Here is a 57,671-nt window from a genome sequence, read left to right on the forward strand (position 1 = left end):
TCCTTCGTGTAGCGCCATCCGGTGGCGAAGGAGAGCGCGAAGGCGCAGAAGGTCGAGAAAGTCGTAGCCAGGATGAAGGACCAGTTGGCCAGCTCGTCGAGGGGCTTGTCGGCTATGAGCCGGTAGAACAGGCACGGCAGCGCCACATAGATGAGGAAGAACTGCATCCAGGCGAGCCCGGCCTCAGGCTGCCTGACGACCTTGCCGCAGAAAAAGCCAAGCCCGATGAGGCCAAAAAAGGGGGCAAGCAGGTTGAACAGCCCGATCAGGTCGGACATCAGCGGCTCCAGGCAACAGGATGAGAGAAGCGGAACGTGAGAATCTCTTCTGGCAAGGTTGGAACCTTGCGACAATCCCGCCTTGCGGAAGCCTCGCAGTCCCGAAACGCAGGGCTCGTCTTCCTTTTGCGCCGCTCTCGCCCTTGTGACGGGGAGCCGATTTGGAGAATTCCGGCTGAATCTTTATATATCGATCATGGAGTTAAGATCATGAAAGCGAGTTCAGCCAAATTCGCGATCGGCCAGGTGGTTCGACATCGGGTGTTCGACTTCAGGGGGCTGATCTTCGACGTAGACCCCGAATTCGACAACACGGAAGAATGGTGGCTGGCGATTCCGGAAGAGTCCCGCCCCCGCAAGGACCAGCCTTTCTATCACCTCTTCGCCGAAAACGCGGAAAACGAATATATCGCCTATGTCTCGGAACAGAACCTTCTGCCCGACGATTCAGGCGAGCCCCTGCGCAATCCGATGATCGCGGAGATGTTCACACGGCAGAAGAACGGCAGTTACAAGGCCAAGCCCATTCTTGCTCATTGAGGCCTTCCGCCTGCCCCGCATTCACGCAGGAATCCAACAAAAAACGCCGGGCTCATGACCCGGCGTTCTTCTTTATGAGGCTTGCCTCTCGATGCTTAGGGCTTCGGAGCGGCCGGAGCGGCTGCGCCACCGGCGGCAGCACCGCCGTTCAGCATCTTCTGACGCATCTCTTCGCTCTTCTTCTGCAGCTCTTCCTGGAGCTTCTTCTGCTGCTCCTCGAGCACCTTCGGGTCGATCGGCGGGCCGTCGAAGGCCTTGCCGAAACCGGCGGCGGGAACGGCGAAGGTGATCTCGCGGCCCATCTGGTTCTGGACGCTGACGTTCAGGTTGTTGCCCTTCTTGAGGGAGGCGATGAAGTCGTCCTTCACCTGGGCCTCGGCGAAGCAGCCGTTGGGCAGGCACATGACGTAGCGGCCGGCGATCGCCTGGCCCTGATCGACCGTGAAGCGCAGGCCGGGCTGCAGGAGCAGGCCGAGCGGCATCACGAAGCGGACGACCTTCTGAGCCTGCTGACCCTTCACGTCATAGACGGCCAGAGCCAGAACCGGCTGATTCTGCTCGGAGACGAAGTCGCGGGTCGTGTAGCAGATCTCGGTGTTGGTGTTCTGGTCCTTGCCGCAGACCTTGGTCCAGTCGGGCTGGGACGGCTCGGACTTCACCTGAACGACGGTGGGGCCGGCATTCTGCGGGGCGCCCTGCGCCGGCTGCTGAGCCGGAGCGGCGGGCTTCTGCGCGGCCGGAGCGGCGGGCTTCGGAGCCGGCGCGGTCTGAGCCAGAACGGGTGCGCTCACCAGAAGGGCCAGAGCTGTTGCCAGGCCGCGGGTCCCCCCCAGGCTCGCGAAGCGTGTCGCGAAAGACATGTCGTTAGATCCTCTTCAGTCGAAAGGTCGGCTTTCGAATAGGCCGTTTACCCGGCGTGTTCTTAACCTGCAATGACGTGGTCAAATCCTTGCCGAATGTGGCGAAGACAAGACGTGTGGGGCTCCTTTAACCTTTCGTGTGCTAGGTTTCCAGTCACCTCGGGCAAAATTCTGTACAACATTGCCCGGCTAGCGCCATATCGCACCAGGAGCGCCATGAGCCGCCGGCTTCTACGGAATCTTCTGTTTTCCTCGCTCATCGCCCTCTCGGGAACGGGCCTGGCCTCGTCGCAGGAGGCGCCCCTTCTGCGTCATGGGCTCGCCATGCATGGCGAGCCTGAGCTTGTCCCCGGTTTCGAGCACCTGCCCTACGCCAATCCCCAGGCGCCGAAAGGCGGACGAATCACGCTTGCCCTTCACGGAACGTTCGACAGTCTCAATCCCCTGATCGTTCTGGGCGTCGCGCCGGACGTGGTGCCCCGCTACGTCCTCCAGAGCCTGATGATGCGCTCGACCGACGAGCCTTTCACGATTTACGGCCTCGTCGCCCGGTCCGTGGAGATGCCGGACGACCGGAGCTTCGTCACCTTCGATCTCGACCCCCGTGCCCGCTTTTCCGACGGGCACCCGCTCACGGCCGAGGATGTGCGCTTTTCGTTCGAGATGCTGAAGAAATACGGCAAGCCGTTCCATCGCACGAGCTTCGGAAGGGTCAAGACCGTCGAGATCCTGAATCCGCATCGCATCCGCTTCGACCTGTCCGGCTCCAACGACCGGGAACTGCCCCTGCTCATAGGGATGAGTATGCCGATCTTCCCTGCCCATGCGACCGATCCGGATCGGTTCGACAAGACCAGCCTGACCCCGCCCATCGGCTCCGGCCCCTATGCCCTGACCGAGGTGAAGCCCGGCGAACGGGTCGTGCTGACCCGCCGCAAGGATTACTGGGGCGAGGATTTGCCGGTCACGCGCGGCCTCTATAACTTCGAGGAGATCCGTTACGATTTCTATCGCGATGCCAACAGCTTGTTCGAGGCTTTTAAGGCGGGGCTTTACGATTTCAGGATCGAGAGCGATCCGGGTCAATGGGCTACGGGCTACGACATCCCGGCCGTACGAAGCGGACGCATCGTCCGGGAGACGCTGACGACGCGACTGCCGAAGGGCATGAACGGATTCGTGTTCAACACCCGCAGGCCTCTCTTCAGCGATGCAAGGGTGCGCGAAGCTTTGGGCTACCTGTTCGACTTCGAATGGGTGAACCGCAACCTCTTCTTCGGCCAGCTCACGCGCTCCGACAGCTACTTTTCGGGCTCCGACCTCGCCTCGGCCGGAAAACCCGCCGACGCGCGGGAACGGGCGCTCCTGGCCGCCTCTCCAGGCGTGGTCCGCGACGATATCCTCGAAGGCCGCTGGCAGCCTCCCTCGGGCGACGGCTCGGGACGCGACCGGGAGATGGCGCGCCGCGCCCTGGCGCTCCTCGCGGAGGCCGGATGGACGCTCGGCAACGACGGTCTTAGGAGGAAGGACACGGGCGAGCGCTTTGCGTTCGAAATGCTCGTCAATTCCAGCTCGCAGGAGCGGCTTGCGCTCAATTTCTCCCAATCCTTGAGCCGGGTCGGCATTCAGGCGCGGGTGCGTCTGGTCGACGACGTGCAGTACTGGCGGCGGCTGTCCCGCTTCGATTTCGACATGGTGCAATGGCTGTGGCCGGGCAGCCTCTCTCCCGGCAACGAGCAGCGGAACCGCTGGGGTTCGGAAGCCGCCCAGCGGAGCGCATCGCAGAACCACGCAGGCGTTTCCTCTCCTGCGATAGACCGTCTCATGGATGCGCTGCTGGAGGCCAGAAGCCGCGAGGATTTCGTCTCGGCCGTTCGTGCGCTCGATCGGGCGCTCCTGTCCGGCTTCTACGTCATCCCGCTGTTTTACGTGAAAGATCAATGGATTGCGCATAGCAGCGACCTGCGGCGGCCCGAAAAGGTGCCGCTCATGGGCACGAATATCGATACCTGGTGGCGGGAGCCGCCTGGCGTCCGATGAACGCCGGAAAGCCGTACTGTTGAGCTTACGTTCATGTAAAAAGTGAAACAAACGCCCTGCTTCGACGTTAGGTGAGCACTTCCTGTCTCACTGTCGCGTTTTATCGTAGGGTATCGCCATGAACGGAATGCCGAAGGTCCTCGTCGTCGATAACGGCGAGCGCGCTCCCGAGAGTGCTTTGTCCGCAGAGCTGGCCGGCATGGGATATGCGAGCGTGACGGCTCCCTTCGAGACGGCCGACGATGTGCTGGCCCTGATCCCGAGCCCCGCTGCCGTCGTTCTTCAGATGCCGCGCCAGGCTGCATGGGCGGAGCGCAGGCGCTTCCTCGATCTCGCCCGCCGGTTGCGCAGGAACCTCGCCGACAGCGGAACGCCTGTCATCATCACGGGCGGCGTGACCGGGGCCGCGACAATGCTTCAGAACGAGCTGAGCGAAAGAGCCGTCGCAGCGCTCGACGGCTAAAGGCTCAGCAGCTCGAAGGTGCGTTCTTCCGTCCCGGCCGGGTCTTCGTCCGTCCTGAAAAAGGCAGCAGTGCGGTCGCGTTCGCCATCCGTGCGGCGATACACGGCGATGGTGCTGCCCGGCCCTCCTCCCGTGTGTCCCGCGACCTTGAGACCCATCGTCGTCTCGCCGGCCATGACTCCGAGGCCGTATCCTGGGGATTGCCAGGGACGCCCCGGCACCGGCCCAGGGAGGACATGCGCCGAGAGCATGTCCTGAACGGCATCGGCAGGGATCAGATGCCCCTTCAGCAAACGGTCGAGAAGCAAGGCGGCATCCTGGACGGAGCCTATCAGCAAACCATGGTAAACCCAGCCCGGGTGATAGTTCTTGGCCTCTCCCATGGCGACGTTTGCAAGATCGCTCGGGCTTCGCGCCATGAAGACTCTTCCGATCCCGAGCGGCTCCAGAACGAGGCGCTGCAGGGCCGCATTCAGCTTCATGCCGGTTAGGGTCTCGATCAGCTCCCCGACCTGCCGATAGCCGATATTGGAATAATCCCATCCCTCGCCCGGCGTATCCCGGAGTCGGTCAGAATCGATGCGCTCCAAAAGGTCTGTAATGGGCCACGGCGCGTCGCCGCGTCCGACGGCCTCATGGTAGGCGTGCAACCCGCCGTAATCCGGCAGGCCGGAACGGTGCTGGAGCAGGTGCCGGAGGGTATACGGCTTGTCCCCGACAGGAGTGTCCAGCGCGACGAGGCCGTCGCGCACGAGGACCAGGGACGCCGCAGCCAGAACTGTCTTGGAGAAGCTCCACCAGGGCACCCGTCGTCCGGCGTCGTGGCTGTCCACCACGATGCCGTCCTCGACCAGTGCCGACGCCTCGACCATCAGGCTGCTTTCTTCTCCGCGATCCGCGCAAGGCTGCGCAGGATCGACGTCGCCGCCTTGATCCGCTCATCCGGCGTTTCGGTGTCGCGGATGAACACGATCTTCATGTCAGGGCGCACCTTCGCGAAGGAAGCCTGCTCCGTGACGTAGGAAATGAGGCCAGTCGGGTTGGCGAAGGCATTGTCGCGGAAGGAAATGATGATGCCCTTCGGGCCTCCGTCCACCTTCTCCACATTGGCGCGGCGGCAGAGCACCTTGATCGCCATGATCTTGAGCAGCTGATCGACCTCGGACGGCACGGGGCCGAAGCGGTCCACCAGCTCCGCCCGGAACGCGTCGATTTCCTGATCGGCTTCGAAGGTCGACAGGCGGCGATAGAGGCCGAGGCGCAGTTGCAGGTCGGCGATGTAGCTTTCCGGAATCATGACCGGCGCGCCGACCGCGATGGTGGGCGACCACTGATCCTCCGCAGGTTCCTCGATGCCAGCCTTGAGCTGGGCCACCGCCTCCTCGAGCATCTGCTGGTAGAGCTCATAGCCGACCTCCTTGATATGGCCGGACTGCTCCTCGCCCAGGAGATTGCCCGCGCCGCGGATGTCGAGATCATGGGAGGCGAGCTGGAAGCCTGCTCCCAGGGTATCGAGCGACTGAAGCACTTTCAGGCGGCGCTCCGCCTGCACCGTCATCGGCTTGTTGGCCGGAACCGTGAAGAGGGCATAGGCGCGGGTCTTGGAGCGCCCTACGCGGCCCCGCAGCTGATAGAGCTGCGACAGACCGAACATGTCGGCGCGATGCACGATGAGCGTGTTGGCGGTCGGAATGTCTAGCCCCGATTCCACGATCGTCGTGGAGAGCAGGATATCGTACTTGCCTTCGTAGAAGGCCGTCATGACGTCTTCGAGCTGGCCCGCCGCCATCTGGCCATGCGCCACCGCCACCTTCGCTTCCGGCACCTCCTTGTCGAGGAAAGCCTTCACATCGCCGAGATCGTCGAGACGCGGCACCACGTAGAACGCCTGCCCGCCCCTGTAGCGCTCGCGCAGCAGCGCCTCGCGGATGAGAAGCGGATCGAAAGGCGTGACGAAGGTGCGCACCGCGAGGCGGTCCACCGGCGGCGTCGTGATGAGGGACAGCTCGCGCACGCCCGTGAGGGCGAGCTGCAGGGTGCGCGGGATCGGCGTCGCGGAGAGCGTCAGCACGTGCACCTCGGCGCGGAGCTCTTTCAGGCGCTCCTTGTGGGACACGCCGAAATGCTGCTCCTCGTCGATGATGATGAGGCCGAGATCCTTGAACTTGATCGTCTTGCCGAGCAGGGCATGCGTACCGATGACGATATCCACCGAGCCGTCGGCAAGCCCCTCCTTCGTCTTCTTCATCTCGGCCGCGGGCACGAACCGGGAGGCCTGCGCGAGGTTCAGCGGAAGGCCGCGGAAGCGATCGCAGAAGGTCCGGTAATGCTGGCGCGCCAGCAGGGTCGTCGGCACCACGACCGCCACCTGCTTGCCGCTCATGGCCGCCACGAAGGCGGCCCGCAGGGCGACCTCGGTCTTGCCGAAGCCGACATCGCCGCACACGAGGCGATCCATCGGGCGGCCCGAACCCATGTCGTCCAGCACGGCCTCGATGGCGTTGAGCTGGTCCTCCGTCTCGTCATAGGGGAAGCGGGCCGCGAACTCGTCGTAGAGCCCTTCCGGCGGCGTCAGGCGCGGAGCATCCTTGAGAATGCGCGCGGCGGCGATCTTCATCAACGCTCCCGCCATCTCGCGGATGCGCTGCTTCATGCGCGCCTTGCGGGCCTGCCACGCTCCGCCGCCGAGCTTGTCGAGCTGGACCTCGGTCTCCTCCGAGCCGTAGCGCGTCAGGAGTTCGATGTTCTCCACCGGCAGGAAGAGCCTGTCGCCGCCTGCATAATGCAGTTCGAGGCAATCATGCGGCGCGCCTGCCGCCTCGATGGTCTTCAGTCCTTCGAAGCGCCCGATGCCGTGATCCACGTGGACCACGAGATCGCCGGGCGTGAGCGCCGCGACTTCGGTCAGGAAATCCTGCGGCCGCTTGGACTTGCGTTTCTGGCGGACCAGACGGTCGCCGAGGATGTCCTGCTCGCTGATCACGGCGAGATCGGCGGTTTCGAACCCCGTTTCCAACGGCCAGATGCCGACCGGAATCTCGTTGCGGGGATAGGCCATCGCATCAGAGAACCGGGCAATGGGCTTCGTCTGGCGCAGGTCGTGATCCTGCAGCACGTGGCAGAGACGCTCCCGAGAACCCTCGGACCACGCTCCGAGCATCACGCGCTTCTTGGCGGCCTGCAGCTCGCGGATATGGCGGACCACCGCCTCGAACACATTGGCGCTCTCGTCCGCCCGTTCGGCGATGAAGTTACGTCCCTGGCGCGCCTCGCAATCGATCACGGTCTTGCCCGCACTCTCGGGAACGGCAAAGGGCGTGAGCCGCGCGAGCGGCAGGGTGGCGGTGCGCTCCGACCACTCCTCCGGCTTGAAGTAGAGCGCATCCGGCGGCAAGGGACGATACGGCGCGACGCCGGGCTGGTTCTGGCCCATGCCCTCCCGGCGGGCGTCGTAATAGTCCTTCACCTGGGCGAGACGCTCCCCCGCGGCATCGTCGGCCAGAGCATCGAACACCACCGGCACTCCGGGGAGGTAATCGAACAGGCTGTCGAGACGGTCGTGGAACAGCGGCATCCAATGCTCGAGGCCGGAATAGCGCCGTCCCTCGCTGATCGCCTCGTAAAGCCTGTCGTCGCGGGTGGGCGCGCCGAAGGTCGCCACATAAGCCTGACGGAAACGGCGGATGCTCTCGGTCGTAAGCTGCACCTCGCTCATCGGCACGAGATCGAGGGAGCGCAGAATGCCGATCGTACGCTGGGTCTCCGGATCGAAGGCGCGGATCGATTCGAGCGCATCGCCGAAAAAGTCGAGGCGAACCGGATTCGGAAGGCCTGCCGGGAAAAGATCGATGATGCCGCCGCGGACAGCGTATTCGCCCGTGTCGCGAACGGTGCCGGTGCGCAGGAAGCCGTTGCTCTCCAGCCAGTTCACCAGCTGGGTGGTGTCCACCACGTTGCCGGGGGCCGCCGAGAAGGTTTCCGCTGCGATCCTGGCCCTCGGCGGCACGCGCTGCACGAGGGCGTTCACGGTCGTGGAAAGGATGCGCGGCTTGTCCTCGGAGGTCTTGGAGCGGGCGAGCCGGGCGAGCGTCGTCATGCGCTGCGCCGTGATTGCGGCATTGGGCGAAACCCGGTCATAGGGCTGGCAGTCCCAGGCCGGGAAAGTCAGGATCTCGATCTCGGGCGCGATGAAGCCGAGACTGTTGGCGAAGTTCTGCTGCCTCTGCCCGTCACGGGCCACATGGACGAGGACGGCCGGCCCCTCCACCTGCCCGGCGAGGCCCCGCGCGAGGTCGGCGACGGCGAGCGCGTCGAAGCCGTCCGGGACGCCGGACAACGTCAGGCTTTGGCCCTTCTTGAGGGCATCGAGGGCGCGGGTCAGGGCTGGCTTCATGATGGCATGTCGGAACGGAGATCTGGATGAACGCAGGCGCTTGCGCCCGGTTCGGTCGAAAATGTGCCGGGAGGGCTAAGGGCCTCAGCCGTGAATGGGCGAGGTATGGGTATGAAACGCCCTGAGGCGCTGGAACAGGGGCGTGTCGTAATTGGAGGGCGTCTCGATCTCCCCCGTGATCCAGCCCAGGAGGTCCCGGTCGGTCACCTCGATCAGCCGCTCGAACTCGGTAAGGTCTTTCTCCGAAAGATCGGCGATTTCCGCATCCGCGAAGCGGCCCATGATCAGGTCCATTTCCCGCATGCCACGATGCCAGGCGCGGAAGAGGATCTGCCTGCGGCGGGTGTCGAGTCCGGCGCTGCTGCGTGTCGTACCGCTCATGACATTGCTCCGATGTGGTAAGATGGCGTCGCCTCCTGGCGGCTTGGCCGCTATATAACCATCTCCCTTCGACTTGCTACTCATTTGAATGTCTTTGCGTCCTTCCGTCCTCGACCCGCTTTTCGCTCCGGCCGGCACCCTGCCGGGCGTCGGCCCCAAGATCGCGCCTCTGCTCGACCGCCTGCTCGGCGAGCCGGGAAGGCCCGCACGCGTCGTCGACCTCCTTTTTCATCTGCCGAGCAGCGGAATTTCCCGTGAGATGAAGGGCTCCATCGCGGATGCGCCTGTCGGCGAGCCGGTCACCCTCGCCGTCACCGTCGTCGCGCATCGCGCCCCGCCTCCGGGCCGCCGGGCGCCCTACCGGATCCTCGTGGAGGACGAAACCGGGGACGTGACGCTGATCTTCTTCAATGGCCACAAAGCGCGCCTCGAGAAGGCCCTGCCGGTGGGCGAACGCCGCTATGTCTCCGGCAAGATCGAGTTATGGGAAGGGCGGCGCCAGATGGTCCATCCCGACCGGATCCTCGACGACCGGGGGATCGAGAACCTCCCGGCCGTGGAAGCGGTCTATGGGCTGACCGAGGGTCTCTCCTCGCGCATGGTCGGCCGCTACATCGGCGCGGCCCTCGAAAAAGTTCCCCATCTGCCCGAATGGCAGGAGCCGAACTGGCTCGACCGCAACGCCCTGCCCGACTTCCGCCAGGCTCTCTTGGCCCTCCATCGGCCCGAGAATGCGGTTCAGCTTTCGGAGGATGCCCTCGCCAAATCGGCCCCGCGCCGGCGTCTGGCTTACGACGAATTGCTCGCCTCCCAGCTTGCCCTGGCCCTTGTGCGCAGCCGCATGCGGCGGCTGCCCGGCCGGGTGAATGCGGGGGACGGACATCTGGTCGAACGCCTGAAGGCCGCCCTGCCCTTCGGGCTGACCGCCTCCCAGGCGCAGGCCATGGAGGATATCCGCCGCGATCTCGTCTCCGACAGAAAGATGCTGCGCCTGCTCCAGGGCGATGTGGGCTCGGGCAAGACCGTGGTCGGCCTGCTCACCATGGCGAGCGCCATCGAGGCGGGGCGACAGGCGGCCATGATGGCGCCCACCGAAATCCTTGCCCGCCAGCATTACGAAAGACTTGCTCCGATGGCGGAACAGGCGGGCCTCACGATGGCTCTCCTGACGGGGCGCGAGAAAGGCGCGGCGCGCAAGGCGATCCTGGCCGGGCTGGCCGATGGCAGCATCCAGATCGCGGTGGGAACGCACGCCCTGTTCCAGGAAGGGGTCGCGTTCCAGGATCTCGGCGTCGCCGTGGTGGACGAGCAGCACCGATTCGGCGTGCACCAGCGCCTGGCGCTCGGCTCCAAGGGCGAGGCCGTCGACATCCTCGTCATGACCGCGACGCCGATTCCGCGCACCCTGGCGCTCACCTATTTCGGCGACATGGACGTGTCGGTGCTGAGCGAGAAACCGGCGGGCCGCAAGCCGATTGCCACCAAGCTCATCTCCATCGACCGTCTCGACGAGGTGATCGGCGGCATCGGACGCGCCATCGCCAATGGCGATCAGGTTTACTGGGTCTGTCCGCTCGTTGGCGAATCCGAATCCATCGACCTCGCCGCCGCCGAGGAACGCTTCGACATGCTCAGGAGCTTCTTCGGCGACAGGGTCGGCCTTGTGCACGGCAAGATGGCAGGCAAGGACAAGGACGCCGCCATGGAGCGCTTTTCCGGCGGCGAGACCAAGGTCCTGGTGTCCACCACCGTAATCGAAGTCGGCGTCGATGTGCCCAACGCCACCATCATGGTCATCGAGCACGCGGAGCGCTTCGGGCTCGCCCAGCTCCACCAGTTGCGCGGACGAATCGGACGCGGCTCGAGATCCTCCACCTGCCTGCTGCTCTACAAGGGGCCGCTCGGGCAGGTCGCGCAGGCCCGTCTCGAGATGATGCGTCAGACGGAGGACGGCTTCCGCATCGCGGAAGAGGATCTGCGCCTTCGCGGCGAAGGTGAGGTGCTGGGCACGCGCCAGTCCGGAACGCCGGGATTCAGGCTCGCCCGCCTGGAAACCGACGGCGATCTCCTGGGAGCCGCAAGGGACGATGCCCGCCTGATCGTCGACCGGGACCCGGATCTCGTCAGCGAACGCGGGCAGGCCCTGCGGGTGCTGCTCTATCTGTTCGAGCGCGATTCAGCGATCCGGCTGCTAAGGGCCGGATAGAAGCCCCTTACTCCACCGTCACGGATTTGGCGAGATTGCGCGGCTGGTCCACGTCCTTCCCCATGAAGACGGCCGTGTGATAGGCCAGCAGCTGGATCGGAACCGCGTTGACGATCGGGGCCACGACGGGATGCACCGAAGGCATGACGATGGTCGCCATGGTCTCCAGTCCCGACTCCAAGGCGCCCCGCTCGTCCGTGATAAGGATGATGCGGCCGCCGCGCGCGGCCACTTCCTGCATGTTGGACACGGTCTTCTCGAAGATGCTGTCGTGGGGCGCGATGACGATGACGGGCATCGTCTCGTCGATGAGCGCGATGGGGCCGTGCTTCAGCTCCCCCGCCGCGTATCCTTCCGCGTGGATATAGGAAATTTCCTTGAGCTTGAGGGCGCCCTCCATGGCCAGCGGATAGGACGTGCCGCGTCCGAGGTAGAGCACGTCCTTGGCCTTGGAGAGCTCGCGGGACAGGATCTCGATCTGGTGCTCCCGCTTGATCGCTTCCGTCATCTGGCCCGGAACGGCGATCAGCGCGTTGACCAGTTCCTTCTCGTCCTCGGCGCTGAGCGTCCCGCGGGCGCGGCCGGCGGCGATGGCGAGGGAGAGCAGAACCGTGAGCTGGCAGGTGAAGGCCTTGGTCGACGCCACGCCCACCTCGACCCCGGCGAGGGTCTGCGCGACCACGTCGCTCTCGCGCGCCATGGTGGAGGTCGGGACATTCACCACGGAAAGGGTATGCTGCTTCTCGGCCGAGGCGTAGCGGAGGGAGGCCAATGTGTCCGCCGTCTCACCGGACTGGGACACGAAAAGGGCAAGGCCGCCCGGCTCCAGCGGAGCCTCCCGGTAACGGAACTCCGAGGCCACGTCGATCTCGACCGGAATGCGCGCGAGGCGCTCGAACCAGTATTTCGACACGAGCCCGGCGAGATAGGCCGTGCCGCAGGCGGAGATCGAAATGCGCTTCAGGTCCTTGAAGTCGAAGGGCAGCTCGAAGGGCAGTTCGACCCGCTCGCCCGAGAAATTCACGTAATGGGCGAGCGTGCGCCCGACCACCTCGGCCTGTTCGTGAATCTCCTTGGCCATGAAGTGTCGGTAATTGCCCTTGTCCGCCAGGAAGGAGCCAGCCGGAATCTTGTGACGAATCCGCTGCACCGGCCGCCCCGATTCATCCCGGATATCCGCCCCCTTGCGGGTCAGGATCGCCCAGTCGCCGTCTTCCAGATAGGCCACCTCGTCCGTGAACGGAGCCAGGGCGAGCGCATCCGAGCCGAGATACATCTCACCCTCGCCATAGCCGATGGCGAGGGGTGCGCCGTGGCGCGCACCGATCAGCAGGTCTTCCTCTCCCGAAAACAGGAACCCGAGCGCAAAGGCACCGCGCAAGCGCGGCAGGGTCACGGCCACGGCTTCGATAGGTGGGCGCCCCTGGCGGATCTCATAGGTGACCAGCTGGGCCACCACCTCGGTGTCCGTCTCGGTCTCGAACCGGATCCCTTTTGCCTCGAGCCCCGTCTTCAGCTCGCGGAAATTCTCGATGATGCCGTTATGGACCACCGCCAGCCTGTCGGTGGCATGCGGGTGCGCGTTGGTCTCGTTGGGTTTGCCATGGGTGGCCCACCGGGTATGGCCGATGCCGATGACGCCCGAGAGCGGAGCGTCCGAGAGCCTCGCCTCCAGGTTGCGGAGCTTTCCCTCGGCTCGGCGGCGCTCGAGCCGTCCTCCTTCGAGAGTCGCCACGCCTGCGGAATCGTAACCCCGGTATTCAAGCCGCTTGAGCGCCTCCACGATCTGCGGCGCAACCGGCGTTTTCCCAATGATCCCAACAATTCCGCACATAATGAAGATCTTCCTTTTGCAATGCGATCATCGCTACGCTTGTGGCCTCTTTACAGAGAGAGGCCGCAAGGGCGGAATCAACTTGCGTAACCTATTGTGACAGCCGCGCTTACTTTCGCTTGGCGGCCTGGGCCTTTTCCCGGAAGGCGATGGCCCAGCCTTCCTTCACGGTCTGGCGCCCGCGTCCGAGACCGAGCGCATCGGCGGGGATGCTCTCCGTGATTACCGACCCAGAACCGACGAAGGCCCCCTTGCCGATGGTCACGGGGGCGACGAGGGACGAGTTCGAGCCGATGAAGGCCCCCTCGCCGATCTCGGTCCGGTACTTGCCGAAACCGTCGTAATTGCAGGTGATGGTGCCCGCACCGATATTGGCCTCGGCCCCGACGCTCGCATCGCCCAGATAGGTCAGGTGGCTGACTTTCGCGCCTGCGCCGAGTTCCGTGTTCTTGATCTCGACGAAGTTGCCGACCTTGGCCCTGGGGCCGACCGAGGCTCCCGGACGCAGGCGGGCGAAGGGGCCGACCCCCGCACCGGCCGCGATATGCGCCCCTTCCAGATGGCTGAAACTGTGAATGACGGCTCCGGCCTCGACGACGACGCCGGGGCCGAAAACCACGTGCGGCTCGACCACCACGTCCTGGCCCAGCCGTGTATCGTGGCTCAGGAAGACCGTCTCGGGCGCGACGAGCGTGACCCCGGAGGCCATGACTTCATGGCGCAGACGCTCCTGGATGATGCGCTCGGCGGCAGCCAGCTGCGCCCGGTCGTTCACGCCATGGACCTCTTCCTCCGACACGACGGCGATGGCCGTCCTGTGCCCCAGGTGGCGGGCGATCTCGACGATATCCGTCAGATAATACTCGCCTTTGACGTTCGTGTTCTCCACGCGGTCGAGGAGCGTCAGCGCCACGTCCCCTCGGATCGCCATCAGGCCGCCGTTGCAGAGGGTGATCGCCCGCTCCGCCTCGCTGGCATCCTTGTGCTCGCGGATCGCCAGAAGCTGGTCGCCGGAGGTGATGAAGCGGCCGTAGCCGGTCGGATCCTTGGCCTCGAACCCCATGGCCACCACAGCGGCTCCCTCGGCCAGCGGCGCCCGCAGCTTGGCGAAGGTCTCGGGCAGGATCAGGGGCGTATCGCCGAAGGCGACGATCACGTCGTCCACGGGCTGCTCCAGCGCCTCACGGGCGGTAAGGACCGCATGAGCCGTCCCGAGGCGGTCCTTCTGCACGAAGATCCAGGCGTCGGGCCGGTCTTTTTGAACCTCTTTCGCAACATCTTCCCGGTCGGGGCCGATGACCACGGCGGTGCTCGTGGCCCCGGCCGTGGTCAGGGCGGCCAGGACATGCCCGAGCATCGAGCGATTGGCGACCTGATGCAGGACCTTGGGCTTTGCGGATTTCATCCGGGTCCCTTCCCCCGCTGCGAGGACGATGGCCAGGCAGGACCGGGGCGAGGACGGCTTGAAGGTATCGGTCGAGGTCATAAGGTTTCAATCCGGTGGCGCATAGCCGAGCAGCTAAATCACAAGAGGTAATTCGGCAATCGTTTCATGAGGAATGCGCCCATTCCTCAATAGCCGCGTTTACTTCACGCTCACGATTGATGATATGTATAAGGCATTCCAGTTCTCGGGCTGAAGAGCCTCGTTCACTCAAGAGTATCGCTGTGCCGGTTCCGCCAAGGGGTTCGTCCCCCTTATTTCCTCGCCGGCGCGACATGCTGGCTTATATCGGCGTTTCCGTCGCCGGGCTTGCATGCGCGTCTGCCGTTCGAGCCCAAACGCCCCAGGCTACGATCTCCGCACGGATGGGGGAGAATCAGCGGTTCGATCCGGCCGTCGTGATCGATATCGCGCGCCAGCTCGCCAAGAAGCCCTTCGTGGCGCCTCCCAACGACCTGCCGGACGTGTTCGGAAACCTGAACCAGGAGCAGTACGCGGCCATCCGCTACACCCAGCCGCCCATCTGGAGCGCGGAATCCCGGGGTATCTCCATCGAGCCGCTTCACCGCGGCTTCGTGTTCAGGGACGCCGTCGATCTCTACCTCGTCGAGGACGGGGCCATCCGACGGATCGCCTATAATCCGTCCCTGTTCGAGTTCGGCCGCATCAACCTGCCGAACAATATCCAGGATATCGGCTTTTCCGGCTTCAAGCTGATCGCCCAGAACGGCAAGCCCTTCGATTTTGCCATCATCCAGGGCGGCACCTTCTTTCGCGCCATCGCCAGGGGGCAGACCTATGGCGCCATCGCGAGGGCGCTGACGCTGCGTCCGGCGGAGGCGCGCGGCGAGGAGTTTCCACTCTTCCGCGCTTTCTGGCTGGAGCGCCCGAGCGTAGGCAGCAACAGCATTACCGTCCACGGCCTGCTCGATTCGGAATCCACAACCGGCGCGGTCCGCATGACCTTCCGTCCGGGCGACATGACCATCGTCGATGTGGAGACGAGCCTCTTCCCGCGCGTCAACCTGGAGCATGTGGGTCTCGGCGGCATCGCCTCCACCTACCTCTATGGTCCCAACGATCTTCTGAACTCCGACGACATCCGCCCCGCCGTCTACGAATCCTCCGGCCTGCAGATGCTCAACGGATCCGGGGAATGGCTGTGGCGGCCCCTGCACAATCCGGAAACGCTCCAGATCTCCGCCTTCGTCGACAGTTCGCCCAAGGGCTTCGGCCTGCTCCAGCGGGAGCGCTCCTACGAGGCGTTCCAGGACGACGAGCAGCGTTTCGAGCGCCGCCCAAGCGTCTGGATCGAACCTCTGGGCGATTGGGGCCAGGGAAGCGTGCAGCTTCTGGAAATCCCGACCGATGCCGAGATCAACGATAATATCCTGGCCTATTGGCGCCCCAAGGCAGCCATGGCGGCCGGATCGGAGGTCGCCGTCGCCTATCGTCAGTATTGGGGCTGGAACGCCCCGGAGCGGCCGCCGCTCGCAACGGTGACGCAAACCCGATCCGGACGCGGCAGCAGCGGACGCCGGCGGCGCTTCACCGTCGATTTTTCCGGTGACGCATTGGGTGACAATCTGCCGGGGGACCTTAAATCCGTCCTTACCGTTGGTCCTGGAACATTCCAGAACCTCAAACTTTTGCCATATCCTGAGCGAAAGACGGTTCGCGTTGCGTTCGAGCTTGACCCGGGCAACGAAAACGCGTGTGAGATGCGCCTGCTTCTTGAATCAGGCGGGAAACCGATTAGCGAGACATGGCTTTATCGTTGGACACCGTAGGTCCCGACTCGAACCCCAATGTAGCCGCCATCGAGCGGCCCGCAGCCGCTATGCCTCCCGAGAGGCACCTCGACATGCCGACCCAGTCGCTTCGGCGCTGGTCGGCCTCTGAGGAGCGCAAGCCTGTCCTACGGCACCCGCAGCTCGGAACCTGGCTTGCCCGGCTTTTCGTGTTCGGCGGCGGGTTGCTGCTCACGGCCTATGGCACCTACGAAATGTATCAGGTCGTGTCGGTCAGCCGCACGACCGCCCTCCAGTGGGTGCTGGTCGCGCTCTTCACGATCAACTTCTCCTGGATTGCCGTTGCGTTCACCAGCGCCCTGCTCGGCTTTTTCGCCCTTCTGCGGCAGCCCGGACATCGCGGAGAACTGCCCTCGTCGCTGCAGCATCGCACCGCGATCGTGATGCCGGTCTACAACGAGCAGACGAACCGCACTTTCGCAGCCTTGGAGGCGATCTACGAATCGGTCGAGGCGACGGGCCTGGGCGACCATTTCGACTATTTCATCCTCTCCGACACCACGAACCCGGATGCCTGGATCGCCGAGGAGCGGGCTTTCCTCGCGCTGAGGGAGCGTCTGGGGCCGGGCGCACGGTTCTACTACCGGCACCGGCAGAAGAACTACCATCGCAAGGCGGGCAACATCGCCGATTTCGTATCTCGCTGGGGCGGGCATTACGAACACCTGCTGGTGCTCGATGCCGACAGTCTCATGACGGGCGAGTGCATCGTGCAGCTGGCGGCCGCCATGGAGGCCGACCCGGACGCCGGCATCATCCAGTCGCTGCCGCTCATCATCAATCGCAACACGCTCTTTGCCCGCCTTCAGCAATATGCCGCCCGCGTCACCGGACCGGTCATCGCCATGGGCCTTGCGGTCTGGATGGGGCGGGACGGCAATTACTGGGGCCATAACGCGATCATCCGCACCAGGGCCTTCGCCGCCCATGGCGGCCTTCCCGATCTCAAGGGCAAGCCGCCTTTCGGGGGCCACATCCTGAGCCACGACTTCGTCGAGGCGGCCCTGCTGCGCCGCGCGGGCTGGTCGGTCTACATGCTGGCGGACCTGCAGGGATCCTACGAGGAAAGCCCGCCCTCCCTCATCGACCTCTCGGCACGCGACCGGCGCTGGTGCCAGGGCAATCTCCAGCACATGCGGGTGATCACCGCGAAGGGACTGAAGCTGCCGACGCGCCAGCATTTCGCGACCGGGATCATGTCCTACCTGGCCTCGCCGTTCTGGCTCTTCCAGCTGATCGTCGGTATCGCCCTCGTCCTGCAGACCACCTATATCCGGCCGGAATATTTCGCCCGCGACTTCCGTCTCTATCCGATCTGGCCCCGCTTCGACCCCGAGCGCGCTCTGGCGCTTTTCGCGCTGACCATGGGCATCCTACTGGCGCCGAAGATCTTCGGGCTGATCCTCATGCTCATCCGTGGCGAGGAGCGGCGCGCCTCCGGAGGCGGCATTCGCCTGATCGTGTCCTCGACCATCGAGATCATCCTGTCGGCGCTGCTGGCGCCTATCCTGATGCTCATCCAGTCGGGTTCGGTGTTCCAGATCCTGCTGGGGCGCGACACCGGCTGGCAGCCCCAGCGCCGCGACGACGGGTCCATCCCGTTCAAGGACATCGTCCGCCGTCACAGGGCCCATACGGTGCTCGGCGTACTCGCCGGGCTCTCGGCCTTCATGATCGCCACATCCCTGTTCCTCTGGATGTCGCCCACGATCATCGGCCTTCTGCTGGCAATCCCCCTATCATGGCTCAGCGGCCAGCTCGGGGCCGGTCTGGCGCTCAAGCGACTCGGGCTTCTCAGAACGCCCGAGGAGCACCAGCCGCCGGCCATTGCCGTTCGCGCCAACGAATTGCAGGCCCGCAACGCCGCCTTCGGCTTCGACGATGCGGACAGCCTTCGCGCCATCTACGACGATGCAAGCCTGCGCGAGCGCCACATCGACATGCTTCCGCCCGCATCCCCGCGCAAGCGCGGGATCATCGAGACCGAACGCGCCTTGGCGGAAGCGAAGCTGATGGATGCCGAAACGATCGACGACGCGGTGAACTGGCTGCAGAACAAGGAACGCATGGTCGTGCTCCACGATCGTGTGCTGATCGACAGGCTCGTGCACCTCAAACCCAGGCCGCTCGAAGCGCAGGCCGCCGAATAAGCGTCGCTTCGCCGGGGCCTCAGGCCCCGGTTTCTTTTTGAGCCAGAGTAGCCGTTCGCTCTGCATCGCCTTCCACCTCGCTCAGCATCCAATCGCGAAATGCCACGATCTTGGCCGAACGTTTGCGTGCCTTCGGATAGACGAGCCAGTATCCCCGCTCCGAGGTGGCGAGCAGGTCGAAGGGCTGAACGAGACGGCCCGCCGCAAGGTCCCCAGGAAAGAAGTAGGGATTGATCAGGGCAAAGCCCTGCCCCGCCATCGCCGCCATGGCTTCGAATTGCTGAATGCCAAGCGAGTTGTCGGGATGGTGCGAGAGATCGACATTGTCGATGCCCGCTGCCGCAAACCAGTCCTGCCACCAGGGATCGCTGGGGGAGATGATGGGAAATTTCAGAATGTCGGCGGGCTCTTTCAGCGTGTGTCCCCGAATGAGATCAGGGCTGCAGACCGGTGTGAAAAGGTTCGGAAACAGAAGGTGCTTCTCCAGTCCGGGCCACTCCCCATTGCTGCTCCTGATAGCGATGTCGAACTCGCTCTGGGCGAAATCCATGATCTGAGAGGAGACGGAAAGCTGAACGGCGATATTCGGGTGCAATTGCTGAAATCGTCCCAGACGCGGAATCAGCCAGTTGGCCGCGAAAGTCGTCAGGGTGGTGATGGAGAGGACCGACTGCACGGCCTCTTCGACACCGGCAAAGGCGGTCCGCAAAGCCTCGAAGGCCTCCGTAACGGCAGGCGCGAGCTGGCGCCCTTTCGCCGTCAGGCTCACCTGGCGCGGCAAGCGCGTGAACAGCGGCGCGCCGATGCGATCCTCGAGCATCCTGATCTGATAGCTCACGGCGGCCTGGGTCATGCCCAGCTCCTCAGCGGCCCGGGTGAAGCTCTGATGGCGCGCAGCGGCTTCGAACACCCTGACGGCGCTCATGGGTGGAAGTTTTGCGAGAGGCTTTGACATATCGAATCCATAAGGCTGGCTTATGCCAGCCCCTTGGGTTTCGCTTTGTCAAGGCGGTCCTGCGGGCGCACCCTGTGCAGGCTTGAACGAGGGCGCCGAAGCGCCCTGCTTAAACTAAATCGGTAGATCGCCATGAGATATGAAGAGACCCGCCGCATGCGCGGCACCGGGAGCGTTTGGCTGCGCCTGACATCATGGCTCAAGCCCCCGCGCCCGAGGAAAGCCCCCATCGTCGGAAATCTGACCCGTCTGTCCGATCACGAGCGGCGCGACATCGGTTTGAGCGAGCCGCTTCGCTTCATGGACTGGCGCGCCCTGGCGGACAAGGGACCGTTCTGACCGTCAGGACGTGAGGCGGCTCGGCTTCAGCTCGCCACTCTGCTCGAGCAGCGAGTGACCCGTGGACGCGATATGCGCCTCGATGCGCTTGAGGTCGCGAACGATGTCGAGCTGAAGCGCGCTCGTGTCGCCGGCGTTCCGGCCGGACCGGAGCTGCTCCAGGTGCTTCTGGGCTACGGCCCGCTCCAGATCGCGAAACCGCTCCTTCTCGGCAACGAGCCTGCGAGCGGAGCCGTGATCCTGAAACATGAGCACGGATGCCGCCAGCTGGAGATGTTCGAGGAGCTTGGCGTGCATGTTGGTGATGTCTTCCAGGCTGTCCTTGGGCAGACGCAGATGGTTCTTGATGCGCTTGGCCGCAAGCTCCATCAGGTTCTTGTCGATGATGTCGCCCACATGCTCCAGGTTGATCGCAAAGGCGAGGATGTCGGACAGACGCTTGGCCTCATCCTCGCTCAGGGCCTCGTGGTTGATGGAGCTCAGGTAGCGGCGGATCGCGCTGAACAGGCGATCCAGAACGTCATCGGTGCGGCTGACCTGATCGACGCGGCTGATATCGTCCTCGCGGAAAAGATCCTGGGAACTGCGCAGCATGGATTCCACCGTATCCACCATGCGCAGCACCTCGCGGGCCGCGTTGGAGAGAGCGACGGACGGCGTGTCCAGGGCATCCTTGTCCAGATATTGCGGCACGCCCGGATCGGAGGCCTGAAGCTTTTCCGGAAAAGCCTTCACCAGCAGCTTCGCGATCCACGGCAGAGGCAGGATGAAGAAGGCCGCCACGGCGACATTGAAGATCGTGTGGAAGTTGGCTGCGAGGCGGGCCGGGTTCGGATCGAAGAGCGCCATGGCGGACAGGATCGGATCGATCAGGGGCAGCGCCACGGCGCACCCGACGATCCGCGTCGCCAGGTTGCCCACCGGCACGCGGATCTTGGCAGGATCTCCTCCCATGGCCTCCAGGAAAGGATTGAGAGCGCTGCCGAGATTGGCCCCGAGCACCATCACCAGGGCCGCAGGCGGCGCAATCACGCCCGCCGAGGCCAGGGACATGATCAGCAGCATAGCGGCGACGCTGGAATGCGCGACCCAGGCAAAGAAGGCCGAAAGGAGCACCAGGATCAGCGGATCGGACGCAATGGCCGACAGCAATTCCTTCAGAACGACCGAGTCCTCGATCAGATGGATGGTCGCGCTCAGAAGATGCAGCGACAGCAGCATCAGCCCGAGGCCGATCGCAACGCGCCCCAGATCCTTGGTCCTGCTCGTCTTCCCGCGCCGGAAGGCCGTATAGCCGACAAAGACCAGTACCGGGAAAATCAGGGAGACATCAAAGGAAAGCACCTGCACGATCAAGGTCGTGCCCACATTGGCGCCCAACATGACGGCAAGGGCAGGCACGATATCCACCGCGCCGCCCGCTGTGAAGGAGGCTACCATCAGCGCCGTGGCCGTGCTGCTCTGCAGAACCGTCGTGACGCCTACGCCGGCAAGGAAGGCCTGGAGCCGCGTTCTGAGCGCCATGCCCAGGATCCAGCGCAGATCGCTGCCGAAGGCGCGTTGAACCCCGCTGTTGACCATGTTGATGCCCCATAGAAGCAGGGCAATCTCACCGAGAAGGTGGATCACGACGGAGGTAACAGACATTCAGCCCTCTGGATTCGGGAGTTGCGGCACGATCCTCCTGCTTATCCACCAATGGTCGGAACGGCAATCAGGTTGCCGGCTAATCATGCACATCCCACGGTAAAATCTTTCAAAAAGATCCTGTTCGATTTCCGCAGGGACAAGCCACATTGGCATATCGCCCGATACGACCGTTTAAGCGAGAGCCCTTCTCGCGAGCAGGCCGCGAAATGCACGTTCCGAAAACAACGCAAGGGCGAAAAACCCTTGAACAGGAGCAATTTGGCTACTCCCAACGCATGCCGTCATCTCCTTAAGGAACTCTGCTCTTTTCCGCGATTAGCCGGTACGCATGATGTTACGACATGGCTAAGTTCCAGGGTGGTTGTATCCTTGATGGACAGTCTCTCACTGGTTGGTGCACGAGGGCGTGAGATGGGTTTGGACGATCCATTTCCAATTGAAAGATGCTCCGGGCGTGTCCGGGCAGCCATTTTGGCCGAATTCAAGGGGCGATGTCCCACCATTCGCGAGGTCGCGAACATTTCCGATGCGCAATGGCTGACCGTTCCCAATATCGGCCCCACGACCCTGGAGGAACTGCGGAGCATGACCTATCCCGCTCCCATCGGGGAGAACCGGACCGCAACCACAAGCATGCCGGATAGTGAACTGCTTTCACGGTTGAACCGTCTTCAGCGCGAGTTGAACACCCTGATCGGAGAAATTAAGGCGAGGTTCAATTCTCTCGCTTCCAAAAACAATCAGCCTCGATGAGTTCAGCGCACGGCTCTGCAGAGCCGAAGCTATTTGATATCGCTCAGAACTGCACCCGCCCGGCCTTCTATCTTCCGCTTTAATCTCAACGACATCGCAGAACATCTATTGCTTAGACAACCAGAACAATCTTGTATGCAGTTTGATAATGTAACGTTATTATATAATAAATGCGATTGTTCGATTCAAATATCAGATTTATTTCCTTTGATTTACTTGACTCTAGGGCATGAAAGGAGTTGGTGAAATCGAAACGGAACGGATCGCCGTGCCCTTTGGCAATAAGGCCGACCCGCTCCGGATTGGGGGCATTTGCATGTCTAACGTTGTGCGTAGCACTGAGTTCGTCATCGATCAGAATGAGCGGATCGGCAATGGCGACCTCTATGAAGTCGGGACTCCGGCGGTCAAGTTCCGGGTCGAAGAGCTCGGCGACGGCACCCTCCGACTGACGGCATCCGTCTTCGACAACAAGGACGACGGCAAGGTCGACACCGCCGACATCCGCGGCATTTTCTTCCATATTGCCAATATCGACGACAACGCCACCGACGAGACGTGGCTGCAGGGCCTGTCGGTTACGGGAGCGGGCGCGAATGCGGCGTATGTTCAGGGCATCGCCCTCAATGCCGATGGCGTGCAGGTCGTCCCCGGCGGCAGCAACTCCGACAACATGAACGGTCGTCCCCTCACCCCCTATGATGTCGGCATCGGCGTCGGAACGTCTGGCATCGGAAGGGACGACATCAAGTCCATTACCGTCATTCTCGACCATGCGACGGACAATCTGACCCTTGAGCACCTTGCCCTTCAGGGCTTCGGCGCGCGGCTCACCAGTGTGGGCGTGGAAGGATCCAATCGCAGCGACAGCCTGAAGCTCTGGGGTGTTGCGCCTGCTGTCACTCCTCCGCCAACGGACAACCCTCCTCCGACAGACAACCCACCTCCGACCGATAATCCCCCTCCCACCGAGGACAATCCTCCGGTCGTCACGCCGCCGGTTCCCGGCAACGACGATCTCATCGAAGCTGGCGACGGCGACGACTTCATCCATGGCGGCAGCGGCAACGATGAGATGCAGGGTGAAGGCGGGAACGACACCATCTACGGCGGCACGGATCGCGGCGAGATCGCTTGGAATCCCGGCAACGGAAAGCTGAGCAAAGTTCTCATCGGCGACAATCTCTACGGCAACGACGGCCAGGATACCTATCGCTACGCCAAGGGCGACGGCGTCGACATGATCTGGGACTTCCGGCCCGGCGAGGATGTCATCGAACTCAGCGGCTATTCCCTGAAGGACATCAAGGCGACGTGGGTCGGCAAGGTCGCCAACTGGATCGACACGCCCAAGCACAACAAGCTGGCGCTGACCTTCGGCGACGGCGGCGCCATCGTCTTCAACGATTATGCCGGGCTGGATACCAGCAAGGCGGTCGCCCTCAAGCTCTCGGACGGGACGACCCTGAGCTTCGCGCAGCTGATCGCGTTGGCAGGCGCCAAGCCGGCCAATTTCGAGATCAATGACGAGCGTCAGGTTGCTCTGCGCCAATACGACCAGCGCGGACTCGGCAAGGGCCTCAATGCCTATGGGGGCAACGACCAGGACAAGCTGCTGGGCGGTTCCGGCGACGACAACCTTTATGGTAATGAGGGCGTCAACGGCCTGAACGGCAAGGACGGCAACGACCAGCTGTATGGCGGAAACACCCGGGATACGATGCTCGGTGGAACCGGCGACGACATCGGCTATGGCAATGGCGGCGACGACCTGATCGTCGGCGGAACGGGTTCCGATCGCCTCTACGGCGCGGGCGGTTCCGACTACATCTTCGGCGACGAGATTCCCGATGGCCTGACCCTGCCCTCGACCTTCGCGGGCGATCTGAAATGGCTTCTCGACGAGAAGACGCTGGTCACATCCTCCAGCGTGACGCTCGCCAATGACATTGCCGATGTGAAGGCCCTGGGGAAGGGCGCTCTCAGCCTCACAGGCAACAAGCTCAACAACGTGATGATCGGCAACGCCGGCGAGAACGTCATCAAGGCCGGCCAGGGCCATGACAAGGTCTACGGAGGATACGGCAACGACATCCTGTCCGGCGGCTCCGGCAAGGACGTCTTCGTATTCGATGCAAAGCTTGGAACCGCAAAGACGAACCGGAAGGTGAACTTCGACACGATCACCGATTTCAGCACGAAGGAAGACAAGATCTACCTCGACAACGCCATCTTCAAGAAACTGGGCGGCGGTTCGGCTCCCAATCCGAAGACGGTGAAGAAGGACTTCTTCACCATTGGCTCCAAGGCGAAGGACAAGAACGACTACCTCGTCTACGACAAGTCGACGGGCGTGCTGTCCTATGACGCCGACGGTTCCGGCTCGAAGAAGGCGGTCGAGTTCGCCCAGCTCAAGGCGGGCCTCGACCTGAAGTACAGCCACTTCTTCGTCATCTGATCCTTCGAAATCGATATCAGAACACGAAAGGCGCACTCTTGTAGCGCGCCTTTTCAATGGCGGACCATGCGGCCGCTCGATCGGATCAGATCGCGAACGGCAGGATCGCGCGGGTTCCGGCGTGGCGCCGGTCGAACTCGATCATGGATTGGAGGTTCGAAGCCATGGCCTTCACGATCCTCGTACCGAGCCCACTCCCCTGCACCTCTCCGGAGCCGCTCAATCCCACTCCGTCGTCTTCGACGATGAGCATGATATGCCCATCCTGGGATGAGAGAATGACGCGGATCTCTCCCGTTTCGCCATAGGGATAGGCATATTTGAATGCGTTCGTGACGAGTTCCGTGACGATCACGCCTACCGATACGGCCTTGTCCGTGGGAATGGAGATGGGCTCGACCGTCAAAACGATCCTATGCCCCCGCTTGTCGGCCCGCATGGCCCCTTCCAGCTCCTCCACCAATCCCTGGAGATAGGTGTCCATCTCGACGAAGCGTACATCGTTCGAGGTGTAGAGGCGGCGGTGAATCTGCGCGATTGCCGCGATGCGGCTCTGTGTTTCCGTCAAGGTATCCTTGGCCACGGTGTCGCTGCCAAGCGCCCTTTGCTGCATGGCGACAAGGGACGCAACGAGTTGCAGGCTGTTGGCGACGCGATGGTTGACTTCGCGCAGCAGCATCTCCGCCCGCTCCCGGGCCTCGCGCATTTCCCGCTCGGCGGCTTCCTTTTCCTGGCGGAGCCTTTCGGCTGCAAGCGCCTGCTCCGCGGCTGTCCGGAGAAGATCGAGGAAGACGCCGCCCACGTCCTTGATGACGTAGTCGGCGGCTCCTGCCTTGAGCGCCGCGACGGCGATGCGGCTCTCATCGGCGCCGGTTACATAGATGACCGGCGGTGGATTGGCGAGCCTCTGAATTTCGGCGAGAACCTCGAGCCCTTCTTTGCCGGGCATGAAATGGTCGAGCGCGATCACGTCGAAGCGATCGGACGTGAGCTTGCTCAAACCCTCGTCGCCGCTCAGCGCATGGCTGACCTGAAAACCGTATCGCTCCAAGGTACGCTCGACAAGACGCCCCAAACCGTGATCGTCGTCGATATAGAGAAGCCGGATTGGCGGAGGCGCGGCGGCAGCTTGGTTCATAGGGTTTCGGGAACCTGGATCACGGAGAGGAAAAGCCCAAGCTGGCGGATCGCCTGAGAGAAGGAATCGTATTCCACGGGCTTCGTGATGTAGACGTTGGCGCCGAGGTCGTAGCAACGCTGGACTTCGCGCTGATCGTCGGTCGTCGTGAGCACTACCACCGGAGCGCGCTTCAGTTTTTCGTCGCTTTTGATCTTCGCCAGAATGTCGACGCCGTTCATGTCCGGCAGGTTGAGATCCAGGAGCACCAGGAAGGGTCCCGCATTGCGCACCTCGTCGCTGAAGAGATGATCGAGTGCCCCCGTTCCGCTTTCGAAGGTCCGGATTTCATTGCAAACGCCTGCCCGCCGGATATTTTTCTCAATTAGGAGAGCGTGCCCCTCATCGTCTTCGACCATGATGATGGTAACGGGCTGTTGTTGGGGCATCAGACGGTTTCCGCGCTCAGGCTAATAGATTTGGGTAAGGTGACGGTGAAGGTCGAGCCCTCTCCCAGCTGCGAGGAGACCGAGATCGTGCCGCCTAGCCTTCGCACAAGCGCCCGCACATGCGCAAGGCCAATGCCTTCGCCCTGCTGATCCTGGACGCCCGAGCGCCGGAACAGGTCGAAGATGCGCTCGAAGTCCTTCGGGTCGATTCCTCGGCCATTATCCTCGATCTCGTACAGGACACTGTCTCCAAGATCCTTTCCCCGTACGACAATTCGCCCCGTAACTCCCGGTTTCAGATATTTAACTGCGTTATCGATCAGGTTTCCAAAGATCTGCTCGACAGCAAGCCGGTCGCTCGTCAGGTCTGGAAGCGATGTCAAGATCAGCTCGGCGCCACGCTCCTGAAGTTGGTGTGCGACGCTTTGGCGCTGGGTCGCGAGCAAGGAACCCATGCCGATCGGCTCGGGAGCGAGCACACGGCGACCCTCCCGTGAAAGCTTCAGAATCGCATTGATGAGCTTGTCCATCTTCACGGTCGAGGAACGGATGAAACCGATGGCTTCCGGAAGGTCATTTTCGACCGCGGCCCGTGCCTCGGGTGAGATCAGGGACGGATCTACCTCACGAACCTTCTCGAAGAACCTCTGAATCCCGATCTGCGCTCCTTCGAGCTCGCTCGTGAATCCCATGATATTGACGAGCGGCGCGCGCAGGTCGTGGCTCACGATGTAGGCGAAGCGTTGAATCTCCTCGTTTGCGGCATCGAGCTCGCTCACGCGTTCGGCCAGGACCGAGGCGAGCCGGCGTGTCTCCCTCTCCGTTTGAAGCGCCCGTTCCCGGCTCGCCTTCAGCGCATCCTGTGCCTGCTTGAGATCGTGGATATCAGTACATGTGCCGTACCATCGCGTGATCCGGCCCTCCTCGTCGCGAACGGGTTGAGCGCGCCCGAGCACCCACCGGTATTCTCCTGAGCGATGCCGCAAGCGGTACTCGATATGATATGGCTCGCCGCTTGTCAGGCAGTGCCGCCAGACGCTCCAAGCCCGCTCACGATCATCCGGATGGAACATGCCGTTCCAGGCCGCTCCATCGGTCGAGCCCTCGGGAACGCCCGTATAATCGTACCAGCGCTGGTTGTAATAGTCATGGAAGCCGTCGGGCCGCGTGGCCCAGATCAGCTGGTCGATGGAATTGGCGATTGCCCGGAACCGCTCCTCGCTGTCACGCAACGCTTTCTCTGCGCGCCGGGTCTCGGTGATGTCCACATTCACCCCGATCATTCCCAAAAATTCGCCGCCCGTGCCGAACCGCGGACGTGCGTCGGTGCGAACGGTCCGGAACTCCCCGTCGGCCCGCCGAAACCGGGCTTCCGTGGTGAAGGCCGTATGGCTCTCCATGGCCCGGCTGAAGGGGCCGAACAAGGCCTCCTGGTCGTCGACATGGAGGGTGCTGCCCCAATCGAAAGTCGGGACGGCTGCCTCATCGATGCCCCAGAACTCCCGCTGGGCCTTGTTGAGATAGTTGCACTTACCCTTCTGATCGCCCATCCACAGCATGACCGGCGCGCTCTCCGCTACCAGCCGGAAGCGTTGCTCGCTTTCGCGCAGGGCCTCTTCATTGCGCTTCTGCTCGGTAACGTCGTGCCCCTGCACGAAGATGCCGGACACCTGGCCATCGGGCGAGAAAATCGGCTGATAGACGAAATCGAGATAGTGCTCCTGTTTCGCTCCCGTTTCCTGCTTCAGGACGACCCGGATGCTGCGCCCTACGAAGGGTTGTCCAGTCTGGTAGACACGGTCGAGCAGGTCCACGAAGCCTTGCCCGACAACCTCGGGGAGGGCCTCCCGGACAGGCCTGCCGATGATGTTCTCGCGGCCGACGACCTGGAGATAGGCTGCATTGGCCAAGGTGTAGACGTGATCAGGCCCGCTGAGGGCGGCCATAAAGCCGGGAGCTTGTTCGAACAATCCGCGCAGCTGCTGCCGCTCTTCCGTCAGCGCCTGGTTCGCCTTCTGCACGGCCTGCGCCCGCCGAAACATATCGGTCTCGATCAATGCGGAGGGTCCCGACGACAGCACGGAGCTTTTCGCCATGAAGCGCAGCCGGTGCAGTTCCGTCACGTCGACGGTGTGCTGAAGGATGAAGGTCATCTCTCCGGAGTGATTGAAGAGCGGCGTATGGGTTGCGCTCCAATAGCGCTCCTCAAAGCCCTGCCCATTGGGGAGAGGTATGGCGTATTCGATAAGAGGAATGTGGTCCGGCACCTGCTCGCGGATGACCTTCTCGAAGGAGCTGCGCAGTTGACGATGGCTGGCCGAGTCGGGATCGCTGGGGAACGCATCGAACATGTTGCGCCCTACCAGATCTTCCCGCCGGCTCATGGTGACCCGGAGATAGGCATCGTTCATGCCCGCGATCGTCAGCGAGAGATCGACCAGCACATATGGATTGGGCGACGCACTGAAGAGGGCTTCAAAGTTGATCGTTTTCAAGAGCTATGCTGGACAGCGGCCAGCCCCCTTCGAAATTGCTAGGTGGAGCGCGTCCGTATTTAGGGGGCTTTCTCTCGAATGGTATAGGCCTGAACCGTGCGTTCTCCCGTGTTGCCGAACCGACACGCCGGCTAGCGCCCGGCGCTCCAGAGGTGCCTAGGCGTATCGAGCGTCAGTCCTCGTAATCGATCCGCACCCGGGCCGCGGCCTGCAGCGCCCGCTCGCGGGCCTTCTCGACCGTTTCCCCGGATGCCAGGGCGACGCCCATGCGGCGATATCTGCGGGTCGTCGGCTTGCCGAAGAGGCGGACTTCGACCTCCGCATCCGTCATGCCCAGCTCAAGCGCCTCGCGCAGGCCTAGGATGGAAAACCGCTCGGCTTCACGGTCCGCCAGGATCACGGCCGATGCCGTCGGGCTGCGCAGGTGCACAGGCGGGATCGGCAGCCCCAGGATCGCACGGGCATGGAGGTCGAACTCGGACAGGTTCTGGGACAGGAGCGTCACCAGCCCCGTATCGTGGGGACGGGGCGAGAGTTCAGAGAAGATCACCTCGTCCCGGGTGACGAAGAATTCGACGCCGAAGATGCCATAGCCGCCGAGATTGTCGACGACCTTGCGCGCCATGTCCCTCGCGTCGTTGAGGAGTTTCTCGGTCATGGGTGTCGGCTGCCAGGATTCCTGGTAATCCCCCCGCTCCTGCCGATGCCCGATGGGCTCGCAGAACGATACGCCTTCGCGCGAGCGGATCGTCAGCAGCGTAATCTCGTATTCGAAGGCGATGAACTCCTCGACGATCACCTTCCTGCGGTCGCCGCGCATGTTCGCCACGGCGTAACTCCAGGCTTCTTCCAGCTGATCCGGCGTCCGCACCGTGCTCTGGCCCTTGCCCGAGGAGGACATGACCGGCTTGATCACGCAGGGCAAACCGGTGTGCTGGACCCCGGCCCTGACCTCCTCAAGGCTCTCCGCATACCGGTACTTGGAGGTGCGCAGGCCGAGTTCCGTCGCGGCGAGCTCCCGGATCCGGTCCCGGTTCATGGTCAGCGAAGCGGCGCGTGCGGATGGAACGACGGTAAAGCCCTTGTCCTCGAACTCCTGTAGAACCTCCGTGCGGATGGCCTCGATCTCCGGGACGATGAAATCCGGCCGGTGCTTCTCGATGGCGCGCCGCAAGGCATCCGCGTCGAGCATGGAAAAGACCTCGACCTCGTCCGAAACCTGCATGGCGGGCGCATTCGCGTAGCTGTCGCAGGCCACCACGTGGCAGCCGTATCTTTTGGCCGAAATGACGAACTCCTTGCCGAGTTCGCCCGATCCGAGGAGGAGAATCTTGGCAGTGAACAAGGGGATGCCTTTCATGCGTTGCGGCCGGTGGGCTGGCTTGGACGGGTAGCGACCGGTTTTCAATGACCTAAAGAAGCCATCCGGTCGAGCGCCTTTTCGCAGGAGCTAGGCCCGATCTTCTTGGAAATGCCACCTTTTCCAGTCTTTCTAAAGGCAGATGACGGATTGGCCTTCCTCAGCTTCGTCCGAAAAGGGCGGTTGAGTGTTCCGCCCTCGCCTGCGCTGGATGCAGCCCTGCCGTCTCAATCGTGCATTACGCAATCCCGCGTCCGGTGGTTTAAGGCTCTGCGCAGGAGAAGCCTCATGCAAGCAAAGAAAAAGAAATCCGAGAGCCACGGACGGCGTGTGACCCGGGTCGAACCTCCTGTCCTTCAGGAAGCCATCGAAGCCGCTCGCGGCCTGACGGACGACATCGAATGCCAGATCGAGATCGCCGCGCAACTGATGGGCATCCCGGAGGATGAGGTGAGGCCCGTCGTGCTGCAGACATCCATGGCCCAGCCGACGCGTCAGCCCTTGCGTCTCGCGGAGCGCATTTCCTTCTCCGACCGGAGCGAGGGGCCGAAGGTGGTCGTGGTGGAGCGCAAGCGCCCTCGTCTCGTCATGCCGCGTTAAAGCTGTTACTTTATTGTTTTGTCTGGTGGCGCTGGCCAGATCGGCTGGCGCTTTTGCTTTTGCGGAAGACTCCCCGGCGGATTGCTAGAAGATGGTCAAAGGTATCGTTCTCGCTTTTTGTGCCTTCGCGGTCTTCGCCTGGGGCGATGCCATAGTGAAGGCCATCGGCCATGACCTCGATCCCTTCGAGGTGACGTTCTTCGGCTATCTCATTCCCTTGCTCCTTTCTCCGGTCTTCATGAAACCGGGCGACAGCGTGATCGACATCGTCCGCTGGAAGAGGCCCTGGCTCATGGGAACCCGCGTCTTCCTGATAGCGGCGACGACACCGCTCAGCGTCATGGCCTTTCGGAGCCTGCCCTTCGCGGAGGCTTTCGCGCTCCTGTTCCTGATGCCGAGCCTAGTCACGGTGCTCTCCATCTTCATCCTCAAGGAGCATGTCCGCTGGCGGCGGGGACTGGCCGTCTGCGCCGCCTTCATCGGCGTGCTCGTGATCGTGCGTCCCGGCTTCAAGGAATTGCTCCCCGGCCATTTCGCGGCGCTCGCGGGTGCCCTGTGCGCGGCGGGCGGCGTCATCGCGGGCCGCATGATCGGCCAGACGGAAAATCGCTTCACCCTGATCGGCACAGTGTTTCTGGCGACCACCGTTCTCGCCGGCGTCCTGATGATCCCAGGCTTCTCCTGGCCGACCACGCATCAATGGATCCTGCTGCTCGCCTTTGCTGCGACGGCCTTCGTTGCGCAGGCCCTGTTCATCATCGCCACCATCTACGCACCGGCCGACCGCCTGGGCGCGACGCAATACAGCCAGATCCTCTGGGCCCTGGCGATCGGCGCTCTCTTCTTCGACGAATGGCCCGATGCGCTCGCCCTCGTCGGCATCGCGATCGTCGTCGCCGCCGGTCTGTTCATCTTCGCCCGTGAGCAGACCCTCAAGCGCTCGGAGCCGCAGGCCGGCCTCTCGGACGAGACGATACGACCGGAAACAGCGCCGTCGTCTGCGAGGCGCTGACGCGCACGGACGCGGCGGCAGGGATTCATCTCTCCAGATCCTGGCCTGGAGAGATGGCCGTCATCGCTCCTGCGTGAGGCGACGGGCGAGGAGATCGAGAACCGCTGCTCCATCGACACCCAAGGCGACGTCGACCGGGCTGCCCAGCTCGTCGATGGTCAAGGCTCCTGCCCCCTCGACGGAGCCGGTGTCGACGCTCAGTCGAAGCGTCTCGATCCGAAACAATTCGGGCGCCAGAGCGTAAAGCATCACGCACGGATCATGAAGCGGGCGGCTCTCCCGGTTCGCCGCGGACTCGAAGTAGGAGTCGATCAGGCTCCCGACCATGGCGGCAAGGGGTTTTCCGCTTGCCCCCAGTGCCGCGATGAATTCGCGCGTGGCGCGCACGCGCCGGGTCACATCGAGCGGAATGAGCACGAGGGGCAGGCCCGATGCGACGACCGCCGAGGCTGCTTCCGGATCGGCCCAGAGATTGAACTCGGAACGTGGCCCCACATTGCCATGCTCGTGGACCGCACCTCCCATGGCGATGATCCGTCCGATGCGCTTGGCAGCATCCGGTTTCTCGAGAATGAGACGGGCGATGTTGGTCAACGGCCCGAGGGCGAATACATCGACCGCGCCCGCCGGTTGGGCGAGCAGGAGTTCCTCCATCCATTCCACGGCGTCCTGACTGCCCGGCTTTTGCGTGGGATGAGGCAACGCGACACCGCCGATGCCGTCCCTGCCGTGCAGGTTCAGCGGCTCGGGGCCTGGACGGGACAGGGGCGCGGAGGCGCCCTGAAGCACGGGAATGTCCTCCCGGCCGGCAAAAGCCAGCAGCCGTCCCGCATTGCGCGTCGTGGTCTCGATCCCGATATTGCCCGCCACCGTGGTGATGCCGGCAATCTCGAAATCGCGCGAGGCGAGCGCCAAGAGGATGCCGATTGCGTCGTCGATGCCCGGATCGGTGTCGATGACGGTGAGGCGGGGTCCTGGATGGGGCATGATGAGTTTAAAACCTTGCTTCGAGTCCGTGCGCTGCTTATCCGACAGCAGACGGAATTTGACCATAGCCACAGGTGCGACGTGACCCATTCATCCCCGCTTCCCGACGACCTTCTGGTGAATGCCGAGGACGAGGTGAGGATCCGGCAGGATCTCGTTCTGGTCGCCCTCGGCAAGAGGCCCGCGGATCTTCTCCTGCGCGTCGGAAAGCTGTTTGACGTTCACACGCGCACCTGGCTCGAGGACCAGGAGATCGCCATTCGCGGCCGCCGCGTCGCATGGACCGGGCCTGCGGGAACTTTTCCAGGAACGGCCTTGGCGCGTGAGGATCGTTCCACGCTCGCCGCAATTCCCGGCTTCGGCGAAGTTCACAAGCATATCGAGAGCTCGCATGTCACGCCGGAATACGAGGCCGCCCTCGTCATGCCGCGCGGCAATACCTGGACCTGCGAGGCAAGCCACGAGTTCTCGAATGTCGACGGTGCCAATAACCTCGAATTCTGGCTCACGGCCCGCCGACATGGCTCGCCGATGAAGATCTTCCCGCTTCCCGGTTCGGCCGTTCCGCCGACGGCCTATGAATGGGGCGGTGGGCATTACGGTTATGACGAGCAGGCGGATTTTCTGGACAAAAGCCTCATGGTTGCGGGTCTCGACGAGGTCATGGATTGGCCTGCCGTCTGGAATCCGAGCAACCCTTCGCATCAGCGCTTGTGGGGCATGATCAAGGCCACTTTCGAACGGCGGGGTGTCGTCGAGGGTCATGGTGCGGGCCTGCGCGATCTCGACTCCATCAACGCCTTCGCGGCTGCGGGGCTGGCCTCAGACCATGAGGGATGGACCGCCGAGGAGGTGTGGAACAAGCTGCGCCACGGCATCTTCATCGAGATCAGGCCGCACTCCATGCCCGAGATCATCGAAGGCCTGCTCCAGCGCGGTCTCAGCGACTGGTCGCAGGTCGCCTTTGCCACCGACGACCGCAGCGCCTCCGACACGCTCAAGATGGGGGCGACGGACTACAATGTACGCCTTGCCATCCGGTCGGGCCTGTCGCCGGAGGTCGCCATTCAGTGCGTGACGATCAATCCGGCGCGCCACATGCGCCTGACGCCCTGGGTCGGCAGCATCGCACCGGGACGTTTCGCCGATATCGTGCTGCTCGACGATGTGGCGACGCTCTCGATTGCGGAAGTGTGGGCTGACGGCCGCCAGGTCTCCAGGGGCACGGAATATATCGGCCCCCTGCCCGCTCTCGATTGGCCCGACTGGGCCTCGAAGACGGTGAACATCAACCGCCGCATCGAACCGAAAGACTTCGCCATTGCCGCCGAGCCCGCGCGCGCCACGATGCAGGCGGCCTTGCTGCGGCCCTTCCACTGGCACGATGAGTTCATCACGATGGAGCTGCCTGTCGCCGATGGCGAGGTGCAGCGCGATCCAGCCAGGAACGTGACCAAGTTCGCCATTGTCGACCGCTTCTCCGGCCAGGGGCAGATCTCCCGCATGTTCTGGCTCGGCTGCGGCCCGAAGACACCGGACACGGCCGTGGGCTGCACCGTTGCCCACGACAAGCACAATCTCTGGATCGTCGGCTCTTCCGACGAAGCCATGGCGATGGTGGCGAACCGGGTGGCGGAGATCGGCGGCGGATGGGTCCTCGTCAGCGGCGGCAAGGTCCTCGCGGAAGTGCGCTACGAAATCGGCGGCCTCATGACCCAGCGCCCGGCCGAGGCACTCGATGCCGAGATGCAGCAGCTCTATGCCGCAGCCGAGAAGATCGAGTGGCTCTATGAGCCGACCTTCTCGCCGCGCTGGTATCCGGGCTTTCCGGAGCGGCTGCAATTCGCAACGCTGACCTGCGCGCCATGGCGCTGGGTTCTGGTCGCCCCCTGCGAGGCCGCGCCGCAGGGCTTCGTCAATGTGGCGACCGGGCAGACCCACCCGGTCGTCTGGTAAGGATCAGCCCGCCGCGTCGATCCGGGCCATCTCGGCCTTGAACGCGGCTGCGATCTGCCCCGCGTCGCGCAGGATCTTCTTGCGCTCCAAGCTCTCGACATTGCGGCTCCGCATGATCCAGCGTCCGCCGACCATGACGTCCTGCACGTCTGCGGGCATCGCGGAGAAGACGAGCGTGGCGTAGATGTCGTAGACCGGCTGCATGCGCGGCGCGGAGAGGTCGATGCGGATGAGATCCGCCTGCTTGCCGGGCTCCAGCGAGCCGATGCGGCTCTCGAGGCCCAGGACCTGGGCGCCTTCCAGCGTCGCCATGCGGATCACCTGGGCCGCCGGCATGGGCTTGCGGCTGTGCCCAAGCAGCTTCTGGAACATGGAGACGGGACCGAACTGGCTGAACAGGTCCAGGGTGTTGCCGCTCATCGGCCCGTCGGTGGCGATGCCGACCTTGATGCCAGCGGCCCGCATGGCTTCGACAGGCGCGATGCCGCGTCCGGCCTTGGCATTCGACCGCGCATTATGGGCAACGCGCACATCCGCTTTCGCCATGCGCTCGATCTCGAAGGGGTCGATGTGCAGGCAATGGGCCGCGATCAATCCGGGCCGCAGAAGCCCCGCCTTCTCGACCACAGCCACAGGCCGCAGGCCGTGGTTCTTGCGGCACCATTCCATTTCACTGTCCATCTCGGCGAGATGGATCTGCACCGGCATGCCGGGATGCGCATCGGCCCAGCGGGCAATGCGCGCCATGACCTCCACATCGGTCGAATAAGGCGCATGGGGGGCGATGGACGGAACGATTCTGTCATGCCCCGAAAATTCGGAAACCAATTCCTCGACCAGGGCGAAGCCCTCGTCGATGGTCTTGTGATCCGGCGGATCGAAGGTGGCGAGGGTCTGGCCGACCACGCCGCGAAGGCCCGCCCGATCGAGCGCGCGCCCCACCTCCGTTTCGTAATAGTACATGTCGGCAATGGTGGTGACGCCGGCCTCGATGGATTCGAGAGCGCCGAGGAGCGTACCGACGCGGACCATTTCCGGCGTCACGAACTTGCGCTCCATCGGCAGAACATACCGGAACAGCCGGTCGTCCACATCCTCGCCGAGACCACGGAAGAGCGTCATTGCCAGATGGGCATGAGGATTGACCATGCCGGGCATGATCACGTCTCCGCCCGTGTCGACGATCTCCGCCCCCTCGACGGGCGGGGGATCGCCAGACCCGAGCGCCCGGATGGTGCCGTCTTCGACATGAATCCAACCGCTCTCGATGACGCTCATGGCCTCGTCGATGGGAAGCAGGCAGGCGTTCCTGATCAGGATGGCAGCCATCACCGGGCTCCCTCGGCGGCAAGAATCGTGCACTGCTCCGGTGCGGGCACGAGCTTCACGGCGGTGCCGCTCTCCAAGGGAGCGGTGAGGCTGCCATTGGCGATGAGATGTCCAGCGGGCGTTTCGCACTGGTACTGATAGGCGCGGCCCAGATAGGTCCTCAAACCCAGCGTCGCGGGAAGGCCTTCGGCGGCGGGATCGGTCGAGACCACCAGGCCGTCGGGCCTTGTCGCGAGCAGGAACGTATCCGGAATAGTGCCATAGGCCGATTGCGGCAGCCTGAGCGCCATCCCGGCCGTCTCTGCGGTCACCCTATCGCCTTCACGGGCGGTCACCTTGAATGGGATGATGTTCTCGAACCCGACGAAGCGCGCCACGAAGGTGTTGGCAGGACGCCGGTAGAGCACCTCGGGCCGGTCGAACTGCATGAGACGACCCGCATTCATGATGGCGACGCGGTCGGAAATCGAAAAAGCCTCCTCCTGGTCGTGCGTGACATAGACCGAGGTGGTGCCGTTGGCCCGCTGCAGCTGGCGGATCTCGACGCGCATATCGACCCGGAGCTTGGCATCGAGGTTCGAGAGCGGCTCGTCGAACATCAGGAGCGGCGGCTCGATGACGAGGGCGCGCGCCAGCGCGACGCGCTGCTTCTGGCCGCCCGAGAGAGCCCCGGGAGCACGGTCGGCCAGGGCCGCAAGCCCTACGCGCTCCAGCATCGCCAAGGCGCGCTTGCGCCGTTCGGCGGGGGCGATGCCGCGCTGCTTGAGGCCGAATGCGACATTCTCCAGCACCGTGAGATGCGGGAACAGCGCATAGTTCTGAAAGACGAGGCCGATATCGCGCTTGTGGGTCGGAAGGCGCGTCAGATCGCGCCCGCCGAGCGTGATCGAACCGGATGTCGGCGACAGGAAGCCCGCGATGAGGCGCAGGGTCGTGGTCTTGCCGCAGCCGCTGGCCCCAAGGAGCGACACGAGCTCGCCGGCCTGGACCGAGAGCGAGAGGTCTTCGAGAACCTTGGTCGTTCCGTAATGGGCGGAGACGGCATTGATGTCGAGAGGCTGTGTCACGGAAAGCTACTTCGCAAGAAAGGTGAGACCGAGGGTTCGCTCAACCACGGCCATCACGGCCACGGTAAGGAACATCAGGAGGACGGAGACGGATGCCACGGTCGGATCGAAGAACTGCTCCACATGGGCGAGGATCTGGATCGGCAGGGTGCTGATCCCGGGGCCGGTGAGGAAGAGCGAGACCGACACATCGTTGAGCGACGTGATGAAGGCGAGAATGAACGCCGCGATGACCCCCGCCCGCACATTCGGCAGAACGATGGTGAAGAAGGTCTTCACGGGCGCACTGCCGAGGCTGATCGCCGCTTCCTCGATGGAAAAATCGAAGGAAGCCAGGCTCGCGCTGATCACCCGCACCACATAAGGCAGCACCAAAAGTGTGTGGCCGATGAGCAGCGCCACGAAAACAGGCACGCCGGCCCCGACGGTCAGCGACTTCAGGAGCGCGAAGCCGAAGACGATTTCAGGCACGAGGATCGGAAGCACGAACAGGGTTCCGAGCCATCGCGGCAGCTCAACGCGGAAGCGATTGAGCGCGTAGGCCGCCGGAATGCCGATCAGGAGCGCAATGAGGGTTCCCAGGAACGCGATCTGAAGGCTCGTGACGATGGTGCGCCGGAAGGCGCTGATCGCAAAGATGTTCTCGAACCAGCGCAGGGAAAGCCCCTGCGGAGGGAACGTGAGATAGGTCGTATCGCTCAGCGCCGCGCCGACTACGATCACGAGCGGCACCATGAGGAAGAAATAGACCAGCGCCGCGACGCCGATGAGGATGGGATGAGGTCTGTCGGACATCATGTAGCCATGGGATTGATGCGGCGGGCGATGTGGCTCATCGCGAGAACGATGGTGATGGTGATCACCGTCATGATGGCCGCGATGGTCGAGGCGCCGACCCAGTCGAAAGACACCATCGCGCGTTGATGAAGCAGCGTCGCGAGAACCGTCTGCCGCTCTCCGCCAAGAAGCTGAGGCGTGGCATAAGCCGTAAAACTACCGGTGAAGACGAGCACTGCGCCGACGATGAGACCGGGCACGGCCAGAGGGAGAAGAACCTGCCAGAAGGTGGCGAGTGGAGACGCCCCGAGCGACGAGGAAGCCTGCAGCACATCCTTGGGGATGTTCTCCAGCACCCCGACCAGGGAGAGCACCATGAGCGGCACGAAGAGATAGACCATGCCGATGATGACGGCCCCTTGCGTGTAGAGCATCTCGAGCGGCTCGCTCGTGATGCCGAGCGCCAGAAGGGTCTGGTTCAGGATTCCGTTCCGGCCCAGGATGATGAGCCAGGCGAAGGCGCGGACCACGACGCCCGTCAGCAGCGGGAATACGGCGGCCACGATGAGCAGGCTTTTCAGCTTGCCGGGCGCGCGCAACACCACATACGCGGTCATGAAGCCGAAGATCAGGGAAATGACCGTCGTCAGCGCCGCAATCTGAAGCGTACGGAACAGGACGGTCGTCCGGAAGCCGCTGTTGAAATAGGACATATAAGGGGCAAAAACGCCGCGCGGGTCCATGAAAGTCCCCGCGATCACGGCCCCGATCGGCACGAGCAGGAAGCCGATGACGGCGAGCGTGGCGGGCGCGGTCAGCGCCCACCCGGTTGCGCCGTTGCGGCGCCAGAAACGTCTTGTCATGATGGCCCGATTACTTCCCGAAGACCTCGCTCCAGGCATCGAGCCAGTCGTTCTTGGCCGCGTTGAGCTTTTCGTAATCGAGGCGCTTGAGCGAGGAGATCATCTTCTCGCCGTAGGTCCAGCGGGAGGCTTCCTCGGGCGTCAGCGTCACGGCCTTGGCGACGGGAGCGTCCACGCCGCGTTGCGCCAGCGTCTGCTGAATTTTAGGGTCGAGCACGAAGTTGATGAACTGGTGCGCCAGCTCGGGGTTGGCCGCGCCCTTGGCGATGTTGATCGTGTTGAGCGTGGCGTAATCGCCTTCCTTCAGCTCGGCCCAGCGCGCGGTCGGAACGGCTGCCTGGATCTGGGCCAGGGTGAAGTCCTGAGCCATGGCGACGAATACCTCACCCGTGGAGAACAGGTTCACCAGTTCGGAGCCGGTGTTGTAGTTCTTGACCACATTGGGCTTGAGCTGCTCGAGGGCCTTGAAGGCCGCCTTCTCGTCCTTGTAAGGATCGACGCCCGCCTTGCTGGCCGCGACCAGAACCGTCATCGGGCCGGCGGTTGTGGTGATGCCCGGCAGGGACACGCGGCGCTTGAGGTCCTCGCGCCACAGATCGTTCCAGGAGGTGATCGGCGTGGTGACCTTGGCGCTGTCATAGATGATCCCGACGCGGCCGATGGTGTAGGCCGGGCCGAACTTACCCTGCGGCTCTTTCGCGAGGTCGTAGATGCCGTCGATGTTCGGGATCTTCGCCCTGTCGACCGGCTGGAACAGGCCTTCCTGGATGCCGATCTGCGAATAGCTGTCGGTGAGATACACGACATCCACACCGCCGCCGCCGCGGATCTTGATCTTGTTCAAACGGTCGGCGTTGTTGCCCGTCTCGAAGACGAGATCGCAGCCGCACTGGGCGCGGAACGGCTTGAGAATGATTTCTTCAAGCTTGTCGCCATTGAAGCCCCACCAGGAGATCGTGAGGGTCTTGTTCTGGGCCATGGCCGGGGCCGCAGACAGCGCCGCCAGAACAAAGGCCATGCTCGCAATCGGTTTATGCCAACGCCCTACCATCTCGGTTTCTCCAGGGTTTCTTAGTTACACAGCCAGGGACTTCAGGGTCCGATCATCTTGTCGAGGGCGCCATCTGCCCTATGGACACTCACGCATTAACACAATCATAGCCATGGGGAAGTCCCGCTCGTTCATGAGCGGTGCCTACCTTACAGCTATTTTGCTCAAAATATTTGCAAATCGGGAAGGGCTTATTCCGGCGACCAGCCACCGGCCGCCGTCCGCCTGAGGCGCGGGGTCCTGAGCACGCCGACGACGCGTTCGGGCCATCGAGGATCGAGGGCTGCGAGCTTCTCCTTCCAGGCCATCGTCTGAACCATTGCGACGCCGATGGCGACGGGGCAGATCCCGCAGGAAGCAAGGAGTTTCAAGGCGGCAGAGATCGACCTTCCGCTGCTGATCACATCGTCCACGAGCAGGACGCGCCTGTTCTCGATGAGGGGCAGCATGCGCGGATCGATGTAGAGGCGCTTGCTCTGCTCCGGACTGGTGATGGAGGTCATCGGAACCGAAAGTTCCTCCCGGTACCAGAACTTGCGCGATGTCCCGAGCGGGACGTAGCGGCTGAGGCCCAGCTTTTTGGCTGTGCCGCTCGCCAAGGTGAGCCCCAGCGTCGGAAGCCCGACCACCACTTCTGGCTCGAAGCAGCGAACCTTCTCGGCGAGACCTTCGCAGAGCGCCTCTTCCACGGCAAAGCTCGCCTGATTGATGATGAGGGAGGCCAGGGCATGCTCGCCATCGGCCAGTTCCCGGATAGGCAGGCACAACTGGCGGCCGTCTTCGAACTCGGCGGGATAGAACCCGCGATGCCCATCCGCCGGGTGGCTCTCGAAGCTCGCCGGCGGATGAATGGCCTGCCAGAAATCATGAGGCTGCATGGCTCTTTTCAATACATCGGATGCGAGAAGGTTGATTATGACCCGCTCGGCGTTGCGCTATCGAGCGAGCCAGGACGGTGAACTCGGACGACAGCACGATGCCTCATCAGGATCTCATCCAGGCGGACCTACCATTCCTGCGCAGCCTTCGCCAGGACCTTCATGCGCATCCTGAACTGGGCTTCGAGGAGGATAGGACGAGCGGCATCGTTTCCGCTGTTCTGGAGGAAGCCGGCCTACGCGTGCATCGCGGTTTGGGATTAACCGGCGTGGTCGGCACCTTGCAGGTCGGCACAGGCATACGCACCATCGGTCTTCGCGCCGACATGGATGCCCTTGCCATGCCGGAGCAGGCAGAGCGTCCCTACAAGTCGAAATTTCCCGGCAAGATGCATGCCTGTGGCCATGACGGGCACACCACGCTCCTTCTCGGGGCTGCCCGCCATCTTGCCAGGACCCGCAATTTCTCCGGCACGGTGCATTTCATCTTCCAGCCAGCGGAGGAAGGCCGGGGCGGCGCGAAGAAGATGATCGAGGACGGCTTCTTCGAGCTGTTTCCCTGCGACGCCGTCTATGGCCTTCACAACATGCCCGGTCTTGCCGTCGACGAGATGGCCGTGACCGCAGGACCCCAGCTGGCCTCGTCCGACACCTGGCGCGTAACCTTCAAAGGCGTCGGCACCCACGGCGCCAAACCGCATCTGGGCAAGGATCCGATCACCGCGAGCGGCCACTTCCTGAGCGCGTTGCAGGCGATCGTGGGACGTGTTGTCAATCCCCTGCAACCCGCGGTGGTGAGCGCATGCTCCGTGCAGGCGGGCGACCCGCGGGCGCTCAACGTCATTCCCGATATCGTGGAGATCGGCGGCACCGCGCGCGCCTATTCCGCCGAGGTGCGCGACCAGCTCGAGGTCGAGATCGGGCGGCTGGCGAACGGCGTCGCAACGATGTTCGGCATCGACGTGCTTTATGAATTTCACCGCCGCATTCCGCCCGTCATCAACCACGCGGATGCGACGGCGCGCGCCTTGAAAGCTGCACGTGCCGTCTGCGGGGACAAGGTGATCACGGATTTCGAGCCGTCCACGGCAGGCGACGACTTCGCCTTCTTCGGCAATGCCGTACCCGGGGCCTATGTCTGGCTCGGCAACGGCCCCGCCGTGGACGGCGCGCTTCATCACAATACGGCCTACGATTTCAACGACGAGGCGATCCGGACGGGCGTCGCTTTCTGGGCCACGCTCGTCGAGCAGGAGCTGGCGGCCTAACGCCTCACGCGGTGAGGCTCCGTCTCGCCCGCATCCGCGCCGAAACGGCGGCGGCTCTTTTGCTGCCGTTGATGCTTCTCGCTGCGGCCATGCCGCGTCTTCTCATCGGGCTTGCGGCGGTGGGAGACGGAGGTCGCGACGAGCTTTTCCTCGATGTTCGCATTGAGGCTGGCCCGCAAGTCCACGACCGTTTCCACATCCTCGAAGACATTGGGATAGCGCTGGGCAAGCCAGAGCCATGTGGTCGCGATCTTGACCCTGGCTTCCAGCTTCACGAGATCCGCGTTGACTCCGAAATTCGGCGGGTTGACGCGTCCGTTCACGGCATGCTGGCGGGCCCAGTCGAGCAGCAGTTCGACGGCTAGCCTTTCACGCCCGTCGACGGGCGCCATGGAATAGGACAAGCGGTCCAGAACCGGCATGTCCACCGTATCGAGAAGCGCCGCCAGCTCGATCATCTCCTCCATATCGGCCATGCGCAGATCAGGATGGCCGGCGACCAGCGTATCGTTCAGGTGCCTGAGAACGCGGCCGAGCCGATCGGTCTGGAGCACGTCGCAAGCCGACAGCACAGTCTCCTGGTTCGGGCGGACATAAGCCTTGCCCCGCAGCTTCGCGGCGTCCCCGTTCAGCGCGTTTCGGATCACGCTCTCGACTTGCGCATAGGTTCCCGCCTCCGGCAGTGCCGTGACGAGCCCCTCGTCATGATGACCGAAGCGCCCTGCCCGGCCCGCGATCTGCTTGATCTCCATGGCAGTGAGCTGGCGCTCGCGCACGCCGTCGAACTTGCGCAATGTCGAGAACACGACCCTCCGCAGCGGACCGATATTCAACCCCATGCCGATGGCATCCGTCGCGACGAGGATTTCAGCCTCGCCTTTGCGGAAACGTGCGGCCTCCGCCCTGCGGACCTCGGGACCGAGCGCGCCGTAGACCGTTGCAACGGTGCGACCGGCCTGCACCAGGCGCGTGCGCAGTTCGTGCACGTCCCTGCGTGTGAAGGCCACGACGGCATCGCCGCGCGTCAGCTTGTTGAGATGGGCCGCAGCGCCCTCCACGCGGAGCTTGCCCTTGCGCTTGAGGATCTTCACCTCAAGCGGCTCTCCGGTCATGGCCAGCAGATGCTCCACGAGCGGGATCGCCTCCGGCGCACCGGTCAGGACGACGAGCTTGCCTGGCGCTCCGACCACGGCCTGCGTCCAGGCCCAGCCGCGGTTCGGATCGTCCAGCATCTGCACCTCGTCGATGACGCAGACGTCCACGACGCGATGCAGGTCGAGAGTCTCGATGGTGCGTGCAATATGCGTCGCGCCTTCCGGCAGCACACGCTCCTCACCCGTGACCATGCCTGCGGCAAGCCCCTGCTCGCTCATGCGCTCGTAATGCTCGAGCGCCAGGAGACGCAGGGGCGAGAGCATTTCAGCGGTCTTCGCTTCTCCAGCCAGCTTCAGGGCCTCATGGGTCTTGCCCGAGTTAGTCGGCCCGGCCAGGAAGAGGAAGCGCCGATCCAGAGACCGGGCAACGGGGAAGATCGCGGCATAGCGCTCATAGCCCGACGCTTCCCGGATCTGGGCCTCGCGCAGGTGACGCAGCCTCCGGGCCGCGGCTTTCGCGCGGTACTCGTCTAGCTTCTGCCGCAGCTTGCGGCCGGCGCCGAGAGGGCCTCCCTTGTCGGAGGCATGGATCCGGTCGAGCTTTTCGAGGGCCGCGCGGATGCCGCCGACGATGGCCCGACGCTCCTCCGCGTCGTCGAAGGCGTCGAGATAGGTTTCGAACTCGTCGCGCCAGCTCGCAAGCTCCTGCTCGCAGGCCGCCAGAGTAGCATCCCGCAGCTCGGTCAGCCTGTCTTCCAGAGCATCGGAGGCCGACGCGAGCTCGGCGCGCTCCACGCGCGCGGGCGCCAGCACCACGGCCGCAACCTCGAGAGGTTCGGTAAAGGCGAACTCGATGGCGATATCGATGGGCGTAGCGTCCGGCAGGACCTGCATGGGCCAACTGAATACCGTCCGGTAGCCTGCGAAGACGCGCTCAGGCTTCCCGCGGCCGCTTTCGACCCTGCGGATATCCTCGGCGATGTAGAGGCCAGTCTTCCTGCGCACAGGCGCGAGCATGCTCTGCCGTCTCCGGTGCGCGGCATCGTCGAGAGGCTGGTGGGAAGAACCGCCGCCATCCTTGCTGCGCACGTGGGGAGAGCGCTCGACAGGCCCCTCGCCTCCCTGCATGCGCCACGCAGGAATGTCGGCTGCCAGCTGGGCGATGGCTTCCGGGTCGAACATCGGCTCCTCGACACGACGCCCCCGCCTCTGGAACGTCCGCCGCTCAGCCACCGGGATCAGCCCGGCCTCGATCCAGCGCTCGCATTCAGCCTGGCTTGCAAGCAGGATGCCTGGAAGATGATGGAGGCTGACAAGGGTCTTCTTTCTAGGCATTCACAATTCCATAGGGCGGAGCCGTCACGGCACCGCCTCTTCTTCACGACCGTTCATCCAACCGTCGCTGTTAATCGAGGTTCAGGCCCGCAAGACGTGCGGATGGCCTTCCGGAATCGACCGGGCATCGCCGGATACAGCCCTAATGTGTCGATGGCACGTTGCAATATCAAGAATTTCGGGGTTGGCCCGGCCTTTATTCATAGGCCCTTTCAGGCCGCCCCAAAAGAAAACCCGCCCCGGATGGCTCCGGGACGGGCTTGAACAGGCTTCCGATCCGGTTCAGATCACGAAGAAGTCCTTTTCGGTGAGGGCAAGGCCCTTCTTCAGCTGTGCAATCTTGACCTGAGCCCCGCGGCCCGTGCCGTCCGCGTCATAGTAGAGGGCTCCCGTTCCCTTGTCGTAGACGATCCGGTCTTCCGCATCCTGGGCTTTCTTGCCCAGCACGAACATGTCCTTTGCGAGCTTGCCGGGCTTGGTCGGCAATCCCTTGCCGATCTTCGTGAACACCGCGTTGTCGAGCCAAATCGAGTCGTCCTTCACCACGAAATCCGTGATCGTATCGACATTCTTCGTCTTGTTCGTCTTCGTGGAGAAGACGAACACGTCCCGGCCCGCATTGCCGCTGAGGCGGTCATTGCCGAGGCCGCCGAAGATCGTATCGTCGCCGAGCCCTCCGCTTAAGGTATCCTTGCCCGCCCCGCCGACGATGCGATCCTTGAAGGCGCTCCCGCCGGTTCTCTCCGGGTTGATGTCGTTCACGCCAATGGTGACGACTTTGTCGTTGAAGAGGCCACCGGAGGTGGCGCGCAAGGTGAAGGTGTAGGATTTCTTCTGCTCGTAATCGAGAGCGACGCCGTTCTTCACCCGCAGTTCGTTGCCCACGATCTCGAAGGGGGCCGCATCGGGCCCCACGAGCGAATAGGAGATTGCCTGCCCGTTCGGATCAGTCGCATCGATCGAGGCGACGACGGAGCCGTCGCGGGCAAGCTCATCGACCTTGTCCTTGGACAGAAGAGGCTGTGACGGCGGCTTATCGGTAATGACGGAATGAACCGTGACGACCTTTTCATCGTCCAGCGAACCATCCGAAGCCTTTACGGTGAAGGATGTTGTCTCTGGAGAGCCCACGGGCCCGTTCCTATCCGTGGGATCGAACTGGAGGGCGCGTAGGGCAAGTGTCACATGCAGAGAAGAGCCGGTGACCGTGTAGATGCCTGTCTCCGGATCGTAGCTGCCGCCAGACCGGGGAATGAGCTTGCCTTTCGTCGCGTCGAAGGCGACCGTGACGGTGATCGACGTCGTGTCGCGATCGTCCACCGTCATCGTGGCGAAAGGTGAAAGCAATCCAGTATCCGCAACCTGCTGCGTTCCGGCAGGCGCTCCATCGATCACAGGCGCCTTGTTGCTCGCGCTGCCGGTCGGCACGGCAATGTCGATACCCACGCTGAACGAGTCGGAGGCTCCCGCGGCATCGGTGAGAGTCACCTGTATGTCGCGCTGCTTGAGGACCGCGACCTCGCCTGCCGTGTTGGCATAGCTGAGAGCGCGGATCAGGGTCTGCACCAGGGCCGGCGTCGCGTTCGCTCCGAACTCGATCACCAGACCGTCCTTGCCGCGGCCGTTCTCCGTAATGGTGCCGATCTCGATCGACGCGCCTCCCGGCCCTGTCACGAAGACGCGGCTTCCAACTTCCGTGCCGTTGGAAAGGGTCACTCCGTCACCGGTGACGATCGAGAGCCGGTCCTCTCCCGCAACCCGGTTCGCGACCGCGACCTTGAGCGACTTGAAGCGCCCGAGATCCTCCGTGACGACGGCGTTCGCATCGGCGTCGAGCCGAACCGATCCACCAAGCAGCGCCTTCACATAGTCGCCATTGAGATTGGCGATTTCAGGCCGGTCATTCGTGTCGAACCCGGTCTGGTCCTGAATCCGTTCGATCCCCTGGCCGAACAGCTGGATTCGCTCTTCCAGGGAGAAGGTCCCGCTGAGCATGCTGATCGTATCGAAGCCCGGGCCGCCATGGATGAGAAGCGCGGTGGCAGCATCATCGACGGTAACCGTGTAGTCGATGAAATCCGACAGGACGATCTGCTCGATATTCCTGAACGTCTTGCCGCGAAGATCGTAGTTGTCGCCGTCGAAGAACTCGAGTCGGTCATCGCCTCCTCCTCCATCGATGGTCGAGAACTGCATTAGACGTCCAGCACTCGTCAGAATTCTGTCATCCCCATCGGAGCCGCGGACGATCTCGAAATTGATGAGTCTCCATGGATTGTAGAGGTCGAGCGTGCCGGGCGCGATCATCTCCAGAGTGTCGATGCCTCCCGCGGCATCGAGGACGTCTCCGTCGGAAAGCCCATTCGCCGCAACCTGCAGCGTTTCGTCAAAGGCCGTTCCCGTCGCAAACTCAAGGTCGGGGGTGAGAGTTTGAACGGTGATGGGTGAAAAGATGCGCTGCGAAATGCCTGCACCAGGATATTCATCCTGATCCTGCGTCTGCCAAGCAATGACCCAGCGACCGTCAGGAAGAAAAACGGGCTCGGCATAACGATCCAATAGGCTGCCGAGGCCTTCGGGCACCACCATCTCGGAGCCGAGCGGATTACCGTCGATTCCGAAATAGCGCTGGCGAATATCGCCGCCCGACATCCATGTAACCGCGAAGCTTCCGTCTGAATGGATCGCGATGTTCGGTTCTTCTTCCGTCGCATTCGAGGCCGTATTGACGACGATGGGTTGATCTGCGGTTCCCGTGGCGCTGTATCGCTGCAGGAAGATGTCATCCGTCCCGTCTGCGCCGATTCCTTGCCAGACCACGATCCATCCACCATCGGGAAGAGCCGAAACCTTTGGAAAGGTCTGCTTCCCGTTTTGCGTTGCAACTGGCATGTCCGAAGCCGATAAGGGTACGCCTGCAGCGCTATAGCGCTGCATATAGATATTGGCGGATGCGTCGAAGGTATCCCCGTCGACCCAGACGACAACCCAACCGCCATCGCTCGGATTGAGCGGATCGTCCTTGAGCGCCACGATGTCAGCGAACCGCTGATGCCCGTCAGTCTTGATGTTGATGCGCTGCCCGTCCGTTCCGAGTTGCGGAACGCCTGAAGCATTGAACCGCTGCTGAAAGACGCCGAAATTGCTCCCGTCGAACGCCTGCCACGTGACGAGCCACTCTCCGTTGGGAAGGGCCGTCATGGCGAGGTGCTTCGCATCCTGAACCGGTAAAGAGCCGTTGATCGCCACCTGGGCGCCTTGGGCCACCCCATTGGCATCGTAGCGCTGCTGATACACGGTGGCGCTGGACGTCCCGGATACTTTCTCGATCCAGCTGACAACCCAACCGCCATTGTCGAGACCGACGACGGAAGAATACAGTTGTTCGTTGGCCGTTCTGGTATTGACGAGGCGGTCTGCGACGACGCCGCCAGTCTGAAGCAGCGGATTGCCGTCCATGTCGTACCGCTGCATGTAGATGCCCGCGCCGTCGGCATCCCGCCCAGTCCAGGTTACCACCCAGCCCCCCTGAACGGCTGCGATCGTCGGATGAGACTGGTTGTCCTTAGTGATAAGATTGACCTGCTGCTCAGGCCCGCTGCGAAGTACCGTAAACGCCATGGTGTCCCCCCTTGCTCGATGCCATGGCTCCTTTGGTTACCGAGCCGGCCAATGACAAAGATCCTATGAGGGCATCCTACAGGGATAAATTATATCGTTTCAAGAGAGTGTCGCCTGCACTCCCATAGATTTGAGCGCTTAAAGGAAAGCCTCGCCCGGCCCGTACGGCCAAGGGCGAGGCCGCTCGCTTATTCCCAGGCGTCTTTGGCCGATGCGGCTTCAGGCACGACCGGTGCCCCTGCCCGGTCGGCCCGCTTCCGTTCCCGCGTCACCAGGCGGAAGAACAGCGGGACGAACAGGATGGCGAGGAAGGTCGCAGCGAGCATGCCGCCGATGACCCCCGTACCGACGGAATGACGGCTCGCAGACCCTGCCCCCGTCGAGATGGCCAAGGGCACCACGCCGAGGATGAAGGCCAGCGATGTCATCACGATGGGGCGGAACCGCAGCCGCGCGGCATCCATGGCGGCATCGAAGGCGCTCTCCCCTGCCCTGTAACGCTCCGAGGCGAACTCGACGATCAGAATGGCATTCTTGGCCGACAGGCCGATGAGCGTCACGAGGCCGACCTGGAAGTAGATGTCGTTCTCGATGCCGCGCAGCCAGATGGCCAAGATCGCCCCGAAGACGGCGAAAGGCACGGCGGTGATGACCGCAAGCGGCAGCGACCAGCGTTCGTATTGTGCTGCGAGGATCAGGAAGACCATCACGAGGCCGAGAATGAAGCCCTGCGATCCGGTCCCTGCCGATTGCAGCTCCTGATAGGCCGAACCCGTCCAGCCGATGGAATAGTCGGAGGAAAGATTTTCCGCCACGATCTGTTCCATGGCGGCGATGGCTTGGCCGGACGAGTATCCAGGGGCGGGATTTCCCTGGATCTTGGCGGCGGGAAACACATTGAACCGGTCGACCACGTCCGGTCCCACGATGCGGACGGGCGTGACGAGTACGCTGAGCGGAACCATGGTGCCTTTGTTCGAGCGCACGAAGACATGCTGCAGATCGTTGGGCGACTGCCGGAACTCGGGCTCGGAAGACAGGCTCACCCGATAGGTGCGTCCATAAAGGCTGAAGTCGTTGACATAGAAACTGCCGAAGGTGCTCTGCATCGTGTCGAAGATGGCGGAAATGGGCACGCCGAGCGCCTTCGCCTTGTCCCGGTCCACATCCATCCGGTATTGCGGCACGTTCGTGTTGAAGGTGGTTGACACGCCGGCCAGTTCCGGACGCTTGGCCGCGGCCTGGATCACCTGCTGAGCCGCCTGGGCCAGACTGTCGAGACTGCCTCCTGAACGATCCTGAAGGTAGAACTCGAAGCCGCCGGTGGTGCTCAACCCCATGATGGGCGGTGGATTGAAGCCGATCACCACGCCATCCCGGAAATTGGCATTCAAGGCCGCGAAGGAGGGAGCGAGGTTGCGCGCATCGAGCCGAGGATCGGTGCGTTCCGACCAGTCCTTCAGGGTGACGAAGGAAATGCCGGCATTGGTTTTCTGCGCGCCCGAGAGAAAATCATATCCCGCCAGAGTCACCACATCGGCTACGGCCGGGTTCTGCATGACCCCTTGCGTGACCTGGGTCGTGATGTCGACGGTGCGGTCCAGGGAGGCAGCAGGAGGCAGGGCCGTCACGACGAAAAGATTGCCGAGATCTTCCGCCGGCACGAGCCCGCCCGGCACGCGCTGGAACAGGGTCCAGGCCGCTCCGAGCATGATCCCGATCAGGAGGAGAGCGATGGCCGCATGGCGCAGGAAGAAGGCGGTGCCCGCCGTAAAGCGCCTTGTGACCCAATCGAAACCGTTGTTGAACACGCGAAAAGGCGCCCAGGGCTCCGCGTGGGTTTCCTTTAGCAGCAGCGCGCACAGGGCTGGCGTCAGCGTAAGAGCGACGATGCCCGAGATCACCACGGATACGGCGATGGTGACGGCGAACTGCCGGTAGAGTTCGCCTGCCAGACCTCCCAGAAAAGACACGGGAACGAACACGGCGCAGAGCACAAGGACGACGGCCACAACCGGCCCGCTCACCTCCTCCATGGCCTGAATTGCCGCCTCCCGGGGGCTCTTTCCCTCGGTCGACATGATGCGCTCCACGTTCTCCAGAACAATGATCGCGTCGTCGACCACGATGCCGATCGCGAGGATCAGTCCGAACAGGGTCAGGAGGTTGATGGAGAAGCCGAGCGCATACATGCCCGCAAACGTCCCGATGATGGATACCGGCACGGCCAGGATCGGGATCAGCGTCGCCCGCCAGTTCTGCAGGAAGAGGAAAACGACAAGAACCACGAGGACGATGGCCTCGATGAAGGTGTGCACCACTTCCTCGACCGACACCTCGATGAAACGGGTCGTGTTGTAGGGCACGTCATAGCGCAACCCATCGGGGAAGCGCTGTGCGAGCCGGTCCATCGTGGCCTTGACCGCATTGGATACGTTCAAGGCATTGGCGCCGGGCTGCAGATAGACGCCGATGGGAACGGTCGGTGCTCCGTTCAGCGTCGCCACGGTCGAATAGTTCAGCGAGCCGAGCTCCACGCGGGCAACGTCCTTGAGCCGCAAGGCCCCACCGTTTTCGTCCGAACGCAGGATGATCTGCTCGAACTCGCGCGGATCGGCAAAACGCCCTTGCGTGGTCACGGAATAGGTAAAGGGCTGACGCCCCGTCATCGGTTCCTCACCGAAGCGCCCGGCGGCAAATTGGGCGTTCTGCTCCCGGATGGCGGCGGCGATATCGCCGGGGGTAAGGTTGACCTCCGCCACCTTGTCGGGCCGCAGCCAGATGCGCATGGAATAATCCGATGCGCCGAAGAACGATGCATCGCCGACGCCGGGGATGCGGCGCAGCTCATCGATGATGTTCACGAGGGCATAATTGGAGATATAGATCGGGTCGTACCGTCTCTCCGGCGAGGAGAGGGTCACGATCTGGAGGATCGACGACGAGCGCTTGTTGACGGTAACACCCTGGCGGCGAACCTCCTCGGGCAGAACCGCATTGGCGCGCTGGACCCGGTTGTTGACGTTGATCGTCGCCTGGTCCGGATCGGTGCCGATCTGGAAATAGACCGACAGGCTCATGGTGCCCGACCCGGTCGAGGTCGATTGCATGTAGATCATGTTCTCGACGCCGTTGACCTGCTGTTCGAGGGGGGCGGCAACGGTCTCGGCGATGGTCTCGGCGCTTGCGCCCGGATAGGTCGCGGACACCACGACCTGCGGCGGCACGATCTCGGGATATTGGGCAACCGGCAGCACGCGCATGGCGATGAGGCCGGTGAGGACGATGACGATGGAGAGCACAGAGGCGAAGATCGGGCGATCGATGAAGAACTTCGACATCATGGCCGCGCTCCCGGCATAGGCTCATTCGACGCGGCATCCTTCCGGGCTGCTTGCGTCTCGGCCTTCATTGGAACCGGCCGCACGGCCTGGCCGGGACGGACGCGGATCACGCCGTCGACGATCACCCTGTCTCCTCCTTTAAGCCCCTCCCGCACGATCCATCCGGTCGGAATCTCGACGCCCAACCTGATCGGGCGGATCTGCGCGATGTCATTGGCGCCCAGGACATAGACCGACGGCCCCTGAGGTCCCTGGCTCACGGCCTGTTGCGGAACGACGATGGCGTTCGGATAAGTCACACCCAGGAGGCGGACACGGACGAACTGACCGGGCAGCAGCACGCCGTCGGGGTTCGGAAAGATCGCCCGCGCCTGGATGGTGCCCGTCTGCGGATCGACCCGTTGAGCGGCCGTATCGATCTTGCCGAGCTGAGGATAGACGGTCTGCCGCCCGAAATGCAGCTCCACGCCCAGCTCCTTTTCCGAGATCGGTTTAGCCCTCTTTTCGTTGAGCTCGCGGAAAGCCTGCCCCTCTTCGTCCGAAAAGGAAAAGTTCACATAGGCCGGATCGATCTGGGAAATGGTCGTCAGCAGAGTCTGCTGCGCCTGGATAAGCGCTCCCTCGGGCGGGGACACGAGCGAAGTGATGCCGCCGGCCGGGGCCGTGACCCTGGTATAGCTCAGATTCAGCTTCGCGTTCCGAACCTCGGCCTCGGCGGCCTGGACACCGGCCCGGCCCTGATCGCGCTGGGAGATGGCGTCCTGAAGCTGCGCCTCCGTTGAAACGCCGCGGCGGGCCAGCGGCTCGATCCGCGCGAAATTCTCCTCGGCCTGCTTGAGCGCGGCCTGAGCTTGCTGCTGTTGAGCCTCGGCCCGGTTCAGCGCAACCTCATAAGGCTCCGGATCGATCTGGAAGAGAAGCTGGTCCTGCTCGACGCGCGCGCCCTCCTCATAGTCCCGCTTGAGCAGGAGGCCTCCGACGCGCGGCCGCACTTCGATATCCCTGTAGCCGGCGACACGGCCCGCATATTCCACCGGCAGCGGCACTTCCGCGGGCTGAACCACAATGATCCCGACCTGGGGCGGCGGCTGAGCGGGCGCCGAAGTCGTCCGTGACGGAGAGGACGCCTCATGTGAGCGAAAGACGAAGAAATATGCCCCCGCCGCCAAAACGATGACTGCGACAGCAGCAAGGAGGATGCGCCTGGCCAATTTGCCCTCCGGAATTCTGTGGCCCCTGCCCCATCACCAGGGCACCCGCTATGGCATTCTCGGTCGAGCCCGGCGGCACGGCAGCCGGATCTCCCTGCATTTCTTGCCATCGGCAGGTCCCCTCGGTTCTTAAATGGAGCATCCCGGTAAGAGTCGAAGGCCCAGGCTGGGAAAATATCTCTCGCTTTTACGACGAAGATCAGAGGCGTCGGATCCGAAGGGGCCGTTCCATCTCCACGCGCCCATGGCTCCGACAGATTAACGGCCGTTAACAAATCATGTCCTTCTGTCGGCTTCCTGACAGACTAACGAAGCCGAACAGGTATGATTCACATCAACAACAGAATGAATCGACTTGAGGGGGGCACAACCATGGCCATCCGTAAGTCGTCCCGCCTCCGTTTTCAGAGGAAAGGGCGGCTGCACTTCGGACCATAAGGTGCTGAATGAGAAACAGGAAAAAGAAGTCGAACGGTTCTGAGCCTCGGCGCATCGCCAAACTTGAGCGGGAACTCAAGGCCGTAGAGGCCCAGATCGCACTCCTTGAAAAAGACACGAGCCTCGATCTTGCGAAACAGGATCACTTCGTTCTCTGGCGACGGCCGAACCTCTTTGCGCCGTGGCCCTTAGGGTTACAGCATTAAAGAGAGTGCAGTCCCACCCTTTGCCGAAACCCTCAAAACGGAATTGTCCGCCCGTCCCAGGCAAAAAACTGCCCCGTATCGGCGGAAGTCAGGCCTTCGATGACCGCGAGCAGCCGCTGTGCGGCGTCATGCGGCGCAAAAAGCTTTCCTTCCTCGACGCCTGCCTGAAATGGCTCGCTGAGGGCGGTATCGACGGTTCCGGGATGAAGAGCCACGCAGATTGCATCGGGCTTCTGGCGACGAAGCTCGATCGACAGCGTTCGCATGAATTGGTTCAGTGCGGCTTTTGAAGCGCGATAGCCGTACCAGCCGCCGAGGCGGTTGTCCTCGATGCTGCCGACGCGGGCCGAGACGACGGCAAAGACACTTTTGCCGTTTTTCGGGAGAAGGGGCAGCATGTGCTTGGCGACCAGCGCGGGGCCGATGGCGTTCACGCGGAAGCTCCTGGCGAGTTTCTCCGGGTCGAGGCTGCGATAGGTCTTCTCGGGCTGAAAATCCGAATCGTGCAGCAATCCTGTTGCAACGACGATCAGGCGCACGGGAGCGCCTTCGGCCAGACTTTGTGCCGCCGCGGCGATGCTGGACTCATGCTCGATATCGATCCGTCCCGGTCGGACACCGGGCCCCTCGCCCGTGCCCATTCTACGGGAGAGCGCGTGAACGCTCTCGAATCCCTGTAGCGCCAGAAGCTGTGTGAAAGCCGATCCGATGCCGCCCGACGCGCCGACAACGAGCGCCCGAGACGGACGATCGAGGCTTCTCAGGAGATCGTCGCTCTCTGCGAAGGATGATTGGGTCATCGGTATGCCTGCCGCGAAAAGGCGTTTCGTCCGGACAAAACCAAATGTCTCCCCGCACCGACACTCACAATGTCGTGCGTCGCGGTTTTCATGACGCGATGGAGGTGTCCGCTCCCCGTCAGAAGCGCTGCGCCGAGAACGGCTTCACATCGACGGGGCTGGTGCCGTTGTCGATCAGTCCCGCCACCATCCGCGCCGTAACGGCGGCCTGAGTGAGACCGTAATGGCCGTGCCCGAAGGCATAGACGATGCGGCTGTCCCGTCCCGCCGGCCCGATGACAGGCAGCGAATCCGGGATCGAGGGGCGAAAGCCCATCCATTGCCTGGCCGCCATGTCCGGATTCAGGTGAGGCAGGAAACGGGAGAGGCGCCGGACCATCGCGTCCGTCCGCCTGTGATTGGGGCTGGCCTCAAGCCCCGCGAACTCCACCGCGCCCCCCACCCGGTCTCCGGTGTCGAGCGGCGTCGTCACGAATCCCTCGCCCTCGAACATGATCGGCCGGTTGAGGCCGAATGTCCCCTTGGGATAAGTGGCGTTGTAACCCCGCTCCGTATCCAGCGGTATCCTGTCGCCGAGCTGGGCTGCGAGCGTGCGCGACCATGCCCCGGCGGCAATCACGAGCCGGTCGGATTCAATCCGTTCCCCAGCGCCGTCCGTCTCGATGTGAACGGCACCGTCCTTCGGCTCGACGCTCACCGCATGAGCCGCGACATGACGGGCGCCGCGTTCGACGGCAAGCCGCAGGATATCGGCGGCCAGCACGGCAGGATCGGACACGTTGCACGCCTCGGGATAAAGAACCGCCGCCTCGACGTTGCGCAGAGCAGGCTCCAGCCGTGCAATGTCCTCGGGGCTCAGAACCTCGACGTCGATGCCGAAGCTGCGTTGACGCGCCAGGGTGCTCTCCGATCCGAGAAAGGCGCTGCGATGCCTCCAGACCGAGAGAATTCCGCGCTCCCTCAGGTGACCCTCCAGGTTCAGCGACGCGAGAAGGTTTTTCCAGGACGGCAAGGCCTCCGCATTGATGGAGCGGATGGCTGCGATGCTGGCCTTGATCCGCCCGGGCGAGGACGCCAGCAGGAAGCGCGCGAGCCACGGCGCGAGAGAGGGCAGATAGGTCGGCCGGATGGTCAGGGGACCGAGCGGATCCATCAGCCATCGCGGCAGATTGCGCCACGCTTTCGGCGACGCCAAGGGCATGATGTCCGTATGCGCGATCCAACCCGCATTGCCGTCGCTGGGGCGTCCCGGCTTGCCTCCCGGATCGACGAGCACGATGTCGTGCCCCCTGTCGAGCAGCGTGTGAGCCGTGGCAAGCCCCACGATACCGGCCCCGATGATCGTGATCCGCATTGATTTATCCCGCTGAAAGAAAGGCGGCTCCGCCTTATGCGGACGCAGCCTAGTCGACCACCTGGAAGCCTTGGGCGAAGGGATCACGGTCGTCGATGAAGATCGTATTGAATCCGGTCACCCTCGCCCATCCTTCGATGGACGGAATGATCGCATCCCGGTCGCCGACCTTGGTGCGCCCTTCGATCCGCCCCACGAAGGTCGATCCGATGATGCTCTCATGCACGAACGCCTCGCCTTCCTTCAGGCGATCCTGGGCCGCGAGATGCGCCATGCGGGCGGAGGTGCCCGTTCCGCAGGGCGACCGGTCGATGGCCTTGTCGCCGTAGAACACGGCGTTGCGCGCCGATCCTCCCTCGGTCTGGGCGCGACCGGTCCAGAGAACATGCGTCAGTCGGTTGATGGCCGGGTTCTCGGGATGGGCGATCTGGTAGCGTGCGTTGAAGGCCTCGCGAAGTTTCGGACTCCAGCGCAGGATGTCGGACGGGTTCACGTCGGCAAGATCGGAATAGCGTTCCTGCGGTCCGACAATCGCATAGAAGTTGCCGCCATAGGCGACATCGACGGTGATGGGCCCCAGACCCTCCACCTCGACCTCATAACCCGTTCCATACAGGAAGGACGGGATATTGGTGATGCGCACGCGCTCGACGAACGGCCCGTTCTGCTCGTATCGCGCTTCGACGACGCCGGCGGGCGTATCGAGCCGCAGCAGGCCCGGGATCTTGGGATGGATGAGCCCGTTCTCGATAGCGATCGTGACCGTGCCGATGGTGCCGTGCCCGCACATGGGCAGGCATCCCGAGGTCTCGATGAACAGGATGCCGACGTCGCAATCGGACCGCGTCGGCGGATACAGGATCGAGCCGGACATCATGTCGTGGCCGCGCGGCTCGAACATCAGGCCCGTGCGGATCCAGTCGTATTCCGCCAGGAAATGCTGGCGGCGGTCGAACATCGTCTCCCCCTTCAGCTGGGGAATGCTGCCGCCCGCAACGACGCGGACGGGGTTTCCGCAGGTATGCCCGTCAATGCAGAAATAGGTGTGGCGCGCCATGGCCTCGCTCACTGTTCAAGGAAAGGATATGCGCAGACGACGATGGCGGAGCATGATCGCTCCGCCACGGGTTCTCAGGCTGCAGGCTTCAGGCCGACATCCGGCAGGACGGGACGGGTCTTGAGCGCCTTGTCCATGATCGCCTCCACCTCGGCCCGCTCCGCCGCCTCCAGGGCCAGGCGCGGCGGACGGGTGAGCGCCGAGCCGCGCCCCATGATCTCCTCGCACAGCTTGATGCATTGCACGAGATCGGGACGGGCATCGAGATGGAGCAGAGGCATGAACCACTCGTAGAGCGCCATCGCCTCTGCGTAGCGTCCCGCCTTGGCCAGCCGGAACAGGGTCTCGCCCTCCTGGGGGAAGGCGTTCGACATGCCGGAGATCCAGCCCGCGGCGCCGAGCATCACGCTCTCGACCACCACGTCGTCAAGGCCCGCGAACAGGACGAAGCGGTCGCCGACCATGTTCCGCGTGTCGATGAACCGGCGCGTATCGCCCGAGGAATCCTTGAAGCAGACAACGGTCTCGCAATCGGCGAGCGAGGCCAGGATCGATGGCGTGACGTCGTTCTTGTAGATCGGAGGATTGTTATAAACCATGACCGGCAGATCGGTCGCCTTTGCGACGCCCCTGAAATGCGCGGCGGTCTCATGCGGCTTGGAGGAATAGACCAGCGCGGGCATGACCATGACGCCGTCGACTCCGACGCGCGCAGCCTCCCTGGCGACCTCGCTGGCGAACTGGGTGGTGAATTCGGCGATGCCGGCGATCACCGGGACCCGGCCCCGCGCGGCGCTCTTCGCGGCCTCCATCACGGCCACCTTCTCGGAGCGGCTGAGCGAGGTGTTCTCCCCCACGGTGCCGCAAACGATGAGCCCGGAAACCCCATCGCGGATCAGCCCGTCCATCACCTTGGCGGTAGCTTCGATATCGAGGTCGAAGTTGGGCTTGAACTGGGTCGTCACCGCGGGAAAGACGCCTTCCCACCCGATCTTCTTCGCCATTGGATGCTGCTCCTGCCTGGGCATTGAACTTCCATATTGTAGATTGTATAAAATCTACACTGTCAAGCAGGTCTCCGGCCCCTTCTCCAAGCTTTTGAACCTCCGGGCTTTATGGCCCACAGAGCGCACAATCGATGACAACCTCAGCCATGAGCCCCACGAAGCCCGTGAAGAAGAGCCTCCAGCACCGCACCATCTCGGCTTCCGTGGCGGAGGAGCTGCGTCGCCGTATCGTGGACGGAGAATTCAAGGCCGGCGCCCAGCTCCGCCAGGAAGCCCTGGCGACCGAGTTCGGCGTGAGCCGGATCCCGGTCCGCGAGGCGCTCATGCAGCTCGAGGCCGAAGGGCTCGTGAAGATCCATCCCCATCGCGGGGCGATTGTCTCGGCGTTGTCACCGTCGGAAGTCGAGGAATTGTTCGACCTGCGGGCGCTGCTCGAGCCA

Annotated in this window: 42 protein-coding genes (2 of these 42 cut by a window edge); 14 read left to right on the forward strand and 28 right to left on the reverse strand. The window is 63.3% G+C overall.

Going from position 1 to position 57,671, the window contains the following annotated elements; translation table 11 throughout:
• Window positions 1-278, reverse strand: partial view of an AEC family transporter gene (locus L879_RS0110025; protein ID WP_027315997.1) — the 5' portion only. The gene continues 694 nt to the left of window position 1, outside the view; only the first 278 of its 972 coding nucleotides appear in the window; the start codon lies at window positions 276-278; its stop codon lies off the left edge, out of view.
• A 207-nt stretch (window positions 279-485) separates the two neighbouring features.
• On the opposite strand from L879_RS0110025, the gene hspQ reads away from it, so the two are divergent.
• Window positions 486-818: a heat shock protein HspQ gene (gene hspQ, locus L879_RS0110030; RefSeq protein WP_027315998.1), complete on the forward strand. Its 333-nt coding sequence runs from the start codon at window positions 486-488 to the stop codon at window positions 816-818.
• 95 nt (window positions 819-913) lie between these two features.
• On the opposite strand, the gene L879_RS0110035 is transcribed toward hspQ, so the two are convergent.
• The gene (locus L879_RS0110035; RefSeq protein WP_027315999.1) at window positions 914-1,678 is read right to left on the reverse strand and encodes an invasion associated locus B family protein; all 765 of its coding nucleotides are present in this window, start codon (window positions 1,676-1,678) and stop codon (window positions 914-916) included.
• 216 nt (window positions 1,679-1,894) lie between these two features.
• Here L879_RS0110035 and L879_RS0110040 point away from each other — a divergent pair, with 216 nt between their 5' ends.
• Both L879_RS0110040 and L879_RS0110045 read left to right on the forward strand, forming a co-directional pair.
• Complete coding sequence (locus tag L879_RS0110040) at window positions 1,895-3,718, forward strand: extracellular solute-binding protein (protein WP_027316000.1); 1,824 nt, start codon at window positions 1,895-1,897, stop codon at window positions 3,716-3,718.
• Between the two features lie 118 nt (window positions 3,719-3,836).
• Window positions 3,837-4,181, forward strand: coding sequence for a response regulator transcription factor (locus L879_RS0110045; protein WP_027316001.1), 345 nt, complete (start codon window positions 3,837-3,839; stop codon window positions 4,179-4,181).
• Here the strand turns inward: L879_RS0110045 and L879_RS21135 are convergent.
• The 3 genes from L879_RS21135 to L879_RS0110060 all read right to left on the reverse strand — a co-directional run bounded on the left by L879_RS21135 (window position 4,178) and on the right by L879_RS0110060 (window position 8,955).
• Window positions 4,178-5,053, reverse strand: a complete 876-nt coding sequence (locus L879_RS21135; RefSeq protein ID WP_051435205.1) for a serine hydrolase domain-containing protein — start codon at window positions 5,051-5,053, stop codon at window positions 4,178-4,180. The genes L879_RS0110045 and L879_RS21135 overlap by 4 nt on opposite strands.
• Window positions 5,053-8,574, reverse strand: a complete 3,522-nt coding sequence (gene mfd, locus L879_RS0110055) for a transcription-repair coupling factor (RefSeq protein ID WP_154664163.1) — start codon at window positions 8,572-8,574, stop codon at window positions 5,053-5,055. Before mfd ends, L879_RS21135 begins: the two co-directional genes overlap by 1 nt.
• A gap of 84 nt (window positions 8,575-8,658) precedes the next feature.
• Complete coding sequence (locus L879_RS0110060; RefSeq protein WP_027316003.1) at window positions 8,659-8,955, reverse strand: FAD assembly factor SdhE; 297 nt, start codon at window positions 8,953-8,955, stop codon at window positions 8,659-8,661.
• 88 nt (window positions 8,956-9,043) lie between these two features.
• Between L879_RS0110060 and recG the strand changes: the two genes are divergently transcribed.
• Window positions 9,044-11,161 carry an ATP-dependent DNA helicase RecG gene (gene recG / locus L879_RS0110065; RefSeq protein WP_027316004.1) on the forward strand — a complete coding sequence of 706 codons (2,118 nt, stop codon included), beginning with the start codon at window positions 9,044-9,046 and terminating at the stop codon, window positions 11,159-11,161.
• 7 nt (window positions 11,162-11,168) lie between these two features.
• Here the strand turns inward: recG and glmS are convergent, their stop codons facing one another.
• Together glmS and glmU are read right to left on the reverse strand one after the other, a co-directional pair.
• A complete protein-coding gene (gene glmS / locus L879_RS0110070; RefSeq protein ID WP_027316005.1) occupies window positions 11,169-12,995 on the reverse strand; it encodes a glutamine--fructose-6-phosphate transaminase (isomerizing) in 1,827 nt (608 codons plus the stop codon).
• A gap of 109 nt (window positions 12,996-13,104) precedes the next feature.
• Entirely contained in the window at window positions 13,105-14,481 is a 1,377-nt protein-coding gene (gene glmU, locus L879_RS0110075) for a bifunctional UDP-N-acetylglucosamine diphosphorylase/glucosamine-1-phosphate N-acetyltransferase GlmU (protein ID WP_027316006.1), read from the reverse strand.
• 323 nt (window positions 14,482-14,804) lie between these two features.
• On the opposite strand from glmU, the gene L879_RS0110085 reads away from it, so the two are divergent.
• Together L879_RS0110085 and mdoH are read left to right on the forward strand one after the other, a co-directional pair.
• Entirely contained in the window at window positions 14,805-16,229 is a 1,425-nt protein-coding gene (locus L879_RS0110085) for an OpgD/OpgG family glucan biosynthesis protein (RefSeq protein ID WP_027316007.1), read from the forward strand.
• Complete coding sequence (mdoH, locus tag L879_RS0110090) at window positions 16,205-18,400, forward strand: glucans biosynthesis glucosyltransferase MdoH (protein ID WP_154664164.1); 2,196 nt, start codon at window positions 16,205-16,207, stop codon at window positions 18,398-18,400. The genes L879_RS0110085 and mdoH overlap by 25 nt, the downstream gene beginning before the upstream one ends.
• A 19-nt stretch (window positions 18,401-18,419) precedes the next feature.
• Here mdoH and gcvA read toward each other — a convergent pair whose 3' ends face one another.
• Complete coding sequence (gene gcvA / locus L879_RS0110095; RefSeq protein ID WP_027316009.1) at window positions 18,420-19,355, reverse strand: transcriptional regulator GcvA; 936 nt, start codon at window positions 19,353-19,355, stop codon at window positions 18,420-18,422.
• A 156-nt stretch (window positions 19,356-19,511) separates the two neighbouring features.
• Here gcvA and L879_RS0110100 point away from each other — a divergent pair, with 156 nt between their 5' ends.
• The gene (locus L879_RS0110100; protein ID WP_027316010.1) at window positions 19,512-19,694 is read left to right on the forward strand and encodes a hypothetical protein; all 183 of its coding nucleotides are present in this window, start codon (window positions 19,512-19,514) and stop codon (window positions 19,692-19,694) included.
• A gap of 3 nt (window positions 19,695-19,697) precedes the next feature.
• Here the strand turns inward: L879_RS0110100 and L879_RS0110105 are convergent, their stop codons facing one another.
• Window positions 19,698-21,341, reverse strand: coding sequence for a Na/Pi cotransporter family protein (locus L879_RS0110105; RefSeq protein WP_027316011.1), 1,644 nt, complete (start codon window positions 21,339-21,341; stop codon window positions 19,698-19,700).
• A 414-nt stretch (window positions 21,342-21,755) separates the two neighbouring features.
• Between L879_RS0110105 and L879_RS0110110 the strand changes: the two genes are divergently transcribed.
• Together L879_RS0110110 and L879_RS0110115 are read left to right on the forward strand one after the other, a co-directional pair.
• Window positions 21,756-22,097, forward strand: a complete 342-nt coding sequence (locus tag L879_RS0110110) for a hypothetical protein (RefSeq protein WP_154664165.1) — start codon at window positions 21,756-21,758, stop codon at window positions 22,095-22,097.
• Between the two features lie 316 nt (window positions 22,098-22,413).
• Window positions 22,414-24,555, forward strand: a complete 2,142-nt coding sequence (locus L879_RS0110115; RefSeq protein ID WP_027316013.1) for a calcium-binding protein — start codon at window positions 22,414-22,416, stop codon at window positions 24,553-24,555.
• Between the two features lie 85 nt (window positions 24,556-24,640).
• Here L879_RS0110115 and L879_RS0110120 read toward each other — a convergent pair whose 3' ends face one another.
• The 4 genes from L879_RS0110120 to purT form a co-directional block, all read right to left on the reverse strand.
• On the reverse strand, window positions 24,641-25,693 hold the full coding sequence (locus tag L879_RS0110120; RefSeq protein WP_027316014.1) for a sensor histidine kinase: 1,053 nt from the start codon (window positions 25,691-25,693) through the stop codon (window positions 24,641-24,643).
• Window positions 25,690-26,121, reverse strand: coding sequence for a response regulator (locus tag L879_RS0110125; protein ID WP_027316015.1), 432 nt, complete (start codon window positions 26,119-26,121; stop codon window positions 25,690-25,692). Before L879_RS0110125 ends, L879_RS0110120 begins: the two co-directional genes overlap by 4 nt.
• On the reverse strand, window positions 26,121-28,616 hold the full coding sequence (locus tag L879_RS22745) for a PAS domain-containing sensor histidine kinase (RefSeq protein ID WP_051435206.1): 2,496 nt from the start codon (window positions 28,614-28,616) through the stop codon (window positions 26,121-26,123). The genes L879_RS0110125 and L879_RS22745 overlap by 1 nt, the downstream gene beginning before the upstream one ends.
• Before the next feature lie 172 nt (window positions 28,617-28,788).
• On the reverse strand, window positions 28,789-29,961 hold the full coding sequence (gene purT, locus L879_RS0110135) for a formate-dependent phosphoribosylglycinamide formyltransferase (protein WP_027316016.1): 1,173 nt from the start codon (window positions 29,959-29,961) through the stop codon (window positions 28,789-28,791).
• 303 nt (window positions 29,962-30,264) lie between these two features.
• Between purT and L879_RS0110140 the strand changes: the two genes are divergently transcribed.
• Window positions 30,265-30,576: a hypothetical protein gene (locus L879_RS0110140; RefSeq protein ID WP_027316017.1), complete on the forward strand. Its 312-nt coding sequence runs from the start codon at window positions 30,265-30,267 to the stop codon at window positions 30,574-30,576.
• A gap of 91 nt (window positions 30,577-30,667) precedes the next feature.
• Window positions 30,668-31,588: a DMT family transporter gene (locus L879_RS0110145; protein ID WP_027316018.1), complete on the forward strand. Its 921-nt coding sequence runs from the start codon at window positions 30,668-30,670 to the stop codon at window positions 31,586-31,588.
• Between the two features lie 60 nt (window positions 31,589-31,648).
• On the opposite strand, the gene L879_RS0110150 is transcribed toward L879_RS0110145, so the two are convergent.
• Window positions 31,649-32,575 carry a nucleoside hydrolase gene (locus L879_RS0110150; protein WP_027316019.1) on the reverse strand — a complete coding sequence of 309 codons (927 nt, stop codon included), beginning with the start codon at window positions 32,573-32,575 and terminating at the stop codon, window positions 31,649-31,651.
• Window positions 32,576-32,656: 81 nt separating this feature from the next.
• On the opposite strand from L879_RS0110150, the gene L879_RS0110155 reads away from it, so the two are divergent.
• Window positions 32,657-34,531: an adenine deaminase gene (locus L879_RS0110155; RefSeq protein WP_027316020.1), complete on the forward strand. Its 1,875-nt coding sequence runs from the start codon at window positions 32,657-32,659 to the stop codon at window positions 34,529-34,531.
• Between the two features lie 3 nt (window positions 34,532-34,534).
• Here L879_RS0110155 and L879_RS0110160 read toward each other — a convergent pair whose 3' ends face one another.
• The 6 genes from L879_RS0110160 to L879_RS0110185 form a co-directional block, all read right to left on the reverse strand.
• The gene (locus tag L879_RS0110160; protein WP_027316021.1) at window positions 34,535-35,860 is read right to left on the reverse strand and encodes an amidohydrolase family protein; all 1,326 of its coding nucleotides are present in this window, start codon (window positions 35,858-35,860) and stop codon (window positions 34,535-34,537) included.
• Complete coding sequence (locus L879_RS0110165; protein ID WP_027316022.1) at window positions 35,860-36,927, reverse strand: ABC transporter ATP-binding protein; 1,068 nt, start codon at window positions 36,925-36,927, stop codon at window positions 35,860-35,862. Before L879_RS0110165 ends, L879_RS0110160 begins: the two co-directional genes overlap by 1 nt.
• Window positions 36,928-36,933: 6 nt before the next feature.
• Window positions 36,934-37,725 carry an ABC transporter permease gene (locus L879_RS0110170; RefSeq protein ID WP_027316023.1) on the reverse strand — a complete coding sequence of 264 codons (792 nt, stop codon included), beginning with the start codon at window positions 37,723-37,725 and terminating at the stop codon, window positions 36,934-36,936.
• Window positions 37,722-38,567: an ABC transporter permease gene (locus L879_RS0110175; protein WP_051435207.1), complete on the reverse strand. Its 846-nt coding sequence runs from the start codon at window positions 38,565-38,567 to the stop codon at window positions 37,722-37,724. Before L879_RS0110175 ends, L879_RS0110170 begins: the two co-directional genes overlap by 4 nt.
• Window positions 38,568-38,577: 10 nt before the next feature.
• Window positions 38,578-39,618, reverse strand: coding sequence for an ABC transporter substrate-binding protein (locus tag L879_RS0110180; RefSeq protein ID WP_027316025.1), 1,041 nt, complete (start codon window positions 39,616-39,618; stop codon window positions 38,578-38,580).
• Between the two features lie 191 nt (window positions 39,619-39,809).
• A complete protein-coding gene (locus L879_RS0110185; RefSeq protein ID WP_051435208.1) occupies window positions 39,810-40,496 on the reverse strand; it encodes a phosphoribosyltransferase in 687 nt (228 codons plus the stop codon).
• A 98-nt stretch (window positions 40,497-40,594) separates the two neighbouring features.
• Here L879_RS0110185 and L879_RS0110190 point away from each other — a divergent pair, with 98 nt between their 5' ends.
• Complete coding sequence (locus L879_RS0110190; protein WP_027316027.1) at window positions 40,595-41,764, forward strand: M20 aminoacylase family protein; 1,170 nt, start codon at window positions 40,595-40,597, stop codon at window positions 41,762-41,764.
• Here L879_RS0110190 and L879_RS21145 read toward each other — a convergent pair.
• From L879_RS21145 to L879_RS0110235, 8 genes are all read right to left on the reverse strand, one after another.
• A complete protein-coding gene (locus tag L879_RS21145; protein WP_051435209.1) occupies window positions 41,761-44,193 on the reverse strand; it encodes a helicase-related protein in 2,433 nt (810 codons plus the stop codon). The genes L879_RS0110190 and L879_RS21145 overlap by 4 nt on opposite strands.
• Window positions 44,194-44,475: 282 nt before the next feature.
• Window positions 44,476-47,814, reverse strand: coding sequence for a M10 family metallopeptidase C-terminal domain-containing protein (locus tag L879_RS24245; protein WP_154664166.1), 3,339 nt, complete (start codon window positions 47,812-47,814; stop codon window positions 44,476-44,478).
• Window positions 47,815-48,002: 188 nt separating this feature from the next.
• Complete coding sequence (locus tag L879_RS0110205; protein ID WP_154664182.1) at window positions 48,003-51,155, reverse strand: efflux RND transporter permease subunit; 3,153 nt, start codon at window positions 51,153-51,155, stop codon at window positions 48,003-48,005.
• On the reverse strand, window positions 51,155-52,222 hold the full coding sequence (locus L879_RS0110210; RefSeq protein WP_245265209.1) for an efflux RND transporter periplasmic adaptor subunit: 1,068 nt from the start codon (window positions 52,220-52,222) through the stop codon (window positions 51,155-51,157). Before L879_RS0110210 ends, L879_RS0110205 begins: the two co-directional genes overlap by 1 nt.
• Before the next feature lie 823 nt (window positions 52,223-53,045).
• Window positions 53,046-53,813, reverse strand: a complete 768-nt coding sequence (locus tag L879_RS0110220; RefSeq protein WP_051435211.1) for an SDR family NAD(P)-dependent oxidoreductase — start codon at window positions 53,811-53,813, stop codon at window positions 53,046-53,048.
• 118 nt (window positions 53,814-53,931) lie between these two features.
• Entirely contained in the window at window positions 53,932-55,167 is a 1,236-nt protein-coding gene (locus tag L879_RS0110225) for an NAD(P)/FAD-dependent oxidoreductase (RefSeq protein WP_027316032.1), read from the reverse strand.
• A gap of 49 nt (window positions 55,168-55,216) precedes the next feature.
• Window positions 55,217-56,224 carry a 4-hydroxyproline epimerase gene (locus tag L879_RS0110230; protein ID WP_027316033.1) on the reverse strand — a complete coding sequence of 336 codons (1,008 nt, stop codon included), beginning with the start codon at window positions 56,222-56,224 and terminating at the stop codon, window positions 55,217-55,219.
• A 74-nt stretch (window positions 56,225-56,298) separates the two neighbouring features.
• Window positions 56,299-57,228: a dihydrodipicolinate synthase family protein gene (locus L879_RS0110235; RefSeq protein WP_027316034.1), complete on the reverse strand. Its 930-nt coding sequence runs from the start codon at window positions 57,226-57,228 to the stop codon at window positions 56,299-56,301.
• Between the two features lie 134 nt (window positions 57,229-57,362).
• Here L879_RS0110235 and L879_RS0110240 point away from each other — a divergent pair, with 134 nt between their 5' ends.
• On the forward strand, window positions 57,363-57,671 hold the 5' portion of the coding sequence (locus L879_RS0110240; protein ID WP_027316035.1) for a GntR family transcriptional regulator. The gene runs 402 nt beyond the window's last position; the window shows 309 of its 711 coding nt (coding positions 1-309); it begins with the start codon at window positions 57,363-57,365; its stop codon lies off the right edge, out of view.

The sequence above is a fragment of the Microvirga flocculans ATCC BAA-817 genome (genome assembly GCF_000518665.1).
Classification (GTDB): domain Bacteria; phylum Pseudomonadota; class Alphaproteobacteria; order Rhizobiales; family Beijerinckiaceae; genus Microvirga; species Microvirga flocculans.

Excerpts from the sequence above, each read along its gene's own strand:
- L879_RS0110035 (WP_027315999.1), bottom strand. The coding sequence starts at position 1,678 with ATGTCTTTCGCGACACGCTTCGCGAGCCTGGGGGGGACCCGCGGCCTG.
- L879_RS0110040 (WP_027316000.1), top strand. The coding sequence starts at position 1,895 with ATGAGCCGCCGGCTTCTACGGAATCTTCTGTTTTCCTCGCTCATCGCC.
- L879_RS0110045 (WP_027316001.1), top strand. The coding sequence starts at position 3,837 with ATGAACGGAATGCCGAAGGTCCTCGTCGTCGATAACGGCGAGCGCGCT.
- L879_RS21135 (WP_051435205.1), bottom strand. The coding sequence starts at position 5,053 with ATGGTCGAGGCGTCGGCACTGGTCGAGGACGGCATCGTGGTGGACAGC.
- mfd (WP_154664163.1), bottom strand. The coding sequence starts at position 8,574 with ATGAAGCCAGCCCTGACCCGCGCCCTCGATGCCCTCAAGAAGGGCCAA.
- L879_RS0110060 (WP_027316003.1), bottom strand. The coding sequence starts at position 8,955 with ATGAGCGGTACGACACGCAGCAGCGCCGGACTCGACACCCGCCGCAGG.
- recG (WP_027316004.1), top strand. The coding sequence starts at position 9,044 with ATGTCTTTGCGTCCTTCCGTCCTCGACCCGCTTTTCGCTCCGGCCGGC.
- glmS (WP_027316005.1), bottom strand. The coding sequence starts at position 12,995 with ATGTGCGGAATTGTTGGGATCATTGGGAAAACGCCGGTTGCGCCGCAG.
- glmU (WP_027316006.1), bottom strand. The coding sequence starts at position 14,481 with ATGACCTCGACCGATACCTTCAAGCCGTCCTCGCCCCGGTCCTGCCTG.
- L879_RS0110085 (WP_027316007.1), top strand. The coding sequence starts at position 14,805 with ATGGGGGAGAATCAGCGGTTCGATCCGGCCGTCGTGATCGATATCGCG.
- mdoH (WP_154664164.1), top strand. The coding sequence starts at position 16,205 with ATGGCTTTATCGTTGGACACCGTAGGTCCCGACTCGAACCCCAATGTA.
- gcvA (WP_027316009.1), bottom strand. The coding sequence starts at position 19,355 with ATGTCAAAGCCTCTCGCAAAACTTCCACCCATGAGCGCCGTCAGGGTG.
- L879_RS0110100 (WP_027316010.1), top strand. The coding sequence starts at position 19,512 with ATGCGCGGCACCGGGAGCGTTTGGCTGCGCCTGACATCATGGCTCAAG.
- L879_RS0110105 (WP_027316011.1), bottom strand. The coding sequence starts at position 21,341 with ATGTCTGTTACCTCCGTCGTGATCCACCTTCTCGGTGAGATTGCCCTG.
- L879_RS0110110 (WP_154664165.1), top strand. The coding sequence starts at position 21,756 with ATGGGTTTGGACGATCCATTTCCAATTGAAAGATGCTCCGGGCGTGTC.
- L879_RS0110115 (WP_027316013.1), top strand. The coding sequence starts at position 22,414 with ATGTCTAACGTTGTGCGTAGCACTGAGTTCGTCATCGATCAGAATGAG.
- L879_RS0110120 (WP_027316014.1), bottom strand. The coding sequence starts at position 25,693 with ATGAACCAAGCTGCCGCCGCGCCTCCGCCAATCCGGCTTCTCTATATC.
- L879_RS0110125 (WP_027316015.1), bottom strand. The coding sequence starts at position 26,121 with ATGCCCCAACAACAGCCCGTTACCATCATCATGGTCGAAGACGATGAG.
- L879_RS0110140 (WP_027316017.1), top strand. The coding sequence starts at position 30,265 with ATGCAAGCAAAGAAAAAGAAATCCGAGAGCCACGGACGGCGTGTGACC.
- L879_RS0110145 (WP_027316018.1), top strand. The coding sequence starts at position 30,668 with ATGGTCAAAGGTATCGTTCTCGCTTTTTGTGCCTTCGCGGTCTTCGCC.
- L879_RS0110150 (WP_027316019.1), bottom strand. The coding sequence starts at position 32,575 with ATGCCCCATCCAGGACCCCGCCTCACCGTCATCGACACCGATCCGGGC.
- L879_RS0110160 (WP_027316021.1), bottom strand. The coding sequence starts at position 35,860 with ATGGCTGCCATCCTGATCAGGAACGCCTGCCTGCTTCCCATCGACGAG.
- L879_RS0110170 (WP_027316023.1), bottom strand. The coding sequence starts at position 37,725 with ATGATGTCCGACAGACCTCATCCCATCCTCATCGGCGTCGCGGCGCTG.
- L879_RS0110175 (WP_051435207.1), bottom strand. The coding sequence starts at position 38,567 with ATGACAAGACGTTTCTGGCGCCGCAACGGCGCAACCGGGTGGGCGCTG.
- L879_RS0110180 (WP_027316025.1), bottom strand. The coding sequence starts at position 39,618 with ATGGTAGGGCGTTGGCATAAACCGATTGCGAGCATGGCCTTTGTTCTG.
- L879_RS0110185 (WP_051435208.1), bottom strand. The coding sequence starts at position 40,496 with ATGCAGCCTCATGATTTCTGGCAGGCCATTCATCCGCCGGCGAGCTTC.
- L879_RS0110190 (WP_027316027.1), top strand. The coding sequence starts at position 40,595 with ATGCCTCATCAGGATCTCATCCAGGCGGACCTACCATTCCTGCGCAGC.
- L879_RS21145 (WP_051435209.1), bottom strand. The coding sequence starts at position 44,193 with ATGCCTAGAAAGAAGACCCTTGTCAGCCTCCATCATCTTCCAGGCATC.
- L879_RS24245 (WP_154664166.1), bottom strand. The coding sequence starts at position 47,814 with ATGGCGTTTACGGTACTTCGCAGCGGGCCTGAGCAGCAGGTCAATCTT.
- L879_RS0110205 (WP_154664182.1), bottom strand. The coding sequence starts at position 51,155 with ATGTCGAAGTTCTTCATCGATCGCCCGATCTTCGCCTCTGTGCTCTCC.
- L879_RS0110220 (WP_051435211.1), bottom strand. The coding sequence starts at position 53,813 with ATGACCCAATCATCCTTCGCAGAGAGCGACGATCTCCTGAGAAGCCTC.
- L879_RS0110225 (WP_027316032.1), bottom strand. The coding sequence starts at position 55,167 with ATGCGGATCACGATCATCGGGGCCGGTATCGTGGGGCTTGCCACGGCT.
- L879_RS0110230 (WP_027316033.1), bottom strand. The coding sequence starts at position 56,224 with ATGGCGCGCCACACCTATTTCTGCATTGACGGGCATACCTGCGGAAAC.
- L879_RS0110235 (WP_027316034.1), bottom strand. The coding sequence starts at position 57,228 with ATGGCGAAGAAGATCGGGTGGGAAGGCGTCTTTCCCGCGGTGACGACC.